General features: G+C 43.8%; 46 protein-coding genes and 3 pseudogenes (2 of these 49 cut by a window edge). 29 read left to right on the forward strand and 20 right to left on the reverse strand.

The features are described 5' to 3' along the window. From ACHUFI_RS13500 to ACHUFI_RS13510, 3 genes are all read left to right on the forward strand, one after another. Positions 1-144: the end of a cytosine deaminase gene (locus ACHUFI_RS13500; RefSeq protein ID WP_394249930.1), read on the forward strand. 1,134 nt of this gene lie to the left of the window's left edge; the window shows 144 of its 1,278 coding nt (coding positions 1,135-1,278); the start codon falls outside the window, past its left edge; it ends in the stop codon at positions 142-144. A gap of 306 nt (positions 145-450) precedes the next feature. Continuing rightward, on the forward strand, positions 451-663 hold the full coding sequence (gene cspE / locus ACHUFI_RS13505) for a transcription antiterminator/RNA stability regulator CspE (protein WP_137357171.1): 213 nt from the start codon (positions 451-453) through the stop codon (positions 661-663). A gap of 248 nt (positions 664-911) precedes the next feature. Continuing rightward, on the forward strand, positions 912-1,928 hold the full coding sequence (locus tag ACHUFI_RS13510; protein ID WP_394249933.1) for a GGDEF domain-containing protein: 1,017 nt from the start codon (positions 912-914) through the stop codon (positions 1,926-1,928). Between the two features lie 115 nt (positions 1,929-2,043). On the opposite strand, the gene ACHUFI_RS13515 is transcribed toward ACHUFI_RS13510, so the two are convergent. Then, positions 2,044-2,619, reverse strand: a complete 576-nt coding sequence (locus tag ACHUFI_RS13515) for an aldolase/citrate lyase/malate synthase family protein (RefSeq protein WP_394249935.1) — start codon at positions 2,617-2,619, stop codon at positions 2,044-2,046. Between the two features lie 324 nt (positions 2,620-2,943). Between ACHUFI_RS13515 and ACHUFI_RS13520 the strand changes: the two genes are divergently transcribed. Continuing rightward, positions 2,944-4,377 (forward strand): DUF3612 domain-containing protein, encoded by a 1,434-nt coding sequence (locus ACHUFI_RS13520; RefSeq protein WP_394250179.1) that lies wholly within the window; start codon positions 2,944-2,946, stop codon positions 4,375-4,377. A gap of 556 nt (positions 4,378-4,933) precedes the next feature. Here the strand turns inward: ACHUFI_RS13520 and ACHUFI_RS13525 are convergent. Both ACHUFI_RS13525 and ACHUFI_RS13530 read right to left on the reverse strand, forming a co-directional pair. Then, a complete protein-coding gene (locus tag ACHUFI_RS13525) occupies positions 4,934-6,433 on the reverse strand; it encodes a DEAD/DEAH box helicase (protein ID WP_394249937.1) in 1,500 nt (499 codons plus the stop codon). A gap of 144 nt (positions 6,434-6,577) precedes the next feature. Continuing rightward, a complete protein-coding gene (locus tag ACHUFI_RS13530; protein ID WP_394249939.1) occupies positions 6,578-7,945 on the reverse strand; it encodes a diguanylate cyclase in 1,368 nt (455 codons plus the stop codon). A 571-nt stretch (positions 7,946-8,516) separates the two neighbouring features. On the opposite strand from ACHUFI_RS13530, the gene ACHUFI_RS13535 reads away from it, so the two are divergent. After that, positions 8,517-9,614 carry a DUF3541 domain-containing protein gene (locus ACHUFI_RS13535; RefSeq protein ID WP_394249941.1) on the forward strand — a complete coding sequence of 366 codons (1,098 nt, stop codon included), beginning with the start codon at positions 8,517-8,519 and terminating at the stop codon, positions 9,612-9,614. 128 nt (positions 9,615-9,742) lie between these two features. Here ACHUFI_RS13535 and ACHUFI_RS13540 read toward each other — a convergent pair whose 3' ends face one another. Continuing rightward, the gene (locus ACHUFI_RS13540; protein ID WP_394249943.1) at positions 9,743-12,055 is read right to left on the reverse strand and encodes a methyl-accepting chemotaxis protein; all 2,313 of its coding nucleotides are present in this window, start codon (positions 12,053-12,055) and stop codon (positions 9,743-9,745) included. 293 nt (positions 12,056-12,348) lie between these two features. Here ACHUFI_RS13540 and ACHUFI_RS13545 point away from each other — a divergent pair, with 293 nt between their 5' ends. The 3 genes from ACHUFI_RS13545 (at position 12,349) to ACHUFI_RS13555 (ending at position 14,554) form a co-directional block, all read left to right on the forward strand. Next, the gene (locus tag ACHUFI_RS13545) at positions 12,349-12,978 is read left to right on the forward strand and encodes a chemotaxis protein (protein ID WP_394249945.1); all 630 of its coding nucleotides are present in this window, start codon (positions 12,349-12,351) and stop codon (positions 12,976-12,978) included. Next, positions 12,956-13,690 (forward strand): oxygen-binding di-iron domain-containing protein, encoded by a 735-nt coding sequence (locus tag ACHUFI_RS13550; protein WP_394249947.1) that lies wholly within the window; start codon positions 12,956-12,958, stop codon positions 13,688-13,690. The genes ACHUFI_RS13545 and ACHUFI_RS13550 overlap by 23 nt, the downstream gene beginning before the upstream one ends. A gap of 132 nt (positions 13,691-13,822) precedes the next feature. Further along, entirely contained in the window at positions 13,823-14,554 is a 732-nt protein-coding gene (locus tag ACHUFI_RS13555) for a GntR family transcriptional regulator (RefSeq protein ID WP_394249949.1), read from the forward strand. Positions 14,555-14,619: 65 nt separating this feature from the next. Here ACHUFI_RS13555 and ACHUFI_RS13560 read toward each other — a convergent pair whose 3' ends face one another. Then, positions 14,620-15,450 carry a substrate-binding periplasmic protein gene (locus ACHUFI_RS13560; protein ID WP_394249951.1) on the reverse strand — a complete coding sequence of 277 codons (831 nt, stop codon included), beginning with the start codon at positions 15,448-15,450 and terminating at the stop codon, positions 14,620-14,622. 339 nt (positions 15,451-15,789) lie between these two features. Between ACHUFI_RS13560 and xdhA the strand changes: the two genes are divergently transcribed. The 4 genes from xdhA to guaD all read left to right on the forward strand — a co-directional run bounded on the left by xdhA (position 15,790) and on the right by guaD (position 21,976). Beyond that, the gene (gene xdhA, locus ACHUFI_RS13565) at positions 15,790-17,235 is read left to right on the forward strand and encodes a xanthine dehydrogenase small subunit (RefSeq protein WP_394249953.1); all 1,446 of its coding nucleotides are present in this window, start codon (positions 15,790-15,792) and stop codon (positions 17,233-17,235) included. After that, positions 17,228-19,618: a xanthine dehydrogenase molybdopterin binding subunit gene (xdhB, locus tag ACHUFI_RS13570; RefSeq protein WP_394249955.1), complete on the forward strand. Its 2,391-nt coding sequence runs from the start codon at positions 17,228-17,230 to the stop codon at positions 19,616-19,618. Before xdhA ends, xdhB begins: the two co-directional genes overlap by 8 nt. An 88-nt stretch (positions 19,619-19,706) precedes the next feature. After that, on the forward strand, positions 19,707-20,558 hold the full coding sequence (xdhC, locus tag ACHUFI_RS13575; RefSeq protein WP_394249957.1) for a xanthine dehydrogenase accessory protein XdhC: 852 nt from the start codon (positions 19,707-19,709) through the stop codon (positions 20,556-20,558). Positions 20,559-20,641: 83 nt separating this feature from the next. Further along, positions 20,642-21,976, forward strand: a complete 1,335-nt coding sequence (guaD, locus tag ACHUFI_RS13580; protein WP_394249959.1) for a guanine deaminase — start codon at positions 20,642-20,644, stop codon at positions 21,974-21,976. A gap of 88 nt (positions 21,977-22,064) precedes the next feature. Here the strand turns inward: guaD and ACHUFI_RS13585 are convergent. After that, a pseudogene (locus tag ACHUFI_RS13585) lies at positions 22,065-22,331 on the reverse strand (sensor histidine kinase); the annotation flags it as partial. Between the two features lie 54 nt (positions 22,332-22,385). Then, complete coding sequence (locus ACHUFI_RS13590) at positions 22,386-22,991, reverse strand: class I SAM-dependent methyltransferase (RefSeq protein ID WP_394249961.1); 606 nt, start codon at positions 22,989-22,991, stop codon at positions 22,386-22,388. 152 nt (positions 22,992-23,143) lie between these two features. On the opposite strand from ACHUFI_RS13590, the gene ACHUFI_RS13595 reads away from it, so the two are divergent. After that, on the forward strand, positions 23,144-24,094 hold the full coding sequence (locus ACHUFI_RS13595; protein WP_394249963.1) for a DUF4382 domain-containing protein: 951 nt from the start codon (positions 23,144-23,146) through the stop codon (positions 24,092-24,094). 219 nt (positions 24,095-24,313) lie between these two features. Then, entirely contained in the window at positions 24,314-25,195 is an 882-nt protein-coding gene (locus ACHUFI_RS13600) for an AEC family transporter (protein WP_394249965.1), read from the forward strand. A 78-nt stretch (positions 25,196-25,273) separates the two neighbouring features. Here the strand turns inward: ACHUFI_RS13600 and ACHUFI_RS13605 are convergent, their stop codons facing one another. The 6 genes and pseudogenes from ACHUFI_RS13605 to puuE all read right to left on the reverse strand — a co-directional run bounded on the left by ACHUFI_RS13605 (position 25,274) and on the right by puuE (position 31,675). After that, positions 25,274-27,778 carry a putative bifunctional diguanylate cyclase/phosphodiesterase gene (locus ACHUFI_RS13605; RefSeq protein ID WP_394249967.1) on the reverse strand — a complete coding sequence of 835 codons (2,505 nt, stop codon included), beginning with the start codon at positions 27,776-27,778 and terminating at the stop codon, positions 25,274-25,276. A 346-nt stretch (positions 27,779-28,124) separates the two neighbouring features. Continuing rightward, positions 28,125-28,394: pseudogene (locus ACHUFI_RS13610) on the reverse strand (urate hydroxylase PuuD); the annotation flags it as partial. Between the two features lie 41 nt (positions 28,395-28,435). Then, positions 28,436-29,396, reverse strand: a pseudogene (locus ACHUFI_RS13615) (urate hydroxylase PuuD); the annotation flags it as partial. Positions 29,397-29,418: 22 nt separating this feature from the next. Next, positions 29,419-30,006, reverse strand: coding sequence for an ureidoglycolate lyase (locus tag ACHUFI_RS13620; protein ID WP_394249969.1), 588 nt, complete (start codon positions 30,004-30,006; stop codon positions 29,419-29,421). Positions 30,007-30,194: 188 nt separating this feature from the next. Next, positions 30,195-30,710 carry a 2-oxo-4-hydroxy-4-carboxy-5-ureidoimidazoline decarboxylase gene (gene uraD / locus ACHUFI_RS13625; protein WP_394249971.1) on the reverse strand — a complete coding sequence of 172 codons (516 nt, stop codon included), beginning with the start codon at positions 30,708-30,710 and terminating at the stop codon, positions 30,195-30,197. Positions 30,711-30,751: 41 nt separating this feature from the next. Then, the gene (gene puuE, locus ACHUFI_RS13630; protein WP_394249973.1) at positions 30,752-31,675 is read right to left on the reverse strand and encodes an allantoinase PuuE; all 924 of its coding nucleotides are present in this window, start codon (positions 31,673-31,675) and stop codon (positions 30,752-30,754) included. Between the two features lie 369 nt (positions 31,676-32,044). Between puuE and uraH the strand changes: the two genes are divergently transcribed. The 6 genes from uraH (at position 32,045) to ACHUFI_RS13660 (ending at position 41,501) form a co-directional block, all read left to right on the forward strand. Next, positions 32,045-32,398 carry a hydroxyisourate hydrolase gene (uraH, locus tag ACHUFI_RS13635; protein ID WP_394249975.1) on the forward strand — a complete coding sequence of 118 codons (354 nt, stop codon included), beginning with the start codon at positions 32,045-32,047 and terminating at the stop codon, positions 32,396-32,398. A 246-nt stretch (positions 32,399-32,644) separates the two neighbouring features. After that, positions 32,645-33,988 carry an NCS2 family permease gene (locus ACHUFI_RS13640; protein WP_394249977.1) on the forward strand — a complete coding sequence of 448 codons (1,344 nt, stop codon included), beginning with the start codon at positions 32,645-32,647 and terminating at the stop codon, positions 33,986-33,988. A gap of 229 nt (positions 33,989-34,217) precedes the next feature. Next, complete coding sequence (locus tag ACHUFI_RS13645; RefSeq protein WP_394249979.1) at positions 34,218-35,633, forward strand: nucleobase:cation symporter-2 family protein; 1,416 nt, start codon at positions 34,218-34,220, stop codon at positions 35,631-35,633. A 141-nt stretch (positions 35,634-35,774) separates the two neighbouring features. Then, complete coding sequence (locus ACHUFI_RS13650; protein ID WP_394249981.1) at positions 35,775-37,136, forward strand: 8-oxoguanine deaminase; 1,362 nt, start codon at positions 35,775-35,777, stop codon at positions 37,134-37,136. Between the two features lie 612 nt (positions 37,137-37,748). Then, complete coding sequence (locus ACHUFI_RS13655; RefSeq protein ID WP_394249983.1) at positions 37,749-38,984, forward strand: alpha-xenorhabdolysin family binary toxin subunit A; 1,236 nt, start codon at positions 37,749-37,751, stop codon at positions 38,982-38,984. Between the two features lie 120 nt (positions 38,985-39,104). Further along, positions 39,105-41,501 carry a hypothetical protein gene (locus ACHUFI_RS13660; RefSeq protein ID WP_394249985.1) on the forward strand — a complete coding sequence of 799 codons (2,397 nt, stop codon included), beginning with the start codon at positions 39,105-39,107 and terminating at the stop codon, positions 41,499-41,501. 81 nt (positions 41,502-41,582) lie between these two features. Here ACHUFI_RS13660 and ACHUFI_RS13665 read toward each other — a convergent pair whose 3' ends face one another. From ACHUFI_RS13665 to gcl, 6 genes are all read right to left on the reverse strand, one after another. Beyond that, positions 41,583-42,191: a TetR/AcrR family transcriptional regulator gene (locus ACHUFI_RS13665; RefSeq protein ID WP_394249987.1), complete on the reverse strand. Its 609-nt coding sequence runs from the start codon at positions 42,189-42,191 to the stop codon at positions 41,583-41,585. Between the two features lie 171 nt (positions 42,192-42,362). After that, positions 42,363-43,673: a glycerate kinase type-2 family protein gene (locus tag ACHUFI_RS13670; protein WP_394249989.1), complete on the reverse strand. Its 1,311-nt coding sequence runs from the start codon at positions 43,671-43,673 to the stop codon at positions 42,363-42,365. 314 nt (positions 43,674-43,987) lie between these two features. Then, complete coding sequence (locus ACHUFI_RS13675; protein WP_394249991.1) at positions 43,988-44,884, reverse strand: 2-hydroxy-3-oxopropionate reductase; 897 nt, start codon at positions 44,882-44,884, stop codon at positions 43,988-43,990. Positions 44,885-44,923: 39 nt separating this feature from the next. Then, positions 44,924-45,700: a hydroxypyruvate isomerase gene (hyi, locus tag ACHUFI_RS13680; protein WP_394249993.1), complete on the reverse strand. Its 777-nt coding sequence runs from the start codon at positions 45,698-45,700 to the stop codon at positions 44,924-44,926. 17 nt (positions 45,701-45,717) lie between these two features. After that, on the reverse strand, positions 45,718-45,951 hold the full coding sequence (locus ACHUFI_RS13685) for a hypothetical protein (RefSeq protein WP_394249995.1): 234 nt from the start codon (positions 45,949-45,951) through the stop codon (positions 45,718-45,720). Next, positions 45,923-47,695: a glyoxylate carboligase gene (gcl, locus tag ACHUFI_RS13690; protein WP_394249997.1), complete on the reverse strand. Its 1,773-nt coding sequence runs from the start codon at positions 47,693-47,695 to the stop codon at positions 45,923-45,925. The genes ACHUFI_RS13685 and gcl overlap by 29 nt, the downstream gene beginning before the upstream one ends. A 316-nt stretch (positions 47,696-48,011) precedes the next feature. On the opposite strand from gcl, the gene aceB reads away from it, so the two are divergent. Together aceB and ACHUFI_RS13700 are read left to right on the forward strand one after the other, a co-directional pair. Further along, a complete protein-coding gene (gene aceB / locus ACHUFI_RS13695) occupies positions 48,012-49,637 on the forward strand; it encodes a malate synthase A (RefSeq protein ID WP_394250181.1) in 1,626 nt (541 codons plus the stop codon). Between the two features lie 33 nt (positions 49,638-49,670). Next, the gene (locus ACHUFI_RS13700) at positions 49,671-50,111 is read left to right on the forward strand and encodes a GlcG/HbpS family heme-binding protein (RefSeq protein WP_394249999.1); all 441 of its coding nucleotides are present in this window, start codon (positions 49,671-49,673) and stop codon (positions 50,109-50,111) included. Positions 50,112-50,188: 77 nt separating this feature from the next. Here ACHUFI_RS13700 and ACHUFI_RS13705 read toward each other — a convergent pair whose 3' ends face one another. Then, positions 50,189-50,671, reverse strand: coding sequence for a MarR family winged helix-turn-helix transcriptional regulator (locus ACHUFI_RS13705; RefSeq protein ID WP_394250183.1), 483 nt, complete (start codon positions 50,669-50,671; stop codon positions 50,189-50,191). 124 nt (positions 50,672-50,795) lie between these two features. Here ACHUFI_RS13705 and ACHUFI_RS13710 point away from each other — a divergent pair, with 124 nt between their 5' ends. From ACHUFI_RS13710 to ACHUFI_RS13740, 7 genes are all read left to right on the forward strand, one after another. Continuing rightward, positions 50,796-51,689, forward strand: a complete 894-nt coding sequence (locus ACHUFI_RS13710) for a DMT family transporter (RefSeq protein WP_394250001.1) — start codon at positions 50,796-50,798, stop codon at positions 51,687-51,689. Positions 51,690-51,827: 138 nt separating this feature from the next. Further along, positions 51,828-52,751, forward strand: a complete 924-nt coding sequence (locus ACHUFI_RS13715; RefSeq protein ID WP_394250003.1) for a LysR family transcriptional regulator — start codon at positions 51,828-51,830, stop codon at positions 52,749-52,751. Positions 52,752-52,921: 170 nt separating this feature from the next. Next, positions 52,922-54,013: a hypothetical protein gene (locus ACHUFI_RS13720; protein ID WP_394250005.1), complete on the forward strand. Its 1,092-nt coding sequence runs from the start codon at positions 52,922-52,924 to the stop codon at positions 54,011-54,013. Positions 54,014-54,233: 220 nt separating this feature from the next. Then, complete coding sequence (locus tag ACHUFI_RS13725; protein ID WP_394250007.1) at positions 54,234-54,863, forward strand: hypothetical protein; 630 nt, start codon at positions 54,234-54,236, stop codon at positions 54,861-54,863. 64 nt (positions 54,864-54,927) lie between these two features. Continuing rightward, complete coding sequence (locus tag ACHUFI_RS13730) at positions 54,928-55,581, forward strand: hypothetical protein (protein ID WP_394250009.1); 654 nt, start codon at positions 54,928-54,930, stop codon at positions 55,579-55,581. Between the two features lie 242 nt (positions 55,582-55,823). Beyond that, entirely contained in the window at positions 55,824-56,786 is a 963-nt protein-coding gene (locus tag ACHUFI_RS13735; protein WP_394250011.1) for a DHH family phosphoesterase, read from the forward strand. Positions 56,787-57,099: 313 nt separating this feature from the next. Continuing rightward, on the forward strand, positions 57,100-57,671 hold the beginning of the coding sequence (locus ACHUFI_RS13740) for an alpha-amylase family protein (RefSeq protein ID WP_394250013.1). It continues 826 nt past the right edge of the window; 572 of the gene's 1,398 nt are visible here — the first part of the coding sequence; it begins with the start codon at positions 57,100-57,102; its stop codon lies off the right edge, out of view.

Raw genomic sequence — 57,671 nt, forward strand, 5'->3', positions numbered from 1 at the left:
CCTGCAGAAAACGGCTTTGACGCTGTTCGACGCCAAGTTCCTGTTCGCTATTCAGTGAGACACGGTAAAGTCATTGCACAAACGCAGCCGGCAGTTACTCAAATCAATCTGGACCAACCAGAAGCGGTAACTTTCAAGCGTTAAACACTGATTTCATCAGTACCAAAGGGAGCTTCGTGCTCCCTTTTTTGTTCATCCAAGCTCATACCAAATTATTTTCACTAAAATGTCACACAAACCATGTACATTCATTCTGTTCGTGTTATCATGCACCTGCTCTGTTAGCCAGAGTTATTTAAGTTAGATGAAGTTAAAGTGACAAGTAAAATCGTAAACCGTTTTTGTAAGTAGTTTTTCCTTATTTCTTAGCAATATTAAATAATTTAAGTAACAGCGCATTGCAGTTAATGCAATCAACAATTTGAAAAATTTATGAATAAGGGACAAATTATGTCTAACACAAATACTGGCACTGTAAAATGGTTTAACGAAGAGAAAGGTTTCGGCTTCATTTCTCAAGACAACGGCGGTGCTGACGTATTCGTACACTTCCGCGCTATCGCTTCAGAAGGCTTCAAAACTCTGAAAGAAGGCCAAAAGGTTACTTTCGAAGTTGAAAACGGTCAAAAAGGCCTACAAGCAGCTAACGTTGTTGCTCAATAATTAGCATTTAGCTAAAGAATTTTAAGGCGCTGATTTTTATCAGCGCTTTTTTGTAACTGCTGAACAATCCCATCTATCCGTTTTCTGTACCCTCCTCTGATTTTTCATTCAAGTCGATTATCATTAAACTCAATATTTTATAAACTAATCATGCAATTAATCTTATAATTTTTAAGGCAAGTCCCTTCAATTTCCGCTAATCTTAGAACTAAGTAATTTAGTTGGTATTCCTTTTTGCAGTAATAATAATGAATAAAGACGAATTTCAAAAATCGACAGCTAACCTCAAGAAAGCAGTCCCTTTAATGATGAAGAATCGGGTATCAACAACGCCGGCGAATTACGCGTTATGGTATACCTACGTCGACAATGCAATCCCTCAACTCAATAAAGACATGGACAACGTACTTGAGCAATATGGGATATGCCCTCCTACCGTTGGCGATCAGCTCTATAATAATTATGTCGCAAGCAAAGCCGAAACCAATATGCACGAGCTTCGTGCCAGCATTGAAGTCCTAGTGACAGAAGTCGCAAGCTCAATGACTGACACAATCGCCGATACCTCAGCATTCAGTGAGATGATAGATAAAAGTTTTGGTGAATTGTCTCAAGTCGACAATGAAGGCATGTCGATTGATGAAGTCATGTCCTTGGTTAGGCAGCTAGTATCCGAATCGCGCGATATCCGCCACTCTACACAATTTCTCAATTCTCAGTTGAACACCGCGAGCAGTGAAATTGCTAAGCTGAAAAATCAGCTCATGGAAGTACAGAAAGACGCGATGTTCGATAGCCTATCGAGTCTGTATAACCGCCGCTCTTTCGATAACGATCTAAAAACGCTTTGCGAAACCAACCAAGCAATGTCCTTAATTCTTTTGGATATCGATTATTTTAAGAGCTTTAACGATACTTATGGTCACCTCTTTGGTGATACCGTAATCAAAGGGCTAGCGAGAAAACTGCAATTGAACTGTCGAGAAGGCATTACTGCATACCGATTCGGCGGTGAGGAGTTTGCGTTAATTGTTCCAAACAAATCCTTACGAATTGCGCGACAGTTTGCGGAGACTAATCGAAGAGCCATCGAAAAGCTTTCAATTAAAGATCGTCGTAGCGGTAAACAAGTTGCAAACATCACAGCCTCTTTTGGGGTTGCTGAATTCCAAAAAGGCGATACCGCCGAGACCCTCATTGAAAAAGCAGATAAGCTCCTATACGAAGCAAAGTCTCTTGGTCGAAATCGAGTCATGCCAATCTAAAATTAAAAAGCCTGAGTCAATTGTGCTTTATCTAAGTGTGCTCGCTTTCTAGTAACACTCGCATTCAATAAAAAAAGGGCTGCTCATTGAGCAGCCCTTTTCTAAGCGAGATACACTACAGGTTATAGCAGTAATCCAAACGGTAGTCTTCTCCGCTCTTCGCAGTAAACTCTTTATCTTCACTGCAGGCTTTTGGCTTACCTTTTTCATCACCTCGTACTAAGCTGATCCAGTGGCGCATAGCCGACATGCTTGATTCTGTTGGAATTTGGCTGAATGTGGTGCATGTTTCTAGCTGAATATCTGCGATGTCTACTAGTTCAACGCAGCCCGTTCCTTTATGACAACCAAAAATCACTTCTAAGTGGCTTCCACTTCCATCTTTTAGCAAGATTGAATCTGGATCTGACTTTTCACCCATGTACGCTACAAAGTGCTTAGGATGCTTCAAACCGCTGTGTTGGCCGTCTTTAAAGAACGCTAGGATATGGCGGTAATCAATAACGTAGCTTGTTACGTCTTGATGCGAACCATTCTCTAGTGGGAAAAGTCTATCAAGCAGCTGTTTAGCTTTGATCTGCTTTTCATCTTGTCGATTTGAGCTGATAGTCTCTACGGCAAAGACTGCTTCAGCGATAAATGGTTTATTTTGTTGTTCAATTTCTGTTTTATCGAATGTAAGCATATTCATAGTCTTTCCCTCTTGACTAATTCAGTGACGATTCACTGTTTCATTTACTAGTTATGCAGCTATCAAGTATCCATTTTCACTTGTATGTTCTGCAGCTAGTTCACCAATTTTGTGTTCTAGAGCAATAATTCCAAAATGACTTTCGGTTTGTTTGTCGTTTTGTGAATTGCTTAGTATGTAGACTAGCGCTTTTTTGACTACAATTTCACAACAAAAATTTTACAATGTGAATTTTACAAAATGGCCTTGTCAAAAAGCTTAGTTCGTCAGTCTCATTTCCTAGGTACAAAAATCCGTAACCTAAGAAAACGCAACCATCTCACCATGGAGGATCTGTCCGCTCGCTGTATTCGTATCAACCCTGAATACGCACCGTCTGTTTCCTATTTGTCGATGATTGAACGTGGCAAGCGCGTACCCAGTATTGACATGCTTGAAGTGATTGCCGAGGTTTTTCAAAAAGAGCCAACTTGGTTCTTAGACGACGAGCCTGAACAACAAGAAATCACGCCAGACAAAGGTAATCGCGGTGGGATCAGTGGCATGGCGCTTGAGCCAAGCTTTCTCTTTTCCAATGATATTTTGCAAATCGCCATTCCCGAAATGCTTTCTCAAACGGGTATTACTGGCCGTCAATTTGCTCACCTGCTCATCCGTGCTCATCAAGAAAGTAACCAGAACCACTTTCCTGACCTAGAGCGTGCCGCTGAAGAAGTGGGGCTGAAACGGCTGAATCTCGGAATCGAAGATTTGACAGATATCGCCAAAAGCCTTGGCATTCAAATTCGCTGGGTCACTCGGACTCCACAAGATGTCGTTGATGAATTAGGTATCAATGCAAAACAGCTTGTGACTTCGTTTTTTGAACCTCCGGGCACCATTTACCTCAATGAGATACTCAAAGAGTACCCTACTCGCCTTAAGTACGATTTGTCGGTGTACATTGGTCATTGCATTTTGCATAGCAAAGAAGGACTAAAAAGTGTTCTTTCCGTTGGCAATAACAATACATGGGATGACACCCAATCAACCACCTCATCTTCTCAGCTGAATTCACAAGATATTCTTCAAGCTTGGCGAGACTTCGAATCGAGTTTCTTTGCTGGCGCACTACTTTGCCCGAAAGTACCTTTTAGGCAATTACTAGACAGAACCGGCTACGAGATTGATGTGCACAAGCGTGCGGGCGTTTCACCATCGGTTGCGATGCGTCGGATGACCGTAGTATCCCCTTATCCTCACTGGCATTACTTCGATGCTTATGGGCCAGGTAAGCTCAAAGCAGTATACCGAGGGAATGGAATTCCATTGCCTTGGGGGAACATGCGCGCGGTTGCTGATCCATGTCAGCATTGGGCGGTATTCAGACGCTTATCTGAACCGCAATCGGGAAGTTCGGCGCAGATTTCGATTCTCAATGTGGGTGATGAGCCTAGAATTTATTGCTGTGAATCGATCAACATGACTGATCCTGCGGGTAACAACCGTGTGTTATGTGCCGGTATAGATTTAAACCCTGCTATCGATGCACAAGGCGGTAACGCCAGGTCCATTGCTGAAGAACTCAAAGCATCGTGTGTTAACAATGGTGGATCTGTCGTGATCCCAAGAAGCATTAAGAAGGACTTAACAACGATTGCCAAGATCCTAAACATTAACTGGATAGAACGTGGCATTGAAACAGAAGCTCGTTTGATTTGCTCTCGTGGCGCTGCTTGCCCAAGACAGCCAAGTTGTTATTCAAAGTGCCAAGGGTAATTTTCTAGCCCCTGAGACCACTCGATTAGAGCGCTAATGATTACTAATGAGCGCTTTAATCGAATTGCACCTACCTACTCTATTTCTGTAGTTCCAATTACCGCGTTACTGTTTCAAACGCACAATATTCGCATCCCTGAATTTTAGGCAAAAAAAAACCAATCACGAACGAGGCGATTGGCTATATATTTCTGTGAACAATTTCGGTTCACTAACAACGTCAGTTGGCTAGGTGACCCTCGGCTTAAGAAGGGTCGCTAATACTAATGCACTATGCGTGCCAACTTTTAAATCCTTGTTTCTTAGGCATTCAGGCGCTTATTGTAACAAAAAGCACCCCACTTTCGCATAATGCGAATGCAAATTGCAAATTTAGACAATTTTGCTAGTGAGGACGTTGTCAGTAGACAATCATAAAACGTATGCATTTCTGCGGATGATAAGTTCGATTTCCGAGATAACCTTCTGGCTATAGATACAAAAAAACGCACCTGATGTTAGGTGCGCTTTAAATACATTACTTACTTGATATGACGCCTGATTCAGCCGTCACCCTCTACTTCGTATGATTTCGAGAACGAGGTTTCTTCGAGCCATAACCTGAAGGTTGACGCTGCTCCCCGCCAGTATGATTACTCGTCTTCGGTTTATTTCCACCACGGCGGCGCTTAAAGTTTTGGCCATTGTTCTTAACTGAAGCTTCATCACCACCTGCATCACCAGAATCACGCTTTGGAGCAGGTTTACGTTTAGGCGCTGAACCATTGCCCGCAACGTGACGCTTATTTTTTCCTGCTGGCTTATGGCCACGCGCATTATCACCCGAACGTTGTCCATCAGCATGCTCTGATTTTGGCTTTTTCGGTTTCTTTGGCTTCTTAGGTTTAATCGGACGCGTATCCAGCCTTGACTCAGGCAGTTTATTTGTTGGCGTAAACCCTTCTAACTCATGACGAACAAGCACTTGCTGAATCAATCGTTCAATGCCAAATAGTTCTGATGCTTCGTCTGCACAGACTAAAGATATCGCTTTACCCGGCTCACCAGCACGCCCAGTTCGACCGATACGGTGAACATAGTCTTCCGACACATGTGGAAGGTCGAAGTTAACCACTTGCGGTAACTGAGGGATATCAATACCGCGAGCCGCGATATCTGTCGCAACGAGCACGCGAACTTGACCCGTTTTGAAATTCTCTAAGGCTTTAGTTCTCGCACCTTGGCTCTTGTTACCATGAATTGGCGCCGAAGAAATACCTTGATCTTCGAGGTAGCGAGACAAGCGGTTAGCACCGTGCTTTGTTTTGCTAAAGACCAGCACTTGATGCCAATCATTATCTTTGATCAGCTTCGCTAGCATTGGGCCTTTTTTCTTTTTGTCAGCAGGGTAAATACTTTGCTCAACCGTTTTCGCTGTCGAGTTGGCAGGGTTTACCGAAATCTCTACTGGGTTATTCACTAAACCTTTCGCTAAGCTACGAATATCGTCTGAAAACGTCGCTGAGAACAACAGGTTCTGACGTTTCTTTGGTAGGAAAGCCAAAATCTTACGAATATCTCGAATGAACCCCATGTCTAGCATACGGTCAGCTTCATCTAAAACTAAGATCTCGAGTTGGTCGAATCGAACGGCATTTTGATTGTACAAGTCAAGTAAGCGACCAGGTGTCGCGACAAGTACGTCACTACCTTTGCGTAACTTCTGCATTTGAGGATTAATTTTCACACCACCAAATACCACACTCGAAGTCAGTGGTAGGTTCAAACCATACTTAACAACACTTCCGTTTACCTGAGCAGCAAGTTCACGAGTTGGCGTTAATACCAAAGCTCTAACCTGATTTGACTGAACACGTGGTCCTTTAGACAAAAGCTCTAAGATAGGTAATGTAAAACCTGCTGTTTTTCCTGTACCTGTTTGGGCCGCAGCCATCACATCTTTGCCTTTAAGAACAGCTGGAATAGCCTTCTCTTGGATTGGCGATGGTTTGTCGTAACCTTGTGCTTCAATGGCTTTAAGGATTGGAGCAGAAAGGCCCAAAGAGGTAAAACTCATAGATTATTTTCTCAGTTTGATAAGAGTAAGATAAAGCTGCTAAACATAGGTTGATTCAATCGCACAGCTTCAAACATTCGCTTTATTGAGCGAAGCGCGACATTCTGAGGCTTTTCCCTACATTCATCAACCAAATTCTACAAGTTAACGCCTGAGCGACCGAACCCCACGTTTCTCTGCATACATTTTCTCGTCGGCTAACTTGAGTAGCGAATCGACATCTTTAAGGCTAGCATCATAAGTCGCCCAACCGACACTCACTTCCAAATAAATCAAGTGTTGCTCATAGATAACAGGAGTACTGCATATCGCTTTTTGCAACTCTAAGTTGATCACTGAAACATTGTTATCATCAATAATGCGAGGCAATAAAATGAGGAATTCATCACCGCCAATCCTCGCGACAATATCCGAGCTTCTGAGCACATTTTTGATCCGTTCAGCACAGGCGATAAGAACCTTATCCCCTGCGGCATGCCCATAAGTATCATTGATGGCTTTGAATTTATCTAAGTCGATATTCAATACAGCAAATCGTTCCGTTCCATAACGTTTTGCGTGGTCAAACAGTTGGTTCAAGCTATACATGAAATAGCGACGATTCGGCAGTTTGGTCAGTTCATCATGAAGAGAGCGGCTATTCGCTATCGTGTATAGACGAAAAACCATCACAAAGGCAGCCACAAGTAGAAGCAGCACAGGGTAACCAATCAAATACACAATGTTGATTCGATACCAAGCGATATCCGCAAGTAGTTCTTCTTCAAGCGCAGCCGCTAGCGTCCAGCCACCATAAGGGAAGTTGACGTTTTCCGTGGCAAATGCCTCATCAAAAATCTTTTTAGAACCATAAAAAATCGGCCCACTTTCACCTGAACTATCTAGCCCGCGAATAGCAAGCTGGTACTTATGCTCAAAGTTCTCAATTCCCACATCATTAAAGAGCGAGTCAAGATCAATAACCGCACTACAAACTCCCCAATAATTTCGATTAAATGGCGGGTCCATAAAGATAGGCAAACGCGCGATTAAGCCTCTGCCCCCTTGGATAAGGTTTACTGGGCCAGCTATAAATATTTGTTCGATCTTTTTGGCTAGCTTTACAGTCGCCCATTGTTCAGGGACAGTTCTATAATCCAATCCAACGGCTCTTTCATTACCACGGAGCGGATAGATAAAGTTGATTTTGTCATTTTTGGCCAACCCTATAACTTTGACATGAGTGCCTTCACGAATAACGCTTGACGCTACTTTTTCCCATTGTGCAAAAGTTGAGTTGGGATTTACCGTAACTAACGTAGACAAACTATTAATGACATAAATATCAGCAACAATCGCCGCCTCTAGTCGAGAGCGAATCACAGACAAATGCTTTTTGGCTTCAGCAACAGAATTGTTTTCAAGGAAGGCTTGCTGATTACGATGCAGAACTTCAATTGCACCTATCGCAAAAAGAATAAAGACTAGCAACAGGATTTTTATCGGCCATTGTTTGCTAACACTATTTGGCATTCAATACTCTCATCTTTTCTTCATTCTTATCATTCAAATATTAAACAGTATTTTATCATTAAGGATAAACCATAAGCGCCATTTGTTCATAGTTTCACTCATTTGTTTAGCTCTTAAAAAACGGACGGAAAATAACAGAAATCATCCAAATAGCATCGATTGCTTTATAAATGTGTGATCATCCCACTCATTGACGCTATAACGATTCATTCGTTCACGTAATCATAGTGTATTAGCCAACCATCCATATCAATGCCAGTTCATACTTTGCCAACAGTAAAGGTTCAACAAGCAGCCCGATGCTCTTTAATCCCCATAGGAGGCGTTGCAGTCAGCCATAATTCGAGTCCCCTTCCCTATGCAACCTAACTTAGACCCTTTATGACATCGGCTCCCCACCAAGCGCCGCTTCTCCAAATGCAATCGCTGCTAGGCTTATTTATTTTTATTTGCTACCTAATTGAGTATCAAAAATAATCAAAAAGACCGTGTTTTGACGTAAAGTTTACATGAATGACTAATTTCGGTGATAAATTTCATCACTAACATTCATTGGTTCGGTGTCTATAACATGAAACTTACAAAACTATCTCTGTGCCTGCTGTTAGGTGCCACCACCTCTTTCAGCACTTTTGCTCAAAACGCCCCAGCATTGGAGCCCTCATTTGAGCAGTCTGCCGATGTCATTCGACAAACCTATGAAACCCAATTATTCACTCTGCCTGCGTTCAAAGAAGGTCATTATGGCTTAAGAATGTTTCGCCAAACGGAAGACCCTAAATACGCAGCGGCAGTTTGGAGCGACATGGCCCGCGTTGCGAGCCGACTCAACCGATTTTCAGAAGAGATCCACACACCAGAACAAATAGCTGAATACGCGAAAAAAAGAATTTCTGGTTATGAAGATGATTCCGATGAGCGTAGTGTTCGCCGTTACAATATTACTCAGCAGATGCCTGAATACATTTATTTGGGCGTCGACTTGCTGGGCTCAATGGCACGTGCAAATGAGTATGAACTGCAACATCAAGATGATGAATTACTAAGACAAGTGATTCGCCGCTATGATTTCGAACACTACGCAACCAACCAAGAAATGATCAAAGCGTGGGCAGCGCAACTGGCTAACCAAGTCTACTGGCTAAGGCAGCTAGGCGAACAAGATGTGGTCGAAAAGTTCACTGACGCCTTCAAATTGGCTTATCCCGATAGCGAAGACAACAAACTCTCCAAACAGCAATTTGGTAACAAAATTTATGGTATGACCCACATCATTTTTGGAGATTCAGAATACTACCAACATCAGGTCAGTGAAGAAGAGCACCAGTGGATTTATGATTACTTCAGAAAAAACATTGATACTATTTTGCTGCGCGCCAAAGAAGATGTGATAGCAGAAGTCGGCATTACGTTCTTATTAGCAGGGTTGGAAGATGATCCTGTCGTCGAAAAAACTCGCCGAGCGATTCAGAAGTCTATCGATGACGAAGAAGGTATGATCCCATCCGTCACTGGCGATTTCGACCTTACGTATGGTGAACACCGAAACGTATTAGCGATCATGCTATTGGACTGGCAAGAAGTGAACGAAGCGCCAACCTTTGCTCAGCACCCTAAAGTATTCTCAAACCTGCCTTACGGTTTGGTCCCTAGAGCAGAAGAAAAATAATTCATCAATCACAGATTCACTAATCTGTGCTAAATTAAAAAGCCCTTTGGTACTCAGCGTATCAAAGGGCTTTTGCTTTATGTTTTCGAATAACTCTACGGTCTAAATTCTGAAGATCATGTTGAGACTTAGTACCTAAATTTCTCGATTTCGGTATTTAAGCTATCAGCTTGGCGAGATAGTCCGCCCAACACTTCATCCACGTCATTCACTTGCGCTGATACTTCAGAAGACGCATCAGCAATCGAGGTAATACTACTGCTTATTTCATCGGTTACCGCTTTTTGTTCCTCAGTCGCTGCTGCGATTTGAACGTTCATTTCATTCAACTCTGTTAACATACCTACGATCTGAGACAGCATTTCGGTGTTTTGACCACAGGTTTCCACCCCTTTGATCACCGAACTGTTCGCATTCTCAATGCCTTTTGACACACTGGCGGTTTCTTTTTGCAATGCTTCGATCTTCGCTCGAATTTCTTCCGTTGAATCTTGAGTTCGACTTGCCAACGAACGTACTTCATCAGCCACTACCGCAAAGCCTCGTCCTTGCTCACCGGCTCTTGCAGCCTCTATCGCGGCATTCAATGCTAGCAAGTTAGTTTGTTCAGCAATGCCTTGTATCACATCCAACACTTCCGCAATCGAGTTGCTTTCGCTATGAAGACGTTCAATGGCTTCTACCGCGATTTGCATCTGCGCGTTAATCTCAGACATTTCAGAGCCTAAGGACTCACCAACCTGCATACTTTGCGTACCGGTATCATTGGCCATTTTCACCGAATCTGCCGCTCGATTTGCAAACTGCGCCACTTCAGCAATGGATGCACTCATCTCGTTAACGGCTGTGGCCACAGAATCAGTTCGGTGACTCTGCTCTGATACTGCTCCCCGAGTACTGTTCATATTTTCAGACATCGAAAGCGTATTCTGATTCAAGTTATCTGTCGCGCTAGCAAATTCAGTAATCATGCCTTGTAATTGTTCAAACAGATCGTTGAGAGAGCGCGACAAATCGGTCATTTCATCTTTACCATGCACATCTAAACGGGAAGTCAGATCATTATGGGCACCGATTTCCTGCACCTTCGTTGATGCTTGTCGAATCGGGCGGGAGATACCACTGCCAACGATATACGAAATAACAATCGCCACCGCCATTATCACCACAATACTAATGATAACGGTCGTGAAAACGGATTGATTAAGCACAGCGACATCTGCCAACGCTTCTGCTTCATCAATCTCAGTTAAGATCGCCCATTTCAAACCGGCCGCATCAATTGGAGCGTACGCTGACAGAACCGGAACGCCTCGATAGTCATTCACAACCCGCACACCACTTTGCCCTGAAATAGCTCTTTCCGCAGTAACTGATTTAACAGGTTGGAAGCCCACAGAAGAGCCTTTCCCTTTAATATTCTCAAGCACCGAACTGGAAACGCCTGCTTTTTGCAATGCGGCTAAATAGGCTGTTTGATCTTCGATTAGAAATCGAGATTGACTGCGCAATATCATGTCAGGTCCAATTAAGTACGCTTCACCACTTGCTCCCAAACCTGCAACTTCCCAGTTTTCTTCAAAGGTCATAATGCTATTAATTGCGTCCACTGGCATTTGGAAAACTAAAACACCAATCTTAGTACCGTGATCGAACACTGGTGCAGCAATAAACGATGCCGCCGCTTCATAGGAAGGATAATAAGGATAGAAGTCTTCTAGATGATACTGGTTTTTACTTAACCCGCGCGTCTGTTTAAAGGCCGTTGCCAAACCGCTCGAACTATAAGGCCCAGACATTAGATTAGTGCCGAAATCCAGTTCCTTGAAAACCGAATAAACCACGTTACCTTCTAGATCGACTAAAAAGATATCGTAGTAACCGAAAGCTTCAAGGAAGTGGCGAATAGGCCCATGATATTCCTTATGGACTTCGTCGTATTCAGTATTAAGGCTGTCATAGTCAAGAAGGTGTTTTTCGCCCAATGGGTTCTGGTTTACACCAATATAGCGCGCTTGAAGTGCTTTCCCTATTGGAGAAACCTGACTTAATCGGTTAGATTCATTCGCCGAAGCATTCCCATTTCGCTCACGATAAGTCGCGCCAAACTGGCTGGAGTAGTAATTTTCAAGTTGACGAATATCACCATTACTCACTCGGTCTACAGGGTACTCGTTAAAAGCTTTAGTGAAATAAATCAACGCTTGTTCAGTAGCGTGGTCGTCCGCCAATGTTTCAACTTGATAGTGAATCAAATCGAAATACCGCTCTATTTCATTTTTCTTAATTTCTCGGACGGACAACAGCTGGTCAGAAGCCCTTTGATATAATGCATTTTCAGATAAACCAGACGCTTTCCATCCAACAAATCCACCGCTTACTACAACCCCTATCGCACACAAAGCCGTGCAGGCCAAAATTATTTTTGTCGCAATTTTCATCTGAAACCTCCCAGTATTTACTGAGCCTCATTCCTTGATTGATAAATGCCTAAGGTCCTGGTTCATTCATTATTATGAACTCTTATTGATACCATGATCACATTTTAGACCAGTAATAATGAGTTATCGATTAATAAGAGGATTCTATTGCTTATGAATACGAGCAAATAAGATGTGACCGGTTTCATCAAACCGTAATTTTATTCAATTATATGCTTACTTTTTATAATGGTATTCTATGCTTAGAGTTTCAAAGGTCATGCAGCCTGCTGACAAATCACATAAGAAAAATTATGTCAGAGAAACCAATATTCGTAACCGCCGCTGAAATAGCCGCTGAGTTAAGCAAAAGTATGTATATCGCGAAGCGTTTACTGCTCGTCGCGAGTAACGCTAGAGCGTTGGCCTCTCGTGCGGGAGAAGGCGCCGCCGGATTTAAACCTATTACAGACTCAATTGATGAATTGGTTTCGGTAACGCTTTCGTCATCAAAAACCATCAATTCCAAAGCAAAAACCCTCAGCGACATCGCGACAAAAAGTATTCGTTCTGCGTATTTATTAGAAAAGTTTGAACGCGTCTATTCCACGACAAATAACGGACGTTATATCCACTCACTAGACGATGTACTGAGCAAAAACAAGGCTGAACACCAAAAACTAGTGCTGCAATTTAAACTAGAAGCGAAGAGCCTTTTTGAGATATTAGAAGAGCTGTCCGTCAAACTCAGAATTGCCCATATCATTTCCATTATGTTAAGCGTTGAAGCCTCCCAAGCGGATGAAAAATTCCAAGCTCAACTGAATAGCATCGCAGATAGCGTAACGGAACTCGCACAATCCATTCAATCGCACGTAAACCATTCCCTCACCCATTTTTCATCAATTCCTAGGGTAGAAAATGCACTCACAAGTACTCTTTAGCCAAGGCACACATCGCTGGACAATGTTTGGCCGATCTCCAGACAAACCCGAAAAAATCATTGATACCAATCAGTACATGATCACTAGCGGATCTCAATCTATCTTGCTCGATCCTGGCGGTATCGAACTTTTTTCTTCAATGCTCGGGGCTGTGGTTAAAGAAGTGCCGATCGATCAAATCACACACCTGTTTGCGTCGCACCAAGATCCAGACATTATTTCATCACTAGGGTTATGGGACAAAGCTTTGCCATCGGCAAAACTTCACTCGCCTTGGCTTTGGGAAGGGTTTATTCGACACTTTGGAATGGAGTCCATCGAGTATTGTCCTATTCAAGATTCGGGCAAAACCTTAAGGCTCGGCAATATAGATTTAGAGTTTGTACCAGCCCATTACATGCATTCGTCGGGCAACTTTTCGGTTTACGACCCTGAAGCAAAAGTGCTGATGTCTGGAGATATAGGCGCGGCGCTGGATGCCGTCGATGCACCCATATTTGTCGACAATTTTGAATCCCACATCCCCAAAATGAGGTACTTCCATCAACGTTGGATGCCCTCTAACCGAGCAAAAAACAAGTGGATTGAACATGTCAGCCGGCTTGATATCGACATGATGTGCCCTCAGCATGGTGGGATCTTTCGTGGAGATGACGTTAAACGCTTCCTTGATTGGCTTGACGGACTTGAGGTTGGTGTCGCTATTGAGTAAAAATCATTCAAATTCAAACGCTGAAAAGTGGATATCTGTCGACTGTTGCCATTGATGTATAGATATATGTATACAAAGTGAAGTATGATTGTCCTATCAATGAATTGAATTAGTATAGGGCCACGGAGTTGTATGGCGAATCTTAAAAACTCAGTCAGCAAGAATATCAAAACGAAAGTCGCAGGACAGACCCAAGACGACGTCGTTTATTGTCATATTTTTGATGCCATCTTGGAACAAAGGCTACCACCAGCGACCAAACTCAGTGAAGAAGCACTTGCTGAGATTTTCGGGGTAAGCCGCACCATTATCCGCAGAGCCTTATTGCGCCTATCTCTTGAGCAAGTTGTTGTTATTCGTCCAAACCGTGGGGCGATGGTGGCGGCGCCGACTGTTGATGAAGCCAAACAAATCTTCAAAGCGCGAGAAGTTATGGAGATTGCCATCACAGAGCTGGCCGTTCAAAACGCAACTAAAGCCCAGATCGATGAGTGCCGAAAGCTTGTTGTAAAAGAAAACCAAGCGTTCGATCACGGCGACTACGGTAGCGGATTGCGCCTATCGGGTGAGTTCCACATTAAACTGGCTGAAATGGCTGAGAATGCCCCACTTCTAGCATTCCAACGTAGCCTAGTGTCGCAAACTTCTTTGCTTATCGCCCAATACGAAACCGGAAACAACTCAAACTGTTCTTTGGACGAGCATACTATTCTACTGGATGCGATTGAAGCTGGTGACGCCGACAAAGCGATTGAACTGATGCAAGAGCATTTAGACCACATACGTTCAAAGCTGAACCTTGATGGCAACACTGCCTCTAACGATTTACACGTTGTATTTTCTGATTTGTTAAAAGGCAAATAACGGCTCAGTTGCAAAAAGCTATTCTATGCCCTGCAAGCCTACGCAGGGCATTTTTATATCCCATTTCATCGAAGTACATTAAACCTATCTAATGTCGATTCCCCTAAGTCAGGAGAATCTATACTCCATGGGCTCAAAACTTCAGACAAATACCCTTTTTTAGAAAACACTTTAAGTGCGGCTTGGTTAAACAACCTTACGTCTTCACTGTCTGTATGCGCTTTAGGAAAAACAGCAAAATAAGTAACAGGCTTATGTGACCAAGCATAACGCAGTCCCGACACTCCAAACTGCTTGGCCCTAAATTCAACCAGTGCCTTATTGCTGTAATAACTGTCAATTCGGTTTGACGCGAGCATCTGGACTAGCTGTCCATTCGCATCAGACTTTTTGAATATTCTTAAAGGTTTCATACCTTTATCTACCATCTCATCTCTTATCCCTTCAAGAGATAGCAGAGTGTTTGAGGGTGTGAACGCAGCGACTTGGAAACCTTGAAGGTCTTCTAGTCCTCGAACCTCACGTTCATTCCCAAAGGCAACAAACAACCCATATTCACTCACCATAAAAGGAACCGAAAAATAATAAATTTCCGAACGTTTTTCCGTCCAGCCATAAGGGAAGCCTAGGTCTACTTCCCCCTGTTCCACTTGGAGTTTGGAGCGTCGGTTGGGGACAACTTTTACTGAACAGGCTTGCTTCATTTCACGACAGATATCGTCAATCATAACTCGAAATGGCCCCCCAACAGCGCCCGAGGGAAGCTTCTGAACAAATGGCGGGAAATCATGCACGGACACTTCTAGCGCCATGGCTGTTTTTAATGGCAACCCAAGAACTGAACAAGCCAGTAACAATGCAATCAAACGCAACTCAAAACGCAACTCAAAACGCATAACAATCCACCCATAAATAAGCCTCACCTATCAATGGTAGATGCCTATTTCCAAATAGAAAAGTTAGTCCAGAGCAAATTGTATACAATATTGTTTTCAATTATCATTTTTCCAGTAATTTTTTTACTTGACGCTATCGACTAAAAAGAGCTTTAAATAACAACAATTTAGGTTAGGAATTATTCTGCATACAACTCTTTCACGCCAACCCATGTTGCACAATTGTAAATAATTAGTTGACCTAAAGGTCAAGATGACTAATTATTGACCCATAGGTCAGAAAATTTCATTTAGAACTAATAATAACTGAATCAATGTGTCGATATACAAGGAGGTCTCTTGATTACTTTCTTACTCAATCAAGAAATTAGACATGAAGATAATCTGTCACCCAATATGACAGTACTGAATTACCTTCGTACCCAAATTAACAAAACGGGTACTAAAGAAGGCTGTGGCTCTGGCGATTGTGGTGCATGTACAGTCGTACTGGGCGAAGTCGTCGATGGTCAACTTCAATACCGCTCGGTGAACTCGTGTCTTACTTTCGTTTCAGCGCTTCACGGCAAGCAGCTGATCACGGTAGAAGATTTGCAAAACAAAGATCGCTCTCTGCACCCTGTGCAAAAAGCCGTTGTAGATTTTCACGGTTCGCAATGTGGTTACTGTACTCCTGGATTCATCATGTCGATGTTTGCACTGGGCAAAAATAAGCCTGATGCAAGCAAAGAAGATGTCATGGAATCGCTGGCTGGTAACTTATGTCGTTGTACTGGTTACCGCCCTATTGTCGACGCGGCAATGTCACTGTCATCGGAAAAACCACTACTGGATCAGTTTGCGGAATTAGAACGCAATACGATTGAGAAATTAGAAAGTATTCAAGACACAGAAGCGAGCCTACGCCAAGGCCACCTAACCGCGTTTTCTCCAAAGAGCACTGATGAACTAGCCAAGCTTTTCAAAGCTCACCCTAACGCTAAGTTAGTGGCGGGCGGTACGGATTTAGCGCTAGAAGTCACTCAGTTCCACCGCGAAATCGAAACATTGATCAGCGTAAACCTTGTTGAAGATATGAAGGTTTGCAAAGAGACCGACACAGATTTGATCATTGGTGCGAACTTACCAATCAGTGATTCTTACTCACTGTTGAAAAAGTACTACCCAGATTTCGGCGAATTGCTTCACCGTTTTGCGTCTCTACAAGTACGTAACCAAGGAACTATCGGCGGTAACGTTGCAAACGCGTCTCCAATCGGTGACACACCACCTCTACTGATTGCGCTTAACGCGAGCATCAAACTACGCTGTGGCGATGAGTCTCGTACCATGCCAATTGAAGATTACTTCATCAGCTACAAGGTAACGGCTCAGCAAGAAAGTGAATTTATCGAGCAAATCATTATTCCAAAGCCTAGCTCTAACAGCTTCAGAGCTTACAAACTTTCAAAACGACTAGATGATGATATTTCAGCGGTTTGTGGCGCTTTCGACATTCAAATCGAAGACGGAAAAGTGACCGGTTCTCGCATTGCTTTTGGTGGTATGGCAGCAACGCCTAAGCGTGCCACTCGTTGTGAAAATGCGTTATTAGGCAAAGCTTGGTCAGACGCTACTATTAAAGAAGCGATGCAAGAATTGTATAACGATTTCGAGCCTCTATCGGACTTCCGTGCAAGCCAAGAATATCGCTCATTGTCGGCAGCGAATATGCTTCGCCGCTACTACATCGAAACACAGAATAAGAACAATCAAATTGAAACAAGGGTAACGTCTTATGTCTAAAGCGAATCACAAAGCGATGAGCCATGAAGAGATGGTTGCCATTGCCAAAAAAGATCTGAAAACTGGCGTGGGTAAAAGCGTTAAACACGACAGTGCGGCAAAACAAGTAACGGGTGAAGCGGTTTACATTGACGACCGTTTGGAGTTCCCAAACCAGCTGCACGTTTACGCGCGTTTAAGTACACAAGCACACGCTAACATTACAAAAATCGATGTCTCGCCATGTTACGAATTTGAAGGCGTTGCGATTGTTATTCAAGCTGAAGATGTACCCGGCCAACTTGATATCGGCGCAATTCTTCCTGGCGACCCACTGCTGGCTGACGGCAAAGTAGAGTACTACGGACAACCTGTACTAGCGGTCGCTGCAAATGATTTAGAAACCGCTCGTAAAGCAGCACATGCAGCAATCATTGAATACGAAGAACTCCCAGCTATTCTTGATGTAAAAGAAGCACTGGCGAAAGAACACTTCGTAACAGAAAGCCACACGCAGCAGCGTGGTGACTCTAAAACGGCACTCGCAAACGCCAAACACATCATTTCTGGTGATTTGGAAATCGGTGGTCAAGAGCACTTCTACCTAGAAACGCAAACCAGTAGCGTAATGCCAACTGAAGATGGCGGAATGATCGTTTACACCTCGACTCAGAACCCAACAGAAGTTCAGAAGCTGGTTTCTGAAGTAATTGACGTTCCAATGCACAAAGTTGTGATTGATATGCGTCGTATGGGTGGTGGCTTCGGGGGTAAAGAGACTCAAGCCGCTTCTCCTGCGTGTATGGCAGCGGTAGTAGCGCGTCTAACCGGCCGGCCGACTAAGATGCGTTTGCTGCGTAGCGAAGATATGCAACAAACCGGTAAACGTCACCCGTTCTACAATCAATACACGGTGGGCTTTGATGACAATGGGGTTATCCAAGGCGCTGATATTATGGTGGCAGGTAACTGTGGTTACTCCCCTGATCTATCGAGCTCAATCGTTGACCGCGCCATGTTCCACTCAGACAATGCGTATTACTTAGGTGATGCCACTGTTGTCGGTCATCGCTGTAAAACCAATACCGCGTCTAACACCGCTTATCGTGGATTTGGTGGCCCGCAAGGCATGATGACCATCGAACACATCATGGACGAGATTGCGCGTTACTTGAAAAAAGATCCATTGGAAGTACGTAAGGCAAACTACTACGGCGACGAAGGCCGTAACGTTACTCACTACTACCAAACGGTTGAAGATAACTTTCTTCCTGAGATCACCGAACAACTTGAAAAAAGCAGTGACTACCACGCTCGCCGTAAAGAAATTGCTGAGTTCAATAAGAAAAGCCCAATTTTGAAAAAAGGCTTAGCGATCACACCTGTGAAATTCGGTATCTCATTTACTGCGACTTTCCTGAACCAAGCTGGTGCTCTTATCCATATCTACACCGATGGCAGTATTCATTTGAACCACGGTGGTACTGAGATGGGCCAAGGCTTGAACATTAAAGTTGCACAAATTGTTGCAGAGGAGTTCCAAGTCGATGTCGAACGTATCCAGATCACCGCTACAAACACAGACAAAGTTCCGAACACATCACCAACCGCAGCCTCATCGGGCGCCGACCTCAATGGTAAGGCCGCGCAAAACGCCGCAATAACCATTAAGCAGCGCCTGATCGACTTCGCAGCAGCGCACTTTAAAGTGTCGCAAGAAGAAGTGGTATTCAAAAACGGCATGGTACAGATCCGTGATGAAATCATGACATTCAACGCCTTTGTTGAGCTGGCTTGGTTTAATCAGATTTCTCTATCGAGCACTGGTTTCTACCGTACTCCGAAGATCTACTACGATCACGAGAAAGCGCGTGGCCGCCCATTCTATTACTACGCCTACGGCGCTTCTTGCTCAGAAGTTATCGTTGATACGTTAACAGGTGAGAACAAGATCCTTCGTGTTGACATCTTGCACGATGTCGGTGCTTCGCTGAACCCTGCTATCGATATCGGCCAAGTTGAAGGTGGCTTTGTTCAAGGTGCAGGTTGGTTAACCACTGAAGAGCTCGTATGGAATGAGCAGGGTCGCTTGATGACCAATGGCCCAGCAAGCTACAAGATCCCAGCGATTGCCGATATGCCAATTGACTTCAGAACGCACCTGCTTGAAAACCGCAGCAACCCAGAAGACACCGTCTTTAACTCGAAAGCGGTTGGTGAGCCACCATTCATGCTCGGCATGTCGGTTTGGAGCGCACTGAAAGACGCTATCAGTTATGTAGCCGTTGATGGAGCGATTCCTAAACTCAACACACCAGCCACACCTGAGCGCGTTCTAATGGCGATTCAAGAGGTCACCGAAGGGGAATTAGCTTCGACAGGAGCCGAATCAGAAACTGCGTAATACATCATTTTAGCAACAACTCGCCAACCTCTATTGTGCTGTATCTGAGGTTGGCATAAAAGCATTAAGTCGGAGCTTTGGAGGGAATATGTTTAAGGATAATTGGATTCACGAACTGGCAAAACTCGAAGAGAACTATGAACCCTGTGTAATGGTGACCGTTCTTGAAGACCGCGGCTCTGTTCCACGTGATGCTGGCACCAAAATGCTGGTCACTCGCGACCGACTGATTGCCACTATTGGCGGTGGTCACCTTGAACATGTTGCCACCAAAATGGCTCGTGAAATGTTAATTGCAGGTGAGAAATCGCTGAAAGTGGAACGCTTTAACTTAGGTGCTCGGCTTGGACAATGCTGCGGAGGGATGGCAACACTCAGTTTTGAACCTATTGGTACTCAACAAAACCATCTAGTGTTGTTCGGTGCAGGCCATGTTGCCAAAGCCCTTCTACACATTGTTTCAACTCTCCCTTTCCGCGTCACTTGGATTGACGAACGTGACGAAGTCTTCCCAGAAGAGCTTCCTCAAGGTGTCAAAAAGCTCGTCACTGACGATCCGGTCGGTGAAGTGAAACAAATGCCACCGAATAGCTATTACTTAGTCATGACCCATAATCACCAGCTCGATTTTGATCTTACCAAAGCCATTATTGACCGCGAAGACAGCTGTTACTTTGGAATGATTGGGTCACTCACCAAACGCAAGAAGTTTGACTTCCGTTTAGAACAGCGTGGTTATAACCAAGAACAAATCAACACTATGATTTGCCCAATTGGCATTAGCGCAGTGAATGGAAAACACCCAGCAGAAATCGCCGTTTCTGTAGCGGGTGAACTAATCGCACACTATCAAGGTCAGGCGCTTGAACAAAAACGCCCAACCAAGCAAATTAAGTCAAGCGACAATAGCGAATCACAATTAGAAGAGAAAATCGCTTAACCAGTTAAACCGTATTTAACGGGAAAATAGTCGCCGATCTTCAATGGCCATAATGCCATTGAAGTAATCAAAAGGAAGTAAACATGACAACGCAACGCAAAGCTTATCGCGCCAGTATTCTTCACAGCGTGGCCGACCCTAAGGATGTCGGTTTAGAGGAATCCTACGAGTATTTTGAAGACGGGGTAATGGTCGTTGAAAACGGTCACATCGTTGATTTGGGCACAGCCGAAGATGTACTTGCTCGCCAACCGAGAACTCTCGATGTCAAAGAGTACAAAGATAAGCTGATCACTTCAGGCTTTATCGACACTCACATTCACTACCCGCAAACTGGCATGATCGCCTCTTACGGTGAGCAACTACTCGACTGGCTAGAAAACTACACGTTCCCAGAAGAGAAACGTTTTAAAAACCCAGTGTATGCACATAAAGTCGCAAAACTATTTTTAGACGAACTGGCTAGCAACGGCACGACCACTGCTCTAGTATTTGGCACAGTGCATAAAGAGTCAGTGAACGTATTCTTTGAAGAAGCGGAAAAACGTAACCTACGTATGATCGCAGGTAAGGTACTCATGGATCGCAACGCGCCAGATTACCTAACCGACACTCCAGAATCCGGCTATGCCGATTCCAAAGAGTTGATCGAAAAATGGCACAATCGCGGGCGCTTACACTACGCGGTGACACCTCGATTTGCTCCAACCAGTACGCCAGAACAACTGGCAACAGTGGGTAAACTTCTAGAAGAATACCCAGACGTTTACATGCACACTCACCTTTCAGAAAACAAGAAAGAAATTGAGTGGGTATTAGAGCTGTTCCCTGAACGCGAAAGCTACCTAGACGCTTACGATCACTACGGCCTATTACACAAACGTTCGGTATTTGCTCACGGTATTCACCTATCGGATTGCGAATGTAAGCGCCTTGCAGAAACCGATTCAGCCATCGCTTTCTGCCCGACTTCTAACCTTTTCTTAGGCTCTGGTTTATTCAAATTACCAAAACTTGAAGAACATGGTGTCCGAGTAGGTATGGGTACTGATGTCGGCGCAGGGACTAGCTTCTCGATTCTGCAGACCATGAGCGAAGCATACAAAATTATGCAGCTACAGCAAGAGAAGCTTCACCCGGCTAAATCGCTGTTTTTAGCAACCCTTGGTGGTGCGCGTTCTCTGCATTTAGAAGACAAGATTGGTAACTTAGAAGTTGGTAAGGAAGCAGACTTTGTCGTGCTTGATTTACACGCGACTCAGTTAATGCGTTTCAGAATGGAACAGGCAACCAAGCTTGAAGAAAAGCTGTTCGTATTGATGAGTCTAGGTGATGACCGAACCGTTGCAGAGACTTACATCTACGGTGAAAAAGCTTACGATGTGAATTACCAAGATCAAAAGAAGCTAGTTAGCTAGCGTCAGGTTAAGCGCTCAACAGATCACCAAAAGGCTCCGCATTATGCGGAGCTTTTTTTTGTGGTTCACAAAACAAGATGGATAGGAATCAACCCAAAAACTCGACCACGACTCTTCTGCCGTTTTCTAATTCTTGATTATGATAATGCCAACCATATTGGTCGACTAACCTGTGTGTCAGCTCTCAACCCAAGCCAAAGCCTAAGTTATTATCCTCAACACTGCCGTTAACGTTCTGGTTCACAATGGTGACTTGATTACCCACTTGGGAGATTTCCACAGAGCCCTCAGAGGTGTGCTGTAAAGCATTGCGGACCAGATTCGATAGTACAATGCGACATAAGCTTTCTGGCAAAGAATGGACATGAAGATAATCAATGTAGGGTTAAGGGAGGGTTAAGATCTGAAATTAATGTTTTTCGAGCACAATCGTGAAGTCATCGTCAGCGTAATTATCAATTAGTATCACTTGATCCGTCAGCGTTTTGCAAAAGCGATAGATGGCTTTTCGGTTGTATGCTTTAAGCAGAGATCGGTCATGGAAATAATCGCTATCCAATAAGTTAAAAACCACCGCTTCATTCGCTTGTTGATACATTCGAGTGACAATTTTTGACAAATAATCGGGATCGCGAGAACGATAATTTAACGAACCACAAGCAACGATAATATCAGCATCAATACACTCGTGGCGGCTGATGTCTCCGTAAAGGAACTCAACATTGTTTGCCCCAACCCGCGATTCAGCTTGCTTTAGAAAAGGGCGATGCTGGTCGACACCTTGATAGTGACTTAGCGAGTAAGTGTGATTCAAATAGTCATATAATTCACCAAGTCCACACCCTAAATCGACCACGCGTTTATTGTTAAAGTCCAACGCGTGAGCAATGGCGTCAAACCTTGCTTGCTGTGATTCAACGCTTTGCCACCCTTGAACTTTGGGGTTATTGCCCGCCCACGATTTCAGGCGCTTTCGGTGGTAATTATAGATGCTAAAACGATCGAGAAAATGCACAGAATGTTAACCAATGACCAAGACGAGAAGTGTTAAAGGTTAACCCGAACCCGCAGTAAGGGAATATTTTTACTTCGATCAATATCACAAATTCATAAAGCCCTATTACTCAACTATGCTTAAGAGGTCTACACCGACCCGAGATTGAGATTATGCAGTATCTATCCTTATTCATTGTGACTTTTATGGTTGCAACCTTGTACGGCTGTGGCAATGACGCTTCAACCTCCGCAACAGCAAATACCTCATTTGCCGTTTCTGATGCACCTGTTGATGATGCCAGTTCAGTCACAATAGCCTTCACTCAAGTTGAATTAGTCAATAGTGAAGGAGAATCGATATTCTTAGACGTCACTCCAACGAACCCCAACGACGATTACGAACAAATTGACCTGCTGGATTATCAGGGCGAAGATTCAGCCGTCATTGTCAGCTCTCTGCCCGTTCCTATCGGCAATTATCAAAACCTGATTTTGCACATCAGTAGTGAAAATGGCGTGAACTTCGTTGATGATCAGAACGGCACCAACGACCTAAAACAACCAAGTAATATGCTCCGATTAGGTAGCTTTGAAATAACCGAAGCAGCAACCCAAGCCTTTACCATCGAATTCGATCTTCGACAATCATTGGTGATGCGGGGCAACCTGGGGAACAACAATGGTTACATCCTTAAGCCTCACGGCATTACGATTCTAGATAGTTCGGCGGTTAGCTTAAATGGCACTGTCGATCAAAACCTATTTACCGCTGATGCAAGCTGTACTGTAGATACGAAGAATTATATCTATCTGTACAGTGGAGTCGGATTAGATGCCGCTGATTTGATTGACCTTGTTGATGAAGCCGATGAGGAGTTCGATGCCAATAACCCAGTTCCTGCTGGTTCAGTTGCCCCCTACGCGTCGACTGAAGTCGCAGATAATGGAGAGTATTCTTTCGGATTCTTACCTGCTGGCGATTATACGGTCGCATTTACATGCAATGGCGGTGACGATGACCCAATTCAATACGACAGTGATGTCAGTATCCCTCTTCCCATTGATAAAGTATCTGAAGTGACCCTAGCTCCAGAAGCATCTGGCGTTGTTAACTTCCTTTAGTTTTAAGCTTCAATGAAGCTCTCTCCACTATTCAATTAGCTCTACTACCTAGTAGAGCTTTTTTATGGTTACGACCCCTGCTTTGGGTATGAAAGTACTAAGTGTGATGTCGACGAATATTTACCCGTGACGCCTATCTTAAATGCTGATAACGTAATGAAGTTGAACACTATTTACTCATGACTACTTATCGTTCAACAGATGCCATAAAGGGATTTTATGTTTGAGCAAGTCGTCAGTATTTTGTTTCCAGTGTTTGCTTTGGCGAGTGTTGGATTTGTCATTGGCCGTTGGATAAGACCCGATTTTCGCCCAATCAATCGAATTAATATGGATGTGTGTATACCTGCCTTGGTATTTGCCTCTCTCACATCAATGCCACTGGATACCGAGCAACTCCCTTTAATTTATGCCTCGTTGATTGCGCTACTAGTGCCGGGGATTTTGATGATCCCGATTTGCAAAATGGCTCGAATCAACTTCAAAGCTTGGGCTCCACCCCATATGTTTCGTAATAGTGGAAACTTAGCTATCCCTCTCTTCACATATACCTTTGGTGAAAGTGCTTTAGCGCCAGCCGTTTTGCTGTTTGTGGTGTCAGCTTGCGTGCATATTAGTATCGGGCTTGCTTTGCTAAGTAACGGAAACCCACTAAAACAAATTTTTTCGATGCCAATTTTCTTAGCGGCAGCCTTAGCCCTGTTTTTAAACTTATCAGATGTTCAGGTATGGACTCCGCTTTATGAAGCCAGCTCTCTACTGGGGCAAGCAGCAGTACCAATCATGCTGCTTTCGCTCGGTTCTCAAATGGTGAATTTGCGCTTGAGTGGATTAAAAGTCGGCTTGTTTAGTACATGCCAATCAATCGCAACGGGGGCAGTTGCGTTTGCAATTATCTACTTTTTCATTCCTCTGCCGACTCTGCATCTGCAAATGATGGTGCTGTTCACTATGCTGCCACCTGCGGTGATGAATTATCTATTTGCAGAACGTTTTCATGTTGAACCAACAAATGTCGCTTCAATGGTTTTATTTGGTAATTTCCTTAGTGTTATCACCTTGCCGATTTTGCTGACTTTTGCCCTTTCCATATCGGCCTAATTAGCTTTACAAATAATAAAAAAGACCAACGATTTCGCGTTGGTCTTTTTATTGTTCATTGACGACAACTTATGTCGTTCATGCACTTTCCACCTTTTTTGATAAATGGGGGTAGATCTCGTCAAATGGCGCGGGTTTACCCAAGTAATACCCTTGAACAAACTGACAGCCAAGGCTCTTTAATAAGTTAAGTTGGCAGCGCGTTTCTACCCCTTCAGCGATTACGTCTAGGTCGAGTTGATTCGCCAAATTGATCGCCGTTTTCGTCAGAATCATACTGTTCTTATCCGTCGAAAGGTTCTTGATAAACGAGCGATCCACCTTCAAATAATCAAGGTCTTGGTCAATCAAATTAACAAAAGACGCATAACCAGTACCAAAGTCGTCAATCGCCAGTTTGATACCACTTTGCTTCAATTGATCAAGCACCTGCTTCGCGACTGGATTGTCATCAAGCGAGATAGATTCGGTAATTTCAATCACAATCGCCGTCGTAGGAAGATCATACTTATTTAGTAGCTCTTTTACCGAACTATGATGCAGCTCTTTGGTGTTAAGCTCTTTGATCGAACGGTTAACTGAGAATACAACATCGGTATAGCCCTGATCATAAAGCCGCCTTAAATCACGACAAGCTATCTCTAACACGCATCGACCAAGCCCTGCGATCAAATTGTACTCTTCTGCAATCGCAATAAACTCAAACGGGGAGATATAGCCTGTGTCTGTCCTCCAGCGAGCTAACGCTTCAAATTTACTGATTGACTCTTCGTCTGTGTTGTAAATTGGCTGGTAATGCACTTCTAAACTGTTAGCTTCTATCGCTGCTTCCAGTTCCTTTTTAAGCTTAATCTTTCTTAACGCTTGATTCTCTAGCGTCGAAGTAAACAGAACCGGACGACCTTGTGTTTCTTTCGACTTATCGAGAGCAAGTTTGGCTTGCATCATTGGGTTGGTTTTTTGGGTCAGCTCCGACATAGAGGAAACACCGACGGCCCAATCGACGTTAATCGTGTGCCCACCCACTTGGTACCCTGTTAACAAATCCTGTTTAATGGAGTCACAAAGCTCAAGAACTGCGGTATCGGATTCCCCTTGAATAGAAATCGCAAACTCATCCGAGCCATAACGACACGCTATGCATTCATCACTCAAGAGCATTTCTAAGCGACTCGCTACCGCTGAAAGCAGCTTATCCCCGTATTCATCACCATAGTGTTGATTAATGTGAGAGAAGCCTTTTATATCGAATAACGCGACCGAAAGTTGTAATGAACGCTGAAGACGTTCTTCCACTTCTTGAATGAAAAACTGTCGCTTGGTCAGCCCAGTAACAAACTCATATTTTTGAAAACGTGCGATCTGTTTTTCATTGTTCTTACGTTGACTTAAATCTTTGAACACCCCGATATAGTGAGAGACATCTTGATGTTCATCTTTTAACGTCGAAATGGACAACAGCTCAGGATAAATGGTCCCCGATTTCTTACGGTTCCAAAGTTCCCCTTCCCAACGACCATTGCTTTCTAACTCAGCCCACATCTGCTGATAAAACTCAGCGCTTTGTAGTCCGGAAGAGAAGATGGCCGGTGACTCGCCGATCAAATCCGACTGAGAGTACCCTGTTAGCTCTTCAACCTTTGAGTTTACGTGGGTGATTTGGTTATCTCTATCAGTGATCACTATCGCGTCATGACTTTGATTGAGAGCTTGCTTGGCAATGTGAAATTCACGAGTGAGCTCGGTATGTTCGGTAATATTTTGAACAATACCCTCAACGTTCGTGATCTGCCCATGCTCGTTGACCACATTATGGCAAATAAATTTGATGTGCTTATTGATAGGGGATTTGTTCTTACTAACAAAAGTAGCATTCGGGTTACTCAAGTTAGCTAAGACTTTAGTCGCGAAATCCAGATGATCGTGTTCTAACTTAAAGATAAAGCGAGAGAAGAGTTCCGGAAGATTGCTGATAGGTTGCGGATCGGTACCAACAACAGACCAAAAGTTAGGGCTGAATTCGAACGACTGTGAGCCAAAATCCCAAGAGAAGAAACCAATATTGGTTATCGCTTCCACATGACTAAATTGTCGAATCAGCTGTTCATTTTTTTTATTGAGTTTTCTTTGATAAAACTCCTGACCCACGAGGAACCCAAGATGATTTAACCATTCATCATCAAGTACTAAATCAGGCATATCCTTATCAAAAAGCATCACAATCAATCCAACACGCTCACCATTTCGAGCGGTTAACGGAACGCCAATATAAGCATGAGCCTCTAAATCAATGAGTGCTTGGTCGTCAGGGAAAACCTTTTGAATACCGGTGGGGTAGAAACAATGACCATCATCACTGCTTAATGCGATATCACATGGGGTACCTTGTAAAGAATAAGAAAAGTTTTCAGCCAATTTACCATTCTGTAAATAACATTTTGTATAAGCTAACGCGTCACCGCAGCTCGTATCAGCAAGAAAACAGTGGTTCGGTCTGTACTTTTTATAGAGAAGGTTAAGCGAATTAAAAAACAACTCAGAGCTTGATTTAGCCTCAATCAGCCCCTGTAGTAGGTGCTCCATCACACATCCAACACTTATTATAATAGTATAGATAATACTAATATAATCATCAGTTCATATCTATTAGCCCTTAGTAATACTTACTAATTGTACGGCATTTATTGTGTTAGTTATCATTTTAGGATGTTCTAATGAAAATGTTTCATACCCCAACCAATGAATGAGCGTCAATACATAATCTGGATTTATTGTGCACATGAAACAAAAAGCCCCGGCTATAGGACCGGGGAAACAGGGTGGGAATGAGTTTGGTTGCGTGCTCACACCAAACTCCCCTAACCTTATCTAAGACTCATGAACTTAGAAAAAGGAATAACAAACTGTTTATATTTAACGCTTATTTCTATTATTGAATGACCGCCCCTTGCTCGACCCACGTACCAATCAATGCACGTTCTTCGTCAGTCATTTGCGTTAAGTTACCTAAAGGCATGACTTTCGTTTGAACCGACTGCGCCATAATTCTTGGAACATTCGTTTTGATCTCTTCAGCGGTATCCAGTACGACTCCAGCTGGTGCTACCGCAAATGCAGCGTGAGTTGGGGTTGCTGAGTGACATACAGAACAGCGCACTTGAATGACTTCGTTGATTTCTTCAAACGTGACGCCATTGCTGTGACTCTCTGTCGCTAGCTCAAGTACTTCTTTCGCAGGGTCTGCTTCAGTTGTCGCTTTAGTTTCAACGTTTGCAGCAGGCGCCGCTGGTGCAACACTTGGTCTATTCGCATATGGCGAAGTGACGAATGCCAATGTAATCATACCTAGAGCCGCTACAGGCACTGTCCAAGCATACTTCTGGCTACCGTGACGAGTGTTGAAGTAGTGACGAACTAAGATACTGAAGATTGCTAAGCCCGCTAAAATTAACCAGTTGTACTCCGAGCCGTATGTGCTTGGGAAGTGGTTACTGATCATAATGAACAGTACTGGCAACGTTAGGTAGTTGTTGTGACGAGAACGAAGTAGACCTTTCGCTGGTAGCGCAGGATCTGGTTCGCGCTTTTCTTCAATCGCTTTCACTAGGTTACGCTGTGCTGGCATGATGACGCGGAATACGTTACCCACCATGATCGTACCGATAATCGCACCAACGTGAATGTAAGCACCACGGCCACTGAACACTTGAGACAGGCCGTAAGTCGCTCCGACTAAGCCGACGAACAATACCAAGCCAAGCAGCATTGGCGTTTTTCCTAGCGGTGAATCACACAGTAGATCGTAGATAAACCAACCCGCGATTAGAGAACCAATACCAATTGCAATCGCCGTGGTTGAATCCAAACCAGAGCCTGGGGCAATCAGGTAAATTTCCGCATTTAGGTAGTAAACCACACCCAACAGACACACACCTGTGATCCACGTGAAGTACGCTTCCCATTTGAACCAGTGTAGGTGCTCAGGCATCTCTGGCGGTGCGAGTTTGTATTTCTCTAGGTGATAAATACCACCACCGTGAATTGCCCATAAGTCGCCAGACAATCCCGTTTTTGGGTTGACTCGGTTAAGGTTATTTTCCAACCAAACAAAGTAAAATGATGCACCAATCCATGCTACACCAACAATCATGTGTATCCAGCGAATTGCTAAATTCAACCATTCCGTAATATGCGGATCCATAATAAAACTCCTGTATCACCAACTACGCGCTTGCGAGTTGTGCGTTATCCTTCATGCTCTCTGTTGACGTACTTGCTTCACCTTGCTCTAGGTTTGGCAAATCATCCAAAGACAAACTCACTAAATCACTTTCAAAATGCACTTCATCGCAGTTATGGCCTTCGCCTCCGCGATCGACGATCAAAAACTTATCTTGATCCGTCAGTGCTAATACAGGGTGATGCCAAACACCTTTGTGATAGTTCACACCCTGCTTACCATTGCTGTAAAACGCACGGCATTGGCTGAGTTGTGGGTCATCTCCTTTAGGAGCAACAACAATTAGATACGGTTGACTCAGCAGAGGAACAAAAGCTTGTGACCCAAGCGGATGCCTTTCTAGCATCTGAATGGTTAGCGGGTACTGAAGTGGCGTTGCTTGAAAGATGCTGATGATCGCGTTACCGCCCTGCTCATCTACATCCGCTTGCGCCAACTTATGGTAACGCCTGGTAGAACCGTTATTGATCATAAAGTAATCACTATTTTCTACTTCAATCACATCACCAAACTCAGCAAATGCTTGTTTAGTGAGAGGTTCTATCGTCAGCTTTTGAATTCCATTGCTCATGTTGCTTCCTTAAGTCTTCCGATATATGAGCTCAATTAATTGGCCTGTATTTGCTCTGTGGGCTTCTATGTTTAGGAACATATCGATACATTCCGCCCAATTAATCGAGTAATAATAAAATGAGAACTTATCCGCTAGCTTTCACAGCCACGGTTAAGACTAAATCTGCGATAGTTGTCTTCTATGACTTACATATCCCAGAGACGAAACATTGCGATCTTATTGATCTCTTGAATCGCCGTAGCAAACTCAGTTTCACTATCATTTCCTAATCGCATCTCGAAGGACTCAAGAATTTGGTAACGATTGGCTCCCTTTACTGCCATGATAAAAGGGAAGTTGAAGCGACTTTTGTAGCTGTTGTTGTAAGAAGTAAATTTGGCGAACTCTTCTGCGCTGCATTGGTCGATGCCCGCGCCCGCCTGCTCTTTGGTTGAAGATTCTGTTAACTCTCCATTTACGGCTGCTCTTCCGGCTAAATCCGGGTGAGCGTTGATCAATGCCAACTGCTTGTCTTGATCTGCGCTGATCAGCGTTGACGCCATTTTCAAATGAAGATTCTCTATATGATCGTCTTCGGCGTTCAACCCTTGATCAAAAACAGCTTCTGCAACCCATGGGCTGTGCTCGTAAACATCAGCGAAATGAGCGACAAAGGTATCGCGATCCATCTTAGTTGGTTGGCATGATCTAAATTCAGTCACGTGAAGCCTCCTTGCTGCTAGCGTATTGCTGTTATTAATTGTTATTTATCTGTATTTGCTTGGTACGGATGATGCTCATGCCAGTGATTCGCGATATCAATTCGGCGACACAACCACACGCTTTCATGCTGTTTGACGTAATCTAAGAAACGTCTTAGCGCTGCGATACGACCAGGACGACCAATCAGGCGGCAATGCAAACCGACCGACATCATTTTCGGTGCTGTCTCACCTTCTAAATACAAGGTGTCGAACGTGTCTTTTAAGTACTGGAAGAATTGTTCGCCAGAGTTAAAACCTTGCACCGTAGAAAAACGCATATCGTTCACATCTAGCGTATACGGGATCACCAATTGAGGTTGACCTGTCTCAGTGTGCCAATACGGAAGATCATCATCGTATGCATCTGAGTCATATAAAAAACCACCCTCTTCTGCGACAAGACGACGCGTATTAGGACCAGTGCGTCCAGTGTACCAACCTAGTGGGCGCTGACCTGTGATCTCTTGAATGATCTCAATCGCTTTGGTCATATGATCGCGCTCTTGGGATTCATCCATATATTGGTAATCAATCCAGCGATAACCGTGACTACAAATTTCGTGCCCTGCTTCTACCATTGCTTGCGCGACATCTGGGTGACGCTCTATCGCCATCGCAACCGCAAATACCGTTAGAGGAATCTCGTATTCGTCAAACAGGCGTAGTATTCGCCAAACACCGGCGCGGCTTCCATATTCATAAATCGATTCCATGCTGATATGGCGCTCACCCTTAATTGGTTGCGCAGATGGAATCTCTGAGAGAAATGCTTCCGATTCATCATCACCATGTAATAAGCAACGTTCGCCACCTTCTTCGTAGTTCAATACAAAAGAGACTGCGACACGTGCATCACCTGGCCATTTAGGATTTGGCGGATTAGCACCATACCCGACTAAGTTTCTTGAATAATCCTTATTCATCCAAGTACTCCTAACAAAAAGTGATTGGCTCCATTGCATTAGTAACGAATGCATCAACTAAGCCCCTGTAACATTTATTGTATACAATTATTTATCTCAATGTAAAGATTTTGTTAGTTAAGTTAAAATTATTTAAACTAACTCTATATAAACAACAAGTTAGCAACTTAATCTACTGGCTTATATTGGCAGCAGGCGTGAGTCTATATGCAAAAAATGCGACATCAAGGTTAACATTTTTATAACAAAGGGCTTTACTAATTGTATACATTGCGTTCATAGTTGTATCAACACAAGACGCAACAGACAATTGTGTACAAAGAGTAAAACTAGGAAATATTAGGGGCGTGAGAGCGCTAAGAAGGAATTATGGGCAGATTAACAACACACGTTTTGGATACAATGCATGGCTTGCCAGGCGCTGAAATCAAAGTAGAACTTTTTAAAGTAGATGGGGAATCAGTTGAGAAACTCGCAACCATTCTCACCAACTCTGATGGCCGTACAGACGCTCCGATCCTTGCAGGAAATGACTTCCGCTCAGGCAAGTATCAATTGGTTTTCCATGTCGCGGATTACTACCAAAGCAAAGGTGTCACGCTCGATGACGTACCATTTTTAGACGATGTCGTAATCCGTTTTGGTTTGAACGATCAAGATGCGCATTACCATGTACCGCTACTCGTTTCGCCTTACAGTTTCTCAACTTATCGAGGCAGCTAAGCGAACGTATTCACACTGAATCGTTTCGTCGCACACATTATTCGCATCTTCTGTTAGGGGCTTACACCTTTCTGTATCCCCACTAGGAATGCTTTGCCTGAAATATGGCGATTAAGAATATGAATGATTAGGGAAACACAGGCTATTAATCGTATCGATTATTGGTTTAACCCTAAAAATTCAGACACTTAAAATTGAAATCTAGTTGTATTCAATCACGAAAAACAACAAAAAGGACTTGCTGACATGAGTGAGAGTAAAACAGAAATACTCAACCAAGACGCTAATAACGGATTCTTAGAAAAACTTTTTAAGATCAAAGCACACGGAAGTAGCATCAAGGATGAATTAATCGGTGGCGTAACAACCTTCGCTACCATGGCTTACATTATATTCGTCAACCCGCAAATTATGGCGGCATCAGGTATGGATGCTGGCGCCGTGTTCGTTGCAACTTGTATCGGTGCTGCAATCGGTTGTCTGTTGATGGGTCTTTTTGCAAACTGGCCAGTCGGCCTTGCACCTGGCATGGGCTTGAACGCTTTCTTCTCTTTCACAGTAGTAAGTGAAATGGGTTACAGCTGGGAAGTCGCGCTCGGTGCGGTGTTTATTTCCGGTATCTTATTCGTCGGGATGAGTTTCTACAAAGTCCGCCAATGGATAATTGAGAGTATTCCTGAAAGTTTACGTTACTCAATGACCGCTGGTGTAGGTTTGTTCTTGGGCTTAATCGGCCTTAAAACTGCAGGCATCGTGGTAGAAAACCCAGCAACTCTCGTTTCTCTTGGTGACTTCACTAAGCCAGAAGCCTTGCTTGCGGCTATCGCATTCCTAATCATTGCGGTATTAAGTGAGCGTAAAGTATTTGGTGCAGTGCTTATCGGTATTCTTAGCGTAACGCTAATCGGTATGATGCTTGGTCTAGTACAATACAACGGTTTCTTCGCGGCACCACCTAGCATTGCGCCAACGTTTATGGCAATGGATATTGCGGGTGCACTTAACGTATCAATGATCAGTGTTATCTTAGCGTTCCTTTTTGTAAACATGTTCGACACTGCTGGTACGCTAATGGGCGTTGCAGAACGAGCGAACCTAACTAACCCTGAAACAGGTAAGATTGAAGGCCTAAGCAAAGCGCTTAAAGCTGACAGTATCTCAAGTGTTGCAGGTGCTTGTGTAGGTTGTCCTCCAGTAACCAGTTACGTAGAAAGTGCTGCAGGTGTTGCTGCAGGTGCTCGTACAGGTTTATCAGCTATCGTAGTAGGCGCATTGTTCTTAGCAGCAATCTTCCTATCGCCACTAGCAGGTATGATCCCAGCTTACGCAACATCTGGCGCACTAATTTACGTAGCCTTCGTAATGATGAGCAGCATGCAACATGTTGATTGGAAAGATTTCACAAACGGTGCTCCAGCGGCTATTACAGCGTTGATGATGCCACTGACCTTCTCTATCGCAAATGGTATTGCCTTAGGTTTCATCACTTACACAGTACTTAAAGTAGCAACAGGTAAAACGAAAGATGTATCAATCTCAATGTACTTCTTGACGGTTATCTTTGTTGCGAAACTTGTGTTCATTGGTTAATCACCAAGTTCACTTATAGGTTGGCTCGTTTGAGCCAACCTAACCAAGCTCTACCTCTAATAATAAATACAGACACACCCAAGAATTAAGAAAGCTAATTGTACTAACACGCAGAAGAGAGGATTTTCTGTGCGTTTAGTGCACCTTTTTTATGACCCTACGCAGTTTGTAGAAGTCATTATTTGACCGTCATTCGCTTGTGCACGGAACACAGGCAGAGGAATATCAAATGAAACTTCTGTACACCCTAAATGAAAGACCACCACACGGCTTAACCCTGCTACTCGCTCTACAACATATGCTCGCTTCTATCGGCGGTATTGTTGCCGTTCCCCTCATTGTTGGTGCCTCTATCGGCTTACCCAACGAAGAGATTGTTTCTTTAATCAATGCTGCTTTACTGGCATCTGGCTTAGTCACTGTTGCTCAGTGTATCGGTATAGGCCCGGTCGGTATCAAATTACCCGTCGTTATGGGTTCCAGCTTTGCGTTCCTAGGCGTTGCCATTTCAATTGGTAATGAAGGTGGCGTAAGCGCCATCATGGGCTCGGCACTGATTGGTTCTTTCGTGGTTATTGCTGCCAGCTTCTACATGGATAAAGTTCGAAAGCTCTTTCCTACAGTCGTAAGTGGCGTGGTGGTAACCTTAATTGGCTTAACCATACTCCCCGTCGCAATGAACTGGGTGGGTGATTCGCCTGCCGTCAGTGAAGAATTTGCAACCTTACCTAAACTTTTCCTAGCGCTTGTATCACTTGGTATTGTGGTTGGCGTATCGGTTTACTGTAAAGGCGCTGTTGCCGCTTCTGCAATTGTCATTGGTTTAGCGGGTGGTTACATCGTCGCGCTATCGCTTGGCATGGTGAACTTAGAGCAAATCAGTTCGGCAGCCTGGGTCGGTGGCCCTGAACCATTTAAATACGGCTTTACCTTTTCTATTAGTGCCATTATTAGTATGAGCTTGGTCTACATCGTTGTTATCGCGGAAGCGACTGGTGACTTCATGGCGCTGGGTAACAACTGCCAAACTAAAGTGAGTGGTAACGATCTAAAACGTGGCCTATTAGGCGATGGTATTGGTAGTACTTTATCTTCAATCCTTACGGCTATGCCTCTAGCATCATTCAGCCAAAACGTGGGGATCGTCGGTATTACTGGTGTTGCAAGCCGATACGTGGTGGCGGTAACCGGTGGCTTACTCATTTTAGGCGGCCTTTTCCCTAAACTAGCCGCAGTAGCTGTGACCATCCCTAAACCTGTACTTGGTGGTGTTGGCTTCGTCATGTTTGGCATGATCGCGTACGCAGGTATTCGAATGCTGATTAAAGCCGCTGATACTAAGCGTAACGCTCTGGTGATTTGTGTCGGTTTAGCGTCTGGTTTAGCGGTTACTTTCGAACCACGCTTACTGCAACATTTGCCTCATGACATCGCTAACTTCCTGCACTCAGGTATTACTACCGGTACTATCATGACGGTATTGCTAAACCTAGTATTACCAAAATCGACTAAAGCAGAAGAACAAGAAGCACTAGCAGAAAGCCAAGCGCAAGTAGAGCAAGAAATGAAAGAACAAGCTGAAGAAGAACTGGCTTTGACTCAACAAAAGACAGATTCTGTAGCAACAGAAATCAAAGCAAACTAAGCAATATTGATACAAAATTGACGCAGGACGAAGGCTTAATGAAACCGATCGCCCTGCCAATATATACACCCTTTTTTATTAACTAAAATACTTAAAGACCCTCTTCCCTGAAAAGGCTGAGATGGCTAAGGACTATTATGAATGGAAACAATATGGATTAAGAATCCGCTCGCGATCTACACTGGCACCACAGCTGATGCAGATGGCGGTATTGTGATTAAAGGTAATCAAATCATCGAGCTAGTGGGCAAACATCAAGAGCCAACCACGACCGTTGATTACAGCGTTGATGCATCAAAGCATGTTGTCACACCGGGCTTGATCAATGCTCACCACCACTTCTACCAAACTTTAACTCGTGCCTACCCTGGCGCGTTAAATAAAGAACTCTTCCACTGGCTGAAAAGCCTCTACCCTGTTTGGGCAAATCTTGATTCAGAAATGATGAGCTTAGCGACCGAATTGGCGCTCGTTGAACTGATGATGTCTGGCTGTACAACCGCTTCAGATCATCACTATTTGCTGCCAAATGGCCTTGAGCACGCAATCGACCTTCAAGTCGAAGCCGCTGAAAAACTCGGCGTAAGAGCAATATTCACGCGTGGTTCAATGAGCCTTGGGGAAGATGAAGGTGGATTACCTCCAAGACACACCATTCAAACCGAACAAACGATCATTGATGATAGCCAACGCTTGATTCGCGATTACCACCAGCGAGATGACGGCGCGATGATTCAAATCGCTCTGGCGCCATGTTCGCCGTTTTCTGTCACCACTGACTTAATGAAAGAAACCGCTAAGATCAGTGAGCGTGAAAATGTCATGCTGCATACCCATTTATGTGAAACCTTAGACGAAGAAGATTTCTGTATCGAGAAGTTTGGACTTCGCCCGGTGGATTACTTGGAAGATGTAGGCTGGCTAAACGAGCGTACTTGGCTGGCTCATGGTATTCATTTCAACTCTGAAGAAATCCGCCGATTAGGTAAAGCAGGCATTGGTATCAGCCACTGCCCTACCTCAAACATGATGCTGGCTTCTGGCATTTGTAAGAATAACGAACTCGAAGCAGCAGGCGTCAAAGTCGGCTTAGGTGTCGATGGCAGTGCCTCTAATGATGGCTCTAACATGATTGCCGAAGTCCGCATGGCCATGTATCTGCAAAGGCTGCAATACGGCTCCGCCAATGTGTCGCATTTTGATGCGTTACGCTGGGCAACTTCGGGTTCAGCAAGAGCGATGGGCCGCAGTGATATTGGTACCTTAGAAGTGGGTAAACAAGCCGATGTTGCCATGTTTAAACTAGACGACATTCGCTTTTCAGGAAGCCATGATCCTTTAGCCGCTCTACTTCTTTGCGGCGCTCAGCAAGCGGATAAAGTGATGATTGCTGGTCAATGGCGTGTCACCGATGGCGCCGTGATTGGCGTCGACATGGAACAACTTATGCACCGTCACCATGCGGCTGCAATGAAGCTGGGTAAGTTAGCGATGAACAACTAACATCACTTAAATATCCATTTCGCCGGCTTAGCTCTTAAGCCGGCGCTTTCAATCAGAACTACTGATATTTCAACCTTATCTCACGATTTCCGTATATTGCTTCAATTTCCCACTACACCTCACCAAAAGTATGGTCAATACCGCTAAATTTGGCACAGATCAAAGTTTAAACACCTACTTACATAACCAAAGGGCACTAATGCTCAACAGATTTAGTTATTAATCAAAAAAATATTTTATTAATAATGTTATCAGATAAAGAAATAGTGAATAGACCTGCAAGCCTGAATCCCTTTATTTACCTAAGCTGCAAAAAAACAATCAAAAGCTAATTTAATTATCACTAATTTTAATAGATCACAAAACAAACAACACACTAATAAATGTGTGATCAAGTTAAAACAATGCTTTATAAAGTTGCTATAAATTGACCGAATTCAATAAATAGAAAACAAATAAACGGAGGAGAGTTCGACCAGTAACAACACACCGACTAATAAATATAAATAAAAGCTATTCAATAATTCATCATAAATATTAAAAATGCCATTATTTGGTAGGGGAATTATTGTCTTTAAAAAGCTAACAATAAAAATTAAACAAGGCTAAAAAATGAAAAAAATCAAGCATGCACTCGTATTATCCACACTATCACTTGGTTTAATCTCAGTGTCAGCATTCGCTAACCCGGCTATCGCACTACAAACAAGTGGTTCAGTGGAGCAAACCATTTCACCTATTACTTACCAAACAATAATCGGTGAAAACGGTGCTTTTATTGATTTAGAAACCGATAACTTTATTCTAAATCAGGCGGAATGGTATCAGATTCAAGCTTATGTCGAAGGTGCACTTGCACTTCCTGTAACCGAAGCAAGCATGAAATCTACGCTGAGTATTCCCGACGGTATCCCCTTTTCGAACTTTCAAGCTCTAGTCGAGCAGTACTCTAATATCCATGACACGGCCTACTACTGGAAAAAAGATCTTTATCCTAAAATTGTCGGGCTTTCTTTAAGCTTAGCCAATTACTCACAGATAAAAGACTATATGATCCAGCCTCTTAGTAACGCATTGAACGAAATATTGGCTAAGGCTTTCTCACCATTTCCAGATGATATTGCAGCAGTAGAGCAGAACCGAAAGCTCGCGATCGCGTATCTGAAAAGCCTTCAAAACTTTTCAACTCGCTACCAAAATGAAGTCGCGACGGTTGGCGAAAACCTACTGACCTTTTCAGCAGATCTCGATACTCAAAAGTTGCAGCTCGATGTACTCGAGGGCACACACAACGGGTATTTGAGTGACGATGGCAGCGCTTTGCAGCAGCAAGTCAACGAAATAAACGCACGCATTAGCCAATTGAATGACGACTATAACCACTACGTCACAGTCGCAGCTACCGCAGTGACTTACGCTTGGTTCCCTATGGTTGCTGTTCCTATTATGGGAGTGTATGGAGACAAGGCTGAGAAAGCACGTAAGCTTCGTAACGAATTACAGAGCGAAGTCAAAGACCTACAAAATCAGCTTACTTACACTCAAAAAATATATAACTCATATCATCGTTCTTCAGAAAGTATCGATGTCATTTCCCAAAAAATTGAAAGTGCTATCCCACATATTAATAGTCTTAAATTGAATTGGCAGAAAATGAATGCTGACTTTGATTCATTGATTGCTGCATTAGAAGAAGCAGAAAACAATACCAACATTCTCCAAGATGATGCGCTATTAGGGGCTGCTGGTGCTTTAGCTAATACCGCTATTTCAGAAATGAATTGGAATAATATAAGTGAGAAAGCAAAAGCTTTTGCTAACAACGCTTATATCCAAGAAATGGAATAACGCTTCTTTACCTCTCTTTAAAATATAACAACAAGAGCCACCCTACACCTTAGTTCTCACTAAGGTGAGGGTTTCTGCGACCTAAATTTAATGACTCATGAATATCTACAGGATTCTAATATGAGATTACTACCAATAATTATTTCTCTTACATTATCCCCACACGCATTTTCCGGCGATTGGTTAGAACTAAATAACCTGCCAAATTCAACTGAGATACCAAGTTGGACTCAATCTGCGTATTCTGACATAGGCCCCATTTCCCGTGTCACCTCTGACTTGCATATCAATCTTAGTGACTGGATCACAGAACAAAACCTTTATGCCACCAAACCTTCTAAAGTTGTGGTTTTTGCAGACACCATTGAAGTTTCAGAAAACTTTAACCTGGTTGTGAATAACCAAAACATCGTGATTTTTGCACGTAAAATTGTCGGAACCGGAGCCGCGACTTTTGTGTTGGGCCAACAAGGCTCTGCAGCTTCGGTTACCGTAATCGCCGAGGACATTGAAACGCCCATTAACGTTCTAGCGTTTCAAAGCGATGGCAGTATTTCGCGCGAATCATTAACTGGCCAAACAGGTCACGGCGCTTCAGTAGTGTTGGCCGGAGAACGTTACAGACATACAACGATTGATTCCAACATCACGGGGCAAATGAAGTTAGCGAAAGCACCATTTACAGATGTACTCAATCGCTCCTTTGATATGGCAGCCAGTCTGTTTGATAGTAACCCAGAGTTAAGCCTCAAACTGATTAGCTGGATTGAACAAAGTATGCGCTTTTCTGGCTCTGTCGTAGAGGACGACCCGATACTTTCCGACCTCTATCTACAAACAGTTGCGTTCAAGCAATTCATTGCCTTCAACACAAAAGAGAGCAACTACGTTCCCTACCTTGATCGCGTGTTATATCAAGACAAGTACGAAGCTTATTTAAAAGCCATGATTGCGTATCAAGATCAATGGGACATCATCCAAGACAGAAACACCCAAGTGGAAGACAAAATTGAGTCTTCGAAGTTAGCACTCGCTAACGTAGAAGACGTTTTAAACGCTCAACAATCGGTCATTAAGCAAACTCAATCAAACATCGATAAGATTGGCGACAGCCTCACGGAAATCGATAGTCAGTACAAAGCGCAAGAACTCGTCACATTAAGCGCGAGAACCACCTACTTAGTCGGTGTTGAGAACTGGAAAACTCAGCAACAGCTCAATGCAGCGTTAGCCATTTTTAAAGCCATCGCTGAAATTGGCAGCGCGGTCAGTGGCGTATTCACGGGCAACCTTTCTGGTGTAAATGACTTAACTGAACAGCTCGCTAAAACGCCCGAGGCGCTGGATAAAGCAAAGAATCTTGTCACTAACATTAAGTCTGTCACTGGCATCATCGACAGCGTGACCAAAACGATTTCAGGAATTGCGCAGCTGACCGCCGATGTGAAATCGACCATTAAGCAGCAAAAAATCTCTGAGGCGATGGACGGCTTCAATTTCAACATCCCCACTCTCAACGAGAGTAACTTAGCCTGGGATCTGATGCTGACGGAAGTGCGCAGTAACTTACGGTATGCGGATAGCCTTGGCATTAAAGGCGCGAGAAACTATTTACTGGAGTTGGAAAAACAGATTTTGCTTGGTAAAGCTATCAATACAACCCAGCTAAATTTTGCTCAGGAGCAAGCCAAGCTCGTGGATCTTCTTCTCACTAAAAGCGTAACGGAAAACCAGCAACAAAGGCTTAATAGCGCCATTGATGGGTTTCAATCAGACAGTGATAGTTTTGACTCAATTGAACGAGAGCTTTCGCGCATTCTGATGCATTTCAAACGCCCTATGTATGTCGCATTGTCTAACTATGTTCAAGCCTACGAATATTGGGCGCTAAAACCAAGCGAAGTGACTCCATCACTCGATAAGCGTTATTTAGATTACCAGTTTGACCTTGCTTCCATTGAAAATGAGTATGTGAATGCGCTTTCGTCATTCCACCCAGCACCACAAGATTTTACTATCGATAACTATGTGATTTCTGGAGAAGAACAATTAGCGAGCTTTGCTGACAGTGGTCAAATAAACTTTGCCATTCCTTTGGAGCAATCTCAGTTCTGCGCATTTGACCGCGTGAGGCTTTCAACGATTCGAGTCTTCTTGGAAGGCGAAAATCTACCTTACGGTAAGCAGTTAAACCTCAATATTTCCAGTGCAGGCAACTACCAAGATAGATATGAAAATAACGACTACCAGTTTAGCTCAAGCCCCCTTTCACGCGCGTTTTATTATCGATTGGACGACCCAACAACCAATGATGTCAGCATCATCACTGATGGGGCATTAGCCAATACGTTTGAATATGCGTACTTCCAACCGACGCCATTCAGCTCTTGGAATGTCACCCTAAACAACTTTGATTCAACCGATCTCGATCAAAATACTTACTTGAGAGACGTAGAACAAATTCGAGTAGAATTTTTAGGCAGCGGCATTCCAAATGGAAATAGCTGTTCCAACTAATACAAGCTCTGAATAACGTGCAATGAAAAAGGCCAGCGAAATCGAGTTTCGCTGGCCTTTATTCATAATCTAGACAGTCAATCAGCTATTAACGCCACAGCCTTTGATCACTAATTGAGTAATAAACTTAGCTGCATCGGCGTAATCTTGATCGTCGAGCTGTTCTTTCTTCATGACACTGCAAATCTGCCAACCAAAATCAGCATACGTTTGAGTGGCTGCCCAAATCGTAAACATCAAATGGTGAGCTGGCACGTCGTCCATTAACCCTTGAGCTGACCACGTTGAAAACTTATCAATGATCATTTGAGACTGATTGAATAGTTCATCACCAATTTCTTTAGGAAGTACTTTACCACCGGACATCACTTCATTGGCGAACACTTTAGAGGCAAAGGGATGATCGCGCGAAATAGTGAGTTTGGTTTGAATATATTGAGTTAAAGCTTCAACAGGGTCGTCCAATTCCTCAATCGGTTTAGAGGCTTCTAAAAGAGGTTGAGTGACCGTTTCAAGAACAGCGTTGTAGAGCTTATCTTTTGAGCTAAAGTAGTAAAATACATTAGGCTTAGGAATATCTGCGGCTTTCGCGATATCAACCATTTTGGTTGCAGCATAACCATGCGTAGCAAACTGTTCGCTCGCCACTTCAATGATTAAATCCTGATTCTTTTGTCTGATCCTAGACATACTACGTCCTTTACAACTATTACCTAATCCATAGTAATCAACGTGCTTCATTAGTCCAGTAGATATGTTTTATAAATTATCTAACTGCTTTGTCGGTTGCATTTATGAATAAAAAAGTGGCCACCAGCACGAGAATACACTGGCAGCCACTCGAGGAATATTGAAAAAAGCCTATAAAATCAATATGGCACGAAGGTCATTTACGTTGGTCAAAGTTGGCCCAGTGGTCAATAGCACTCCGGTTTTCTTAAAGAAGTCGTAGCTATTGTTATCATCAAGGTAGTCTTCGGCTTTCAACGACAACTTGTTGCCTTCAATCCAAGTCTCTGGAGTGATCCAAGCTCCTGCATTGTCTTCCACACCGTCGATACCATCTGTATCTGCCGCGAGCGCGTAGATTCGATCGTGGCCTTTTAACTCATTGTATAAGCTAAGCAAGAATTCACAGTTACGACCTCCTCGTCCATTCCCCTTAACGGTCACGGTTGTTTCACCACCAGAAAGTAGTACACACGGGGTTTCGAAAGGTTGGGCTTTGTCTGCGATTTGCTTCGCCAATGCCGCGTGAACTTTCGCGACATCTCGAGCTTCGCCTTCGATACAATCACTCAGGATAAAGGCTGGAATGCCTAACCCTTCAGATTCTGCCGCAGCAGATTCAAGCGCAGATTGAGGCGTTGCGATAATATGGTGAGTACTGTTTTTCCAGCAATCGTCTTCCGGTTTAACGGTTTCCGATTCAGGGCTATTTAGCCATTGGAAAGCCGATGTAGGGATCTCGATATCATAACGCTCTAAAATGGCTAAGGCGTCAAAGCGAGTCGTGCTATCTGGTACGGTTGGGCCCGATGCAATGACACTGATGTCATCGCCCGGAACGTCTGAAATCGCAAGCGATAGAATCGTCGCTGGGTAAGCCGCTTTCGCTAAACGCCCACCTTTAATTGCCGACAAGTGCTTACGAACACAGTTCATCTCATCAATCGCTGCTCCTGACTTTAGCAAGGCTTTATTGATTGCTTGCTTTTCTTGCAGCGTGATTTCACCACCTGGTAAACTCAATAGCGCTGAGCCACCGCCCGATAGTAAGCAAATGACGGTATCATCTTCATTTAAACCGCTAACCAAATCTAGAATACGCTGGCCAACTTCCAATCCCATTGCGTCTGGCACTGGGTGCGCCGCTTCAATCACTTCGATGTATTCACATGGTGCAGTGTGCTCATAACGAGTGACCACCAAACCTTCTAAATCTCCGACCGCCAAGTCAGCACTTTTGTTGTTCTGCCACACTGATTCAAGCTCTGCTGCCATTGACGCTGCTGCTTTTCCCGCTCCAATTACGACTGTACGTCCGCCTTGGTTTGCAGAACGGTAGAAAATATCTTTTGGTAGGAACGGTTCGATGTGATTTTTAGGCAATGCTTCATTGACTGCGCTAGAGAAAAGGGTATGCAAAAACTGTTTAGCATCAATGTCCATCAGCTACTCCTTAGTTGACAGAAAGAATAAAAAAAGAATCCCAATACAAGGCTTAGAAGTGCCTGCTAAGATAAGTTGGAAAGGGTCAACTTCAACTCCTAGCCTTGTATCGGGAACGCGTATAAAAGGAGACGAAACTACGCGATTTATTAACGAACTACATGAAACTTAGGCAAATTGAACTTAGAGGTGTAGTTCAATTTGCAGCCTATGGTGTTGTCTATCCCCAAACAAATCCATAGGGTATTGCTGTGTTCTTTTATCTCGCTAACATTCACCAGCCCTAGCGAATATCAGTGAGACTCCACTGAACCTTAACGGATTGAGTGGTCAGAACGTTTTTCGATAGCTTGGATTAGTGCTGAGTGATCCCAACCTTCTCCACCCATCTCTGCACATTCACCGAACAGTACTTGTGCATTTGCTGTGTTTGGCAGTGCCACGCCTAATTCTTCAGCGCCAGTTAACGCAAGGTTCAGATCTTTCTGGTGTAGAGAGATACGGAAACCTGGGTCGAACGTGCCTTCAACCATACGCTCACCATGAACTTCAAGAATCTTCGAGTTAGCAAAGCCACCAAGTAGTGCTTGACGAACGCGAGCTGGATCCGCACCGGCTTTTGAAGCAAATACTAGCGCTTCTGATACCGCTTCAATGTTTAGCGCAACGATGATTTGGTTCGCCACTTTACATGTTTGACCCGCACCATTTTCGCCAACTAGCGTGATGTTTTGACCCATAATTTCAAACAGAGGACGTGCTTTGTCGAACGCTTCTTGCTCACCGCCGACCATGATAGTCAGTGATGCATTGATAGCACCAACTTCACCACCAGATACCGGAGCATCTAGGTAAGAAGCGCCACCTTCGTTAATGCGAGCGGCAATTTTCTTCGTTGCGATTGGCGAAATCGAGCTCATATCGATGACGATTTTTCCTGCTGCACCGCCAGAACTCAGACCTTGCTCGACACCATTGTCGCCAAACAGCACATCTTCAACTTGAGGTGTGTTTGGTACCATTAAAATGATGACATCCGCTTGCTCTGTCGCTAGTGCTGGTGAAGACACCACCGTTGCGCCAGCAGCCACTAGATCTTCAGGTGCTGGGTTGAAGTGATCTGAAAAGATCAAATCATGCCCTGCTTTTTGAAGATTTTCAGCCATTGGCTTGCCCATGATGCCAGTACCAATAAATGCAATTTTAGACATTGTGTTCTCCTTAACTTACTGAGTGATTGCCAGTCGCGATTAGCGGTACTGGTTAAGCCAACCTAGGCCTTCTAACGTTGTTGTTTCTGGTTTGTATTCACAGCCGACCCAGCCTTGGTAGCCGATATCGTCTAGGTGTTTTAATACGAATGGGTAGTTGATTTCGCCAGTACCCGGCTCGTGTCGACCTGGGTTATCCGCAAGTTGAACATGCGCTATTTGCTTGATGTTGTTTTGCATTGTTGGTGCGAGATCGCCTTCCATGATTTGCATGTGGTAGATGTCGTATTGAATAGACAAGTTATCGCTACCGACTTCTTTGATGATGGCTTTAGCCTGCTCTGTGGTATTGAGGAAGAACCCTGGAATATCACGAGTATTAATGGCTTCAATCACCAAGTGGATACCTTCAGCGGCAAGCGCTTTGGCTGCGTAATGAAGATTGATCACGAACGCGGCTTGCGCATCTTGCTGAGTCACGCCTTCTGGCACAATCCCAGCTAAGCAGTTAACTTGCTTACAACCTAATGCTTTGGCATATTCAATCGCTTTCGGCACACCCGCTTGAAACTCTTCTACACGAGCAGGGTCAACGGCAATACCGCGGTCACCTGCATTCCAATCCCCTGCGGGTAGGTTGAAAAGCACTTGTTCAAGGTTATTGGCGACAAGCTTTTCCTTAATCTCTTTTGCATCAAATGCGTATGGGAAAAGGTATTCAACACCTTGGAAACCTGCTTCAGCTGCGGCTTCAAAACGATCCATAAAATCGATTTCAGTGAATAACATTGACAAGTTTGCTGCAAATTTTGCCATTATTCTTTCCTTACTTTCTAACCTTCGTTTCTAAGTAACCCACTACGTTTCGCTTTCTTAATTCTTGCGATGGTGAGTCCAAATTTTTTCCAATAGTGGCTCATATCTCGTGAGCCAATATCGTCGTTATTGTTTGATTTACCGTAACCAGTATTTTGCTCAGCGGCTAACTCCGCTTGGAGTAAGCCAGTAGAGTCAGCTTTTGACTCTACTGAAACAAAGCTACTTGTGCGCAAGCGCTGTCGGGGCATCGGCGCGACTTTCGGCAAGCGGTTCAAATTCGTTGATGGCATTGATTTCTACACCCATAGCAATATTCGTAACTCGTTCAAGAATCAGTTCTACTACTACAGGAACTTTGTGCTTGTTCATCAGCTCTTTCGCTTGCTCAAATGCGGCAGCGATTTGGTCTGGTTCACGAACACGGATTGCTTTACAACCTAGACCCTCTACCACAGCGACGTGGTCAACACCGTAACCTTCTAGCTCAGGGGCATTTTGGTTATCAAAGGCAAGCTGAACACAGTAATCAATATCAAATTGACGTTGAGCCTGACGAATCAAACCTAGGTACGAGTTGTTCACTAGTACGTGGATATAAGGCAAGTTAAATTGCGCACCTACGGCCAGTTCTTCAATCATGAATTGGAAGTCGTAGTCACCAGAGATAGCAACGATGTCACGATCTGGATCCGCAGCACGTACACCCAATGCCGCTGGTGTTGTCCAGCCTAGAGGACCCGCTTGACCACAGTTGATCCAGTGACGAGGCTTGTATACATGTAGGAATTGCGCCGCCGCGATTTGCGAAAGGCCAATCGTGCTGACGTAACAAGTATCACGACCAAATGCTTTGTTCATTTCTTCGTAAACACGCATCGGTTTCATTGGTGCGTCGTCGAAGTTTGTCTTACGTAGCATAGTGGCTTTGCGTTCCTGACACTCACCCACCCACTTGCTGCGATCTGGCAGTTTGCCTGCATCACGCCACTCTTTTGCCACTTCAACCATTAGCTCAAGCGCAGATTTCGCGTCGGAAACAATACCTAGGTCTGGACAGAACACTCGGCCAATTTGCGTTGGTTCGATATCAACGTGAACAAACTTACGACCTTCAGTGTAAACATCGACAGAACCTGTGTGACGGTTTGCCCAGCGGTTACCAACACCGAACACGAAGTCTGAATTCAGCATGGTTTCGTTACCGTAGCGGTGCGAAGTCTGCAGACCTACCATACCCGCCATTAGCTCATGGTCATCTGGGATTGTGCCCCAGCCCATTAGCGTTGGGATCACTGGTACACCTGTAATTTCAGCAAATTGCTGCAGTAATTCAGACGCGCCTGCGTTGATTACACCACCACCAGAAACAATCAGAGGATTTGCTGATTCAGCCATCATTGTCATGGCTTTTTCAACTTGCTCACGTGTTGCTTGAGGTTTATACGGCGCTAACGGCTCGTATGTATCGATGTCGAACTCAATTTCAGCTAGTTGAACATCAATAGGTAGATCAATCAGGATTGGACCCGGGCGACCTGAGCGCATTAGGTGAAATGCTTTTTGGAAAGCACGTGGCACTTGCGCCGGCTCTAGAACCGTTGTTGCCCACTTAGTCACTGGTTCTGCGATTTTCTCAATATCTACCGCTTGGAAATCTTCTTTATGAAGACGAGCACGCGGTGCCTGACCTGTAATACAAAGGATTGGAATCGAGTCCGCCGATGCAGAATAAAGGCCAGTGATCATGTCTGTTCCCGCCGGGCCAGATGTACCAATACAAACACCAATATTATCTTGGTTAGTACGGGTATAACCCTCTGCCATATGAGAAGCACCTTCTACGTGACGTGCTAGTACATGGTCGATACCACCAAGCTTTTTCATTGCCGCATACATAGGGTTGATTGCTGCGCCAGGTACACCAAATGCGATGTCCACTCCTTCACGCTTAAGCACTTCAACTGCTGCTTCAATTGCTTTCATTCTTGCCATTCGAACCTCCAGTTCCGATTGTATACAATTTTATTCACTTTTGTGTACTATGAATCATCCTGAGGATTTCGCAACCCCTAAATGAAACATTTTTTTTACAATTCTGGCGTTATTGAGTAGTCACTAACCCCTAAAACCTTAGTATTCATTGCTTTACATAAAATATCTTTACGTAAAAATAATTTACTAAGTTTCAAATTGATAAATAAATGTTAAATACCCTTTGATTGTTTACACAAATTGCAATATAAGTATTTTTAAAAATAATGTTTTGTACACAAAATCGAATGATATTGTTTAAAGGAGACAGGCAATGATTTTGAATGATGTAAAGGAAAGAGAAGAGTCACTTTGTATACAGGTGCTCGGCAACATGGACAATCCCGAGTACAAGAAGATTCTGTCCAAAGAAGCGTTATCGTTCCTAGAAGCGATTGTCGAAAAGTTTGGTGATCGCAGAAATGCTCTGCTCGCAGCTCGCGACGAGAAACAAGCCAAGTTCGATAAAGGTGAACTGCCTAATTTCCGCGAAGACACGCTCGCGATACGCCAAGACAAAAGCTGGAAAGTGGCTACCCCACCACCTGAGCTTCTTGACCGCCGCGTTGAAATTACCGGCCCAATTGATAGAAAAATGGTCATCAATGCGCTGAACTCTGGCGCAAAAGTGTTTATGTGCTGCTTCGAAGATGCTTCATCACCGACGTGGGCAAACATGGTAGATGGCCAAATAAACTTGCGTGATGCCAACCTTGGCACCATCAGTTATTTCGACGAGAAGAAAGACAAGCAATACTCTTTAAACGATGACCCTTCATTGTTGATCGCTCGACCACGCGGCCTGCACCTGCCAGAGCAATCGATACAATTTAATGGCCAAGCCATTGCGGGTTGTTTAATGGATTTCGCTTTGTACTTTTTCCATAACTACCAATCACGCGCGGCGAAAGGGCTAGGCGTTTATTACTACATTCCAAAGCTAGAAAGCATGGAAGAAGCGCAATGGTGGAGCGATGTGTTCTCATTTACGGAAGATTACTTTAAGGCAGATCGCGGTACGATTCGCGCTACGGTATTGATTGAAACACTTCCTGCGGTATTCCAAATGGAAGAAATGCTTTATGCCATGCGTCACCATATCGTCGCCATGAACTGTGGTCGCTGGGACTACATTTTCAGCTACATCAAAACGTTGAAAAACCACCAAGACCGAATCCTACCGGACAGACACGGCATCGGCATGGATCAAGAGTTCCTTAATGCTTATAGCCAATTATTGGTACGTACCTGTCACGCTCGTGGAGCGTTAGCAATGGGCGGAATGTCGGCATTTATTCCAGCTAAAGATCCGAAAGAGATGGAACGCGTAACGGCTAAGGTTATTGAAGATAAAGAACGTGAATCGCAAAACGGTCACGATGGTACTTGGGTTGCACACCCTGCGTTAGTTGACCTAGCAATGTCTGTGTTCGATAAGCATTTACAAGGCAAAGTAAACCAGCTGGATTACCAAAGCCCAACGCACACAATCAATGCTGATCTTCTACTCAAACCGTGTGAAGGTACGCGCGATGAAGCTGGCGTTCGAAAGAATATTCGAATCGCGTTGTACTACATCGAAGCATGGATTCAAGGTTTTGGCTGTGTTCCGATTTACGGAATGATGGAAGATGCTGCAACCGCTGAGATTTCTCGCGCGAACATTTGGCAGTGGATTCACCACGGAGTGAGCCTCGATGATGGCCAAGAGTTTACCGCGCAATTATTCCACTCTTGGTTATACCAAGAACTCGACACTATTAAACTTGAAGTCGGCGATGCTCGTTATGCTGCTGGACGATTCAAAGAAACAGCCGATCTGTTCTACGAATTGTCGACAGCGGAAGAGTTTGCTGCCTTCCTAACTTTACCAAGCTACGGGCTTTTAAAAGAACCAAGTTAGGTTCTAAATTGCCCCTGACAACTAGGAGATAACATGGGAAGTTTGACTCTACAACAAGCGTTAACCATCATCGATGGCACCTTTAAAGCAGGGCAAGAGATCCGCACAGAACCTTTGACGGTCGCCGTCTTAGACAGTGGCGGAAAGCTCATTTCTTTGCAACGTCAAGACGGTTCCAGCATGATGCGACCAGACATCGCAATAGCCAAAGCTTGGGGAGCGCTGGCACTCGGCTGCTCTTCCAGAAAACTGGCTCAAGATGCAGATAACCGACCTGCGTTCATCTCCGCGGTCAACGTACTCGCACACGGAAACATGGTGCCAGTACCCGGTGGATTGTTAATCCGTGATGAAAACAAAACAGTACTAGGGGCAATTGGGGTCAGTGGTGATGTGTCTGACATCGACGAAAGCTGTGCAATCAATGGGATTGGTAGCGCACAACTGTTCAGCGATGAAATGATGCAAGCTTAACCCCTTAATGAAAAACAACAAAAAACCGAAGTCGATGACTTCGGTTTTTTATTTATCCACTTAGCTCGGCTATTGAGCTACTCGTAAGCACTCAGCCAAGTTTTCAGCAGTTGGTTAGTATTTTTCTTCTGGCTCGACGACAGTGATTTCACCAACTTCTTTTGTGTCTCTACATGCTCAGCCATCATTTGGTCAATCAGAACCAAGCCATCTTTAGTAAGCTCTACCGTTACGCTTCGGCGATCTTCTTTACTATGAGCACGAACAATCAAGCCTTTTGCTTCCAACTTATCTAAACGGTTGGTCATTGCACCGGAAGTCAGCATCATAGACTCGATTAGCTCTGAAGGCGTTAAACGAAACGGTTTCCCAGAACGACGAAGCGTTGCTAACACGTCAAACTCACCAAGCTTCATGTCGTATTTCTTATGAAGATCAGCGACTTCGGTTTCCATATATTTCGCAATGCGCATGATTCTGCCCATCATGGCCATTGGTTCAGTTTCTAGCTCTGGCTTTTCCTTAGCCCACTGCTCTACTACGCGGTCGATAGCGTCCATTTGCAATCTCGCTCCGTTGTTGGTTCTTTAACTTCAAATTAGTTTAACATAAAGATACTTTACAAGCATAAATATTAAGTATAGAGTTCACACAATTAGTTATCTTAACGTAAAGATATTTCAAATGAATATATTACTGGCAATGATCCCCGCCTTTTTTTGGGGAACAACCTATGCAGTGACGCAATTTACGCTACAGGAGTGGCCACCATTGTTACTAGGTGCTTTACGCGCTTTACCTGCAGGTTTGCTGTTGCTGGCGGTTAAGCCGAGCTTGCCGAAAAAAGGGGAGTGGCAGATCATCTTTAGCCTTGGGTTGATCAATATCGCGACTTTCTTTGGCCTTATTTTTGTTATGGCCCTAACGTTACCTTCTGCTATTTCTGGCGTAGGGATGATCTCCGTGCCTGTGTTCGCCATGATCTTCCACTGGATAGTGAAAAAGCAGCGCCCCCATTTCATCCAAGCCATTTCTGGTGCTGGTTTGATTGGATTAGCGTGGATGCTCTTTAACCCAAGCCAAATTTCACTGAGCCCTGTCGGGTTAGGGGCCATGTTTGCGGCGATCATGTGTATCATTATTGGTAGCAGCATTACTAAATCTCTCGGTAATCGTATGCACTGGTGGACGGTGTTAACTTGGCAGTTAATCCTAGGGGGAGCGATTCTATCCATTGCTTCAATAGTGCACGCCATTGCCGACCCTCAGCAATACGCCAATGCGATAAACAACTTTAGTACGCGTAATTTCTTAGGTTTACTTTGGGTTATTGGTTTAAATACCGCTCTTGGTTATGGCATGTACGTATGGCTACTTCAGCGCATGTCTGTGGTTGACTTTACTTTTGGTGGGATTGCAAACCCAGTTGCTGGAATTGTTACAGGTATGGTGCTAATGGGTGAATCATTTACCGCAACACAATATTCATTCATGGTTGGGATGATCGTCATGTCACTACTGCCTCAAATCATTCTTTCTATTAGGCAAGCTAAACCCACTCAAGCAGTGACTGAATGATCTAAGATTTCAACGTATTATCAAGCCCGCACTACGCGGGCTTTTCGTCAATTAGAGAGCATTCATCACAAATATCCATTTGTTCTTCATTAGCCCACACTTTATTATCAAAAGTAATAACGAATTTGGGTACTCCATATGGCAAAAGATCTTTTCTCTAATCTCGACCTTAACCTTCTGCGAACATTCATCATTTTGCATCAAGAGCGAAATATGCGAAAAGCATCTGAACGTTTGTTCGTCTCCCAACCTGCAGTCAGTAAAGCATTGCAACGTTTACGAGACCATTTTGATGACGAGTTGTTTGTGAAAACCCATCACGGATTACGTGCCACCGAGCATGCAAACATGCTTGCAGACAGTATCGCGCCAATAATGGATGAGCTGTGTTTAGCCCTGAATAACAGTAATGAATTCGATCCCAAACAGCTTGAAGGCCCAATCAAACTTGCACTGTCACCATTTTTATTAAGTTCTATTTCGAGCAAGCTATTTCAAGCGATTCGCTCTCAAGCTCCGAATGTCGAAGTTCATTTGCTGAATTGGTCGAAAACCACCATGACCGAAATTATTAATGACGAAGTCCATATCGGTGTTAATTTTGAAATTAACCATGCGCCTAAAGAGCTCCTTCAACAACCAATTGCTCAAGACAGCTTCAAAGGGTATGTAAGACCTGATCACCCTTATAAAGGTGATGTGATTGAAGTGAAAGATGGGGTGAACTTTGAATTGGCAACAGTGATAGCAGTTGATTGGAACTCGCACCGAACACTGGCAGAAAAAATACTCAAAGTGAAAGGACTTGAAGCAAATGTTGGCTTTCGCTCAGAATTGCCATCCGCAGTAGTCGACGTGGTAAAAAATTCAGACATGATGTTCCCCGCTTCAAAATTCCTCGATGTGGAACAAAAGACAAGCCTAAGAGCCATTCAGATTCGATTTGATAGCACCGATATTCAACCCTCTGTATGTGCCTACTTCCACCATAAAAACCGCAACAGCCCTACGACTTTATGGCTAAAGAAAATTCTCGAATCCATTCTCAATAATAACCTATAGTTATCACGCTGTTTATCTAGGTTCATTAATAACCAAAAGTAAAAGCCTCTATTCCATCAAGCGATTAGAGGCTTTTTTGTACTCTCCATATACTTCTCTCATCGGCTAGGAACGCCGCACAACACTGCAAGACGCAACCTTTTGTTCCTAACACATTTTGAGAGTAGACCATGAAACTAAAACTATTAAGCACATTAATCGCAGCCTCTTTCCTAGCTGGTTGTTCTTCTTCGGGCTCAAACGGCGGTACTTCTCCAGCACCACAAGATGGAATTGCTGATGTTCAGTACATTCAAGGTGAAGAATTTGATGCTGCATATATCACTGGAGATGCCGGAGATTACAATGCGCTAATTATCCGTGACCAAACCACTCAAAACGGCGAACTTACTAGTTATGTGTTTATCGATGGAAAAATCTATTTTGTCGAAGATGGATTAGTAACTGACACTAATGGCAACGAAATTGGCAACATTGAAAATCAAGGTGACCAAGTTGTATTCAACGGTGTCATTCAAGGTGAAAAAGTTGAGGTTGTAATCACTGTTGTTGACGGCCGCTTAATCACTGATTCAACAATCATCGATACTCCACCTAAATGGGGTGATGAGGGCGCTACTTCTATCTCGATCGTTGAAGAGGGTGAAAACAAGTTAATCTATGTTGGTGAAGAACACGTTGGCACAATCAATGAGCTAGGTACCATCATTAAAGATGGTAAAGCTATTGGCGAATTTGAAGGCGATAGACACAACGGAAATGCCTACTTCTACGACGGCTCAACGGTTACTTTCAGAACTGACAAGCTGAATAATCAAACGACTGTAACTGTACACAAAGATGGCATGATTTACACTTGGAATAGCGCCACAGGTGAGAGAACTGTTTCGGTCGACGAAAGTATCGATAGCGGTTGGGGAAATATTGACCCTGGCTTTGAAAAGCCAGAAATCTCAGATTTGATCGACAGCATAACTCGTGAAGAGATTGAGGGTGGGATCGCTATTACAGTTGCGGGGCATGCTGGTGGCGAAGTTAAAATTGAAACAGATAAAGACGGAAAAGTCACAAGTATCTCAGCAAATGATATTGCCAAAGAAAAAGCAAAAAACTATTTAGGAATTATCGACCCAGGTTTCGGGAAGCCTAACTTTATCGGCAACCTTCCGAGTTCAGAACTTAAAGAAAAAGTTCGCAACTTATCTCAAGAGCAACGTCAGCAAATCAAACAAGCGATCAAAGATCGCGCTAGCCGCGGCTAGATAATAACCCTTGAGGCAAGGCTCACTATTTTAGTGAGCCTTTTTCATATCCTACTATCAGGATTCCACTTTCCATTAATAACCTAAGGTTATCGACGGTATTCCGCCTCATCATTAGAGGCAATCATAGATATTCCATATACTTTTTTCATCGGCTAGGAACGCCATTCACACCAGCAAGATGCACAAAAATAACCTTTTATATTTTTGAGAGACACATATGAAATTACAGTTAATTGGCGCACTCGTAGCAGCTTCTTTCCTAGCAGGTTGTTCAACAAGCGGTTCAGTAAACCAACCCAATACAGACTTACCACAAGATCTCATGCCTCAGCTTCCAACGAGTGATGTACCAGATAACACGTTTCCTGAATATCCAGAGCTTGAGCCTGAATTTCCACCAGCGCCATGTAATGCAGATTGTGACCAGCCCCCAAGTTTTATTCTCGGAGACAACCAAGCCAATTACAGCTTAATTAAAGCCGAAGGTACAGACCTAGAGATGTGGTATGTGCATTCCGGTGATGGCAGCTACTTAGGGCGCATCCATTACGATAGCCACCTAGACAAGTTAGTACTGACTAGCGGAGCTCTTGGGAAAGTACATGTATTCGAAAATACAGAAGTTAAGCGTTGGAGTGATGGTTCAATTTCCCACTTAGAATTCACCAACCCAAATACAGGCGAAATCGTCGGGAGTTGGAGTAAAGATGAAGGCTTCAGTCGTTCAGGAGGCAAGGAACTCACTCAAGAACAGCGCCAACATTTACAAGAGAAAGCTCGAAACCTGTCTCAAGAGCAGCGCCAGCAAATCAAACAAGCGATTAAAGATCGTGTTGGCCGCGGATAACTATAACAACAAATAAAACGATGGAGCCATAGCTTGGCTCCTTTTGAGAGTTTTCGAGATTCCTATGAAACGACTAATTTTACTTGGTTTAGCGAGTGGTTATGCACTGGCAAATGAACACGCCCCGAACACACTTAGCTATCACGAACCGAGCCTTAGTTTTCAAACGGCTAAGGCCGGAGACAGTTGGATCGGAACGGTTTCGGGCGTGATTCAAGCAACAGAAGAAATCAACATCAGCGCTGAAATCGACTCCGAAGGGTATTTAGAGCTCGGTACCGGTTACGGCCTGATGCTTGGCGACTATTATGCCGAAGCATTTGTAAGCTATGGTCGAGCTGACCTCATGGATATTTACGACATAGGTCTGTTTGGCGGTACTGCACTCACCGACAACATTATGGTCTTTGCCAATACCTCACACGAATGGCGCAAGGTTTCGATACCGATTTTCGATATGACAAGCAGAGAATGGAAAAACACGATTGGCACTAGCTATTCACCTTCTGAGTATATGAACTTCTCCTATTCATTTAGCCATGACCGCTCGCTCACCGGAGATAAAGGCTATTACAACAGCCAGGATGTTACTTTTACACTCAAACCTAAATGGGTCGAACCGTATCTAAAATACACCTTTGGTCAGAAACGAGTTAGCCCAGGAGATGTATTTAGATCTGATGGTAGTGTTGAGCTTGGCTTCAACCTACGTTTTTAACCCTCACTATTTACCGTTTCATTGGTAACTCTCCCCCTTTGCTGTAAGCCTTGGGCAAAGGGGATTTTTTTGCAATCTGATACGCTTGTTTCGATCGTGTACGCTAGAGAGTACAACCAATACAGCGGCGCATCTACTTTTCCGCTATTTCATATAGCACTACAGCCTAATATTCTAATTTACATATCATCTTATTCAACGTTACAGTGCCTTACATACGAAGATAAATATCTAGGGAAAACATGCACTACGATGTATTTAATGGGGATGCAGACGGCATCATCTCTCTGCTACAGTTACGATTATCTGAGCCAAAGGAAAGTGTTCTCGTTACTGGTATAAAGCGCGACATCAAACTATTAGAACAAGTAGTACAAGCAGGAAATGCCACCTCAATTACCACTCTTGATATCTCAATGGAAAAAAATGCGTCAGCTTTAGAGACTTTACTAGAGCAGCAGATTCCGGTTTTTTATTGCGACCACCACCGTAGCGGCAATATCCCTAACGCCCAGCATCTAACTGCGATCATCAACTTAGCTTCTGAAGTCTGTACAGGCTTATTGATCAATGAGTACCTCAATAACCAACATGTATTATGGGCAATTACCGCTGCTTTTGGCGATAACCTTATAAAACAAGCCGAGTTACTGGCGAAAGCAAACGGCGTTTCTGAAGAGGAAACTGAGTTTTTAAAAGAGCTAGGTACTTTGATCAACTATAACGGATACGGTTCATCCTTGAGTGATTTGCATATTGAACCTGCAGAGCTTTATCGCCAATTGTTAAACTACCCAAACCCTATTGAGCTCAGAGAAGATAACGCCTCTCCTTTTTATACACTCAAACAAGGCTACGAGACTGATTACGCTCATGTACAAGCTCTAACACCAATTCACGAAGACGAAGTCAGTCGGGTATTTGAGTTCCCTAGCGAGGCATGGGCAAGAAGAATTAGTGGGGTATTTGGTAACGAACTTGCCAATCAAGTCCCATCAAAAGCTCATGCTGTACTGACACTAAATTCCAATGAAACGGATTACACGGTAAGCGTTAGAGCACCATTAGATAACCGCATCGGTGCTGATGAAGTCTGTAGTCAATTCAAAACGGGCGGGGGCAGAAAAGCAGCCGCAGGCATTAATCAGCTACCCACTTCTGATAAAGCAGCCTTTATAAAAACCCTGAACCGCTACTACCAATAACGTACCGCTTAATGATGAAGATAAATCCCAACTTAATTGCTATTTATCTTCATCATGAGGCTTTGCCATTTGCCTGATATTTCCTTTTCTTCATATTAAAACCATCACCTATCACTAGCTCTCACTTTGTAGGGGGCGATTGGGTTTTATTTAACCGAACCACCACTTGCACAATATTTAATCAAAATATCATCTGACGTTTTTCACGCTATACAATTCGTGATAGAGCTTCAAAAGCAAAAGCCTCGCCTTTCGTTTTATTTTATAAAATAGATACATTTCCAACGTCAATATCTAGACGTGGAACCCTACAATGATAAATAAAAAACTAATTGCAACATCGATTGCAACACTCATGCTTTCAACTGCCGCGCATGCCGACACCATTTTGCATGCATTTAATTGGAAGTACTCCGATGTCACTTCTAACGCGACAGCTATCGCCAATGCTGGTTACAAGAAAGTGCTTATTTCACCAGCAATGAAGTCTAGCGGTACGCAATGGTGGGCACGCTATCAGCCTCAAGACTTGAGAGTCATCGACTCCCCTTTAGGTAACAAACAAGATTTACAAGCAATGATCACCGCGTTAAAAGCGAAAGGCGTCGATGTTTATGCAGACGTGGTGTTAAATCACATGGCGAATGAGAGCTGGAAGCGCAGCGATCTTAACTACCCTGGGGATGAGGTGTTAGGACAATACCAAAACAACATCACTTACTTTAATGATCAAAAACTCTTTGGCGACCTTTCACACGGTTCTTTTTCAGCCAATGATTTTCACCCTGCGGGTTGTATTACCGACTGGAGCAACCCAGGGCATGTTCAATATTGGCGTCTGTGCGGGGGCAGTGGTGACACAGGCTTACCAGATTTAGATCCAAA

This window comes from Vibrio profundi, from assembly GCF_043642225.1.
Taxonomy (GTDB): domain Bacteria; phylum Pseudomonadota; class Gammaproteobacteria; order Enterobacterales; family Vibrionaceae; genus Vibrio; species Vibrio profundi_A.

Coding starts and splice junctions, on each gene's coding strand:
- cspE (WP_137357171.1), top strand. CDS start 451: ATGTCTAACACAAATACTGGCACTGTAAAATGGTTTAACGAAGAGAAA.
- ACHUFI_RS13510 (WP_394249933.1), top strand. CDS start 912: ATGAATAAAGACGAATTTCAAAAATCGACAGCTAACCTCAAGAAAGCA.
- ACHUFI_RS13515 (WP_394249935.1), bottom strand. CDS start 2,619: ATGAATATGCTTACATTCGATAAAACAGAAATTGAACAACAAAATAAA.
- ACHUFI_RS13520 (WP_394250179.1), top strand. CDS start 2,944: ATGGAGGATCTGTCCGCTCGCTGTATTCGTATCAACCCTGAATACGCA.
- ACHUFI_RS13525 (WP_394249937.1), bottom strand. CDS start 6,433: ATGAGTTTTACCTCTTTGGGCCTTTCTGCTCCAATCCTTAAAGCCATT.
- ACHUFI_RS13530 (WP_394249939.1), bottom strand. CDS start 7,945: ATGCCAAATAGTGTTAGCAAACAATGGCCGATAAAAATCCTGTTGCTA.
- ACHUFI_RS13535 (WP_394249941.1), top strand. CDS start 8,517: ATGAAACTTACAAAACTATCTCTGTGCCTGCTGTTAGGTGCCACCACC.
- ACHUFI_RS13540 (WP_394249943.1), bottom strand. CDS start 12,055: ATGAAAATTGCGACAAAAATAATTTTGGCCTGCACGGCTTTGTGTGCG.
- ACHUFI_RS13545 (WP_394249945.1), top strand. CDS start 12,349: ATGTCAGAGAAACCAATATTCGTAACCGCCGCTGAAATAGCCGCTGAG.
- ACHUFI_RS13550 (WP_394249947.1), top strand. CDS start 12,956: ATGCACTCACAAGTACTCTTTAGCCAAGGCACACATCGCTGGACAATG.
- ACHUFI_RS13555 (WP_394249949.1), top strand. CDS start 13,823: ATGGCGAATCTTAAAAACTCAGTCAGCAAGAATATCAAAACGAAAGTC.
- ACHUFI_RS13560 (WP_394249951.1), bottom strand. CDS start 15,450: ATGCGTTTTGAGTTGCGTTTTGAGTTGCGTTTGATTGCATTGTTACTG.
- xdhB (WP_394249955.1), top strand. CDS start 17,228: ATGTCTAAAGCGAATCACAAAGCGATGAGCCATGAAGAGATGGTTGCC.
- xdhC (WP_394249957.1), top strand. CDS start 19,707: ATGTTTAAGGATAATTGGATTCACGAACTGGCAAAACTCGAAGAGAAC.
- guaD (WP_394249959.1), top strand. CDS start 20,642: ATGACAACGCAACGCAAAGCTTATCGCGCCAGTATTCTTCACAGCGTG.
- ACHUFI_RS13595 (WP_394249963.1), top strand. CDS start 23,144: ATGCAGTATCTATCCTTATTCATTGTGACTTTTATGGTTGCAACCTTG.
- ACHUFI_RS13600 (WP_394249965.1), top strand. CDS start 24,314: ATGTTTGAGCAAGTCGTCAGTATTTTGTTTCCAGTGTTTGCTTTGGCG.
- ACHUFI_RS13605 (WP_394249967.1), bottom strand. CDS start 27,778: ATGGAGCACCTACTACAGGGGCTGATTGAGGCTAAATCAAGCTCTGAG.
- ACHUFI_RS13620 (WP_394249969.1), bottom strand. CDS start 30,006: ATGAGCAATGGAATTCAAAAGCTGACGATAGAACCTCTCACTAAACAA.
- puuE (WP_394249973.1), bottom strand. CDS start 31,675: ATGAATAAGGATTATTCAAGAAACTTAGTCGGGTATGGTGCTAATCCG.
- uraH (WP_394249975.1), top strand. CDS start 32,045: ATGGGCAGATTAACAACACACGTTTTGGATACAATGCATGGCTTGCCA.
- ACHUFI_RS13640 (WP_394249977.1), top strand. CDS start 32,645: ATGAGTGAGAGTAAAACAGAAATACTCAACCAAGACGCTAATAACGGA.
- ACHUFI_RS13645 (WP_394249979.1), top strand. CDS start 34,218: ATGAAACTTCTGTACACCCTAAATGAAAGACCACCACACGGCTTAACC.
- ACHUFI_RS13650 (WP_394249981.1), top strand. CDS start 35,775: ATGGAAACAATATGGATTAAGAATCCGCTCGCGATCTACACTGGCACC.
- ACHUFI_RS13655 (WP_394249983.1), top strand. CDS start 37,749: ATGAAAAAAATCAAGCATGCACTCGTATTATCCACACTATCACTTGGT.
- ACHUFI_RS13660 (WP_394249985.1), top strand. CDS start 39,105: ATGAGATTACTACCAATAATTATTTCTCTTACATTATCCCCACACGCA.
- ACHUFI_RS13665 (WP_394249987.1), bottom strand. CDS start 42,191: ATGTCTAGGATCAGACAAAAGAATCAGGATTTAATCATTGAAGTGGCG.
- ACHUFI_RS13670 (WP_394249989.1), bottom strand. CDS start 43,673: ATGGACATTGATGCTAAACAGTTTTTGCATACCCTTTTCTCTAGCGCA.
- ACHUFI_RS13675 (WP_394249991.1), bottom strand. CDS start 44,884: ATGTCTAAAATTGCATTTATTGGTACTGGCATCATGGGCAAGCCAATG.
- hyi (WP_394249993.1), bottom strand. CDS start 45,700: ATGGCAAAATTTGCAGCAAACTTGTCAATGTTATTCACTGAAATCGAT.
- ACHUFI_RS13685 (WP_394249995.1), bottom strand. CDS start 45,951: ATGCCCCGACAGCGCTTGCGCACAAGTAGCTTTGTTTCAGTAGAGTCA.
- gcl (WP_394249997.1), bottom strand. CDS start 47,695: ATGGCAAGAATGAAAGCAATTGAAGCAGCAGTTGAAGTGCTTAAGCGT.
- ACHUFI_RS13700 (WP_394249999.1), top strand. CDS start 49,671: ATGGGAAGTTTGACTCTACAACAAGCGTTAACCATCATCGATGGCACC.
- ACHUFI_RS13705 (WP_394250183.1), bottom strand. CDS start 50,671: ATGGACGCTATCGACCGCGTAGTAGAGCAGTGGGCTAAGGAAAAGCCA.
- ACHUFI_RS13710 (WP_394250001.1), top strand. CDS start 50,796: ATGAATATATTACTGGCAATGATCCCCGCCTTTTTTTGGGGAACAACC.
- ACHUFI_RS13715 (WP_394250003.1), top strand. CDS start 51,828: ATGGCAAAAGATCTTTTCTCTAATCTCGACCTTAACCTTCTGCGAACA.
- ACHUFI_RS13720 (WP_394250005.1), top strand. CDS start 52,922: ATGAAACTAAAACTATTAAGCACATTAATCGCAGCCTCTTTCCTAGCT.
- ACHUFI_RS13725 (WP_394250007.1), top strand. CDS start 54,234: ATGAAATTACAGTTAATTGGCGCACTCGTAGCAGCTTCTTTCCTAGCA.
- ACHUFI_RS13730 (WP_394250009.1), top strand. CDS start 54,928: ATGAAACGACTAATTTTACTTGGTTTAGCGAGTGGTTATGCACTGGCA.
- ACHUFI_RS13735 (WP_394250011.1), top strand. CDS start 55,824: ATGCACTACGATGTATTTAATGGGGATGCAGACGGCATCATCTCTCTG.